51 protein-coding genes and 3 tRNA genes (2 of these 54 cut by a window edge) are annotated in these 57,059 nt (G+C 61.9%); 22 read left to right on the top strand and 32 right to left on the bottom strand.

Going from position 1 to position 57,059, the window contains the following annotated elements; genetic code table 11:
* The 11 genes from AC3IQ7_RS15170 to AC3IQ7_RS15120 form a co-directional block, all read right to left on the bottom strand.
* On the bottom strand, positions 1-1,524 hold the 5' portion of the coding sequence (locus tag AC3IQ7_RS15170) for a SurA N-terminal domain-containing protein (RefSeq protein WP_489206520.1). Its footprint begins 402 nt before the window's first position; 1,524 of the gene's 1,926 nt are visible here — the first part of the coding sequence; it begins with the start codon at positions 1,522-1,524; the stop codon falls past the left edge of the window.
* Positions 1,525-1,935: 411 nt separating this feature from the next.
* A tRNA-Asp gene (locus tag AC3IQ7_RS15165) sits at positions 1,936-2,012 on the bottom strand.
* Between the two features lie 17 nt (positions 2,013-2,029).
* Positions 2,030-2,106: transfer RNA gene (locus AC3IQ7_RS15160), tRNA-Asp, on the bottom strand.
* Between the two features lie 125 nt (positions 2,107-2,231).
* Positions 2,232-2,504, bottom strand: coding sequence for an HU family DNA-binding protein (locus AC3IQ7_RS15155; protein WP_010398442.1), 273 nt, complete (start codon positions 2,502-2,504; stop codon positions 2,232-2,234).
* Between the two features lie 204 nt (positions 2,505-2,708).
* Positions 2,709-5,120, bottom strand: coding sequence for an endopeptidase La (gene lon, locus AC3IQ7_RS15150; protein WP_034787304.1), 2,412 nt, complete (start codon positions 5,118-5,120; stop codon positions 2,709-2,711).
* A gap of 276 nt (positions 5,121-5,396) precedes the next feature.
* Positions 5,397-6,665 carry an ATP-dependent Clp protease ATP-binding subunit ClpX gene (clpX, locus tag AC3IQ7_RS15145; protein ID WP_010398446.1) on the bottom strand — a complete coding sequence of 423 codons (1,269 nt, stop codon included), beginning with the start codon at positions 6,663-6,665 and terminating at the stop codon, positions 5,397-5,399.
* A 200-nt stretch (positions 6,666-6,865) separates the two neighbouring features.
* The gene (gene clpP, locus AC3IQ7_RS15140; RefSeq protein WP_369811567.1) at positions 6,866-7,483 is read right to left on the bottom strand and encodes an ATP-dependent Clp endopeptidase proteolytic subunit ClpP; all 618 of its coding nucleotides are present in this window, start codon (positions 7,481-7,483) and stop codon (positions 6,866-6,868) included.
* Positions 7,484-7,568: 85 nt separating this feature from the next.
* Complete coding sequence (gene tig, locus AC3IQ7_RS15135) at positions 7,569-8,909, bottom strand: trigger factor (protein ID WP_070256539.1); 1,341 nt, start codon at positions 8,907-8,909, stop codon at positions 7,569-7,571.
* A 724-nt stretch (positions 8,910-9,633) separates the two neighbouring features.
* Positions 9,634-9,716 (bottom strand) — tRNA-Leu (locus AC3IQ7_RS15130).
* A gap of 173 nt (positions 9,717-9,889) precedes the next feature.
* Entirely contained in the window at positions 9,890-12,988 is a 3,099-nt protein-coding gene (locus AC3IQ7_RS15125; RefSeq protein WP_489206519.1) for an efflux RND transporter permease subunit, read from the bottom strand.
* A complete protein-coding gene (locus AC3IQ7_RS15120; RefSeq protein ID WP_489206518.1) occupies positions 12,985-14,148 on the bottom strand; it encodes an efflux RND transporter periplasmic adaptor subunit in 1,164 nt (387 codons plus the stop codon). The genes AC3IQ7_RS15125 and AC3IQ7_RS15120 overlap by 4 nt, the downstream gene beginning before the upstream one ends.
* Before the next feature lie 290 nt (positions 14,149-14,438).
* Between AC3IQ7_RS15120 and hpnC the strand changes: the two genes are divergently transcribed.
* The 6 genes from hpnC to AC3IQ7_RS15090 all read left to right on the top strand — a co-directional run bounded on the left by hpnC (position 14,439) and on the right by AC3IQ7_RS15090 (position 19,492).
* Complete coding sequence (gene hpnC, locus AC3IQ7_RS15115) at positions 14,439-15,320, top strand: squalene synthase HpnC (RefSeq protein WP_489206517.1); 882 nt, start codon at positions 14,439-14,441, stop codon at positions 15,318-15,320.
* 46 nt (positions 15,321-15,366) lie between these two features.
* A complete protein-coding gene (gene hpnD / locus AC3IQ7_RS15110; RefSeq protein WP_489210454.1) occupies positions 15,367-16,200 on the top strand; it encodes a presqualene diphosphate synthase HpnD in 834 nt (277 codons plus the stop codon).
* A 7-nt stretch (positions 16,201-16,207) separates the two neighbouring features.
* Complete coding sequence (hpnE, locus tag AC3IQ7_RS15105; protein WP_489206516.1) at positions 16,208-17,578, top strand: hydroxysqualene dehydroxylase HpnE; 1,371 nt, start codon at positions 16,208-16,210, stop codon at positions 17,576-17,578.
* Positions 17,579-17,702: 124 nt separating this feature from the next.
* Positions 17,703-17,858, top strand: coding sequence for a hypothetical protein (locus tag AC3IQ7_RS15100; RefSeq protein ID WP_158301114.1), 156 nt, complete (start codon positions 17,703-17,705; stop codon positions 17,856-17,858).
* A gap of 19 nt (positions 17,859-17,877) precedes the next feature.
* On the top strand, positions 17,878-18,675 hold the full coding sequence (locus tag AC3IQ7_RS15095) for a DUF1700 domain-containing protein (RefSeq protein ID WP_489206515.1): 798 nt from the start codon (positions 17,878-17,880) through the stop codon (positions 18,673-18,675).
* Between the two features lie 10 nt (positions 18,676-18,685).
* Positions 18,686-19,492 carry a head GIN domain-containing protein gene (locus tag AC3IQ7_RS15090; RefSeq protein ID WP_099376926.1) on the top strand — a complete coding sequence of 269 codons (807 nt, stop codon included), beginning with the start codon at positions 18,686-18,688 and terminating at the stop codon, positions 19,490-19,492.
* Here the strand turns inward: AC3IQ7_RS15090 and AC3IQ7_RS15085 are convergent.
* Positions 19,489-20,742 (bottom strand): TIGR03862 family flavoprotein, encoded by a 1,254-nt coding sequence (locus tag AC3IQ7_RS15085; protein WP_489206514.1) that lies wholly within the window; start codon positions 20,740-20,742, stop codon positions 19,489-19,491. The two genes, AC3IQ7_RS15090 and AC3IQ7_RS15085, sit on opposite strands and share 4 nt — an antisense overlap.
* Positions 20,743-20,897: 155 nt before the next feature.
* Here AC3IQ7_RS15085 and AC3IQ7_RS15080 point away from each other — a divergent pair, with 155 nt between their 5' ends.
* On the top strand, positions 20,898-21,131 hold the full coding sequence (locus tag AC3IQ7_RS15080; protein ID WP_219308928.1) for a hypothetical protein: 234 nt from the start codon (positions 20,898-20,900) through the stop codon (positions 21,129-21,131).
* 46 nt (positions 21,132-21,177) lie between these two features.
* On the opposite strand, the gene moaD is transcribed toward AC3IQ7_RS15080, so the two are convergent.
* The 3 genes from moaD to thrC are packed head-to-tail and all read right to left on the bottom strand — an operon-like array spanning position 21,178 to position 24,177.
* Positions 21,178-21,444, bottom strand: a complete 267-nt coding sequence (gene moaD / locus AC3IQ7_RS15075; protein ID WP_489206513.1) for a molybdopterin converting factor subunit 1 — start codon at positions 21,442-21,444, stop codon at positions 21,178-21,180.
* 10 nt (positions 21,445-21,454) lie between these two features.
* Positions 21,455-22,681 carry a molybdopterin molybdotransferase MoeA gene (locus AC3IQ7_RS15070; RefSeq protein WP_489206512.1) on the bottom strand — a complete coding sequence of 409 codons (1,227 nt, stop codon included), beginning with the start codon at positions 22,679-22,681 and terminating at the stop codon, positions 21,455-21,457.
* A gap of 14 nt (positions 22,682-22,695) precedes the next feature.
* The gene (thrC, locus tag AC3IQ7_RS15065) at positions 22,696-24,177 is read right to left on the bottom strand and encodes a threonine synthase (RefSeq protein ID WP_489206511.1); all 1,482 of its coding nucleotides are present in this window, start codon (positions 24,175-24,177) and stop codon (positions 22,696-22,698) included.
* A gap of 270 nt (positions 24,178-24,447) precedes the next feature.
* On the opposite strand from thrC, the gene AC3IQ7_RS15060 reads away from it, so the two are divergent.
* On the top strand, positions 24,448-25,188 hold the full coding sequence (locus AC3IQ7_RS15060; protein ID WP_099376930.1) for an AAA family ATPase: 741 nt from the start codon (positions 24,448-24,450) through the stop codon (positions 25,186-25,188).
* 42 nt (positions 25,189-25,230) lie between these two features.
* Here the strand turns inward: AC3IQ7_RS15060 and AC3IQ7_RS15055 are convergent, their stop codons facing one another.
* From AC3IQ7_RS15055 to kbl, 3 genes are read right to left on the bottom strand one after another with little or no spacing between them, the layout of a single operon-like run.
* Positions 25,231-26,631 (bottom strand): L-serine ammonia-lyase, encoded by a 1,401-nt coding sequence (locus AC3IQ7_RS15055; RefSeq protein ID WP_489206510.1) that lies wholly within the window; start codon positions 26,629-26,631, stop codon positions 25,231-25,233.
* A 48-nt stretch (positions 26,632-26,679) separates the two neighbouring features.
* A complete protein-coding gene (locus AC3IQ7_RS15050) occupies positions 26,680-27,645 on the bottom strand; it encodes an NAD-dependent epimerase/dehydratase family protein (protein WP_099376932.1) in 966 nt (321 codons plus the stop codon).
* A 20-nt stretch (positions 27,646-27,665) separates the two neighbouring features.
* On the bottom strand, positions 27,666-28,892 hold the full coding sequence (gene kbl, locus AC3IQ7_RS15045; protein WP_099376933.1) for a glycine C-acetyltransferase: 1,227 nt from the start codon (positions 28,890-28,892) through the stop codon (positions 27,666-27,668).
* Between the two features lie 221 nt (positions 28,893-29,113).
* Between kbl and AC3IQ7_RS15040 the strand changes: the two genes are divergently transcribed.
* Positions 29,114-29,689, top strand: a complete 576-nt coding sequence (locus tag AC3IQ7_RS15040; RefSeq protein ID WP_077403922.1) for a helix-turn-helix domain-containing protein — start codon at positions 29,114-29,116, stop codon at positions 29,687-29,689.
* 38 nt (positions 29,690-29,727) lie between these two features.
* Here AC3IQ7_RS15040 and AC3IQ7_RS15035 read toward each other — a convergent pair whose 3' ends face one another.
* Positions 29,728-30,825 (bottom strand): PEP-CTERM sorting domain-containing protein, encoded by a 1,098-nt coding sequence (locus AC3IQ7_RS15035; RefSeq protein ID WP_489206509.1) that lies wholly within the window; start codon positions 30,823-30,825, stop codon positions 29,728-29,730.
* A 271-nt stretch (positions 30,826-31,096) separates the two neighbouring features.
* On the opposite strand from AC3IQ7_RS15035, the gene AC3IQ7_RS15030 reads away from it, so the two are divergent.
* From AC3IQ7_RS15030 to AC3IQ7_RS15010, 5 genes are read left to right on the top strand one after another with little or no spacing between them, the layout of a single operon-like run.
* On the top strand, positions 31,097-32,023 hold the full coding sequence (locus AC3IQ7_RS15030) for an STM4015 family protein (RefSeq protein WP_099376935.1): 927 nt from the start codon (positions 31,097-31,099) through the stop codon (positions 32,021-32,023).
* Between the two features lie 13 nt (positions 32,024-32,036).
* On the top strand, positions 32,037-33,125 hold the full coding sequence (locus AC3IQ7_RS15025; RefSeq protein ID WP_489206508.1) for an STM4014 family protein: 1,089 nt from the start codon (positions 32,037-32,039) through the stop codon (positions 33,123-33,125).
* Entirely contained in the window at positions 33,118-33,966 is an 849-nt protein-coding gene (locus tag AC3IQ7_RS15020; protein ID WP_099376937.1) for an STM4013/SEN3800 family hydrolase, read from the top strand. Before AC3IQ7_RS15025 ends, AC3IQ7_RS15020 begins: the two co-directional genes overlap by 8 nt.
* Positions 33,963-35,342, top strand: coding sequence for an STM4012 family radical SAM protein (locus AC3IQ7_RS15015; protein ID WP_489206507.1), 1,380 nt, complete (start codon positions 33,963-33,965; stop codon positions 35,340-35,342). Before AC3IQ7_RS15020 ends, AC3IQ7_RS15015 begins: the two co-directional genes overlap by 4 nt.
* Positions 35,336-36,214, top strand: coding sequence for an STM4011 family radical SAM protein (locus AC3IQ7_RS15010; protein WP_489206506.1), 879 nt, complete (start codon positions 35,336-35,338; stop codon positions 36,212-36,214). Before AC3IQ7_RS15015 ends, AC3IQ7_RS15010 begins: the two co-directional genes overlap by 7 nt.
* Before the next feature lie 65 nt (positions 36,215-36,279).
* On the opposite strand, the gene AC3IQ7_RS15005 is transcribed toward AC3IQ7_RS15010, so the two are convergent.
* On the bottom strand, positions 36,280-38,478 hold the full coding sequence (locus tag AC3IQ7_RS15005) for a prolyl oligopeptidase family serine peptidase (RefSeq protein WP_099376939.1): 2,199 nt from the start codon (positions 38,476-38,478) through the stop codon (positions 36,280-36,282).
* 414 nt (positions 38,479-38,892) lie between these two features.
* Between AC3IQ7_RS15005 and AC3IQ7_RS15000 the strand changes: the two genes are divergently transcribed.
* Entirely contained in the window at positions 38,893-40,680 is a 1,788-nt protein-coding gene (locus AC3IQ7_RS15000; RefSeq protein ID WP_099377137.1) for a GGDEF domain-containing protein, read from the top strand.
* Between the two features lie 30 nt (positions 40,681-40,710).
* Here the strand turns inward: AC3IQ7_RS15000 and AC3IQ7_RS14995 are convergent, their stop codons facing one another.
* The 5 genes from AC3IQ7_RS14995 to AC3IQ7_RS14975 form a co-directional block, all read right to left on the bottom strand.
* Positions 40,711-41,139, bottom strand: coding sequence for a DUF6386 family protein (locus AC3IQ7_RS14995; protein WP_489206505.1), 429 nt, complete (start codon positions 41,137-41,139; stop codon positions 40,711-40,713).
* Positions 41,136-41,612 (bottom strand): DUF4262 domain-containing protein, encoded by a 477-nt coding sequence (locus AC3IQ7_RS14990; protein WP_489206504.1) that lies wholly within the window; start codon positions 41,610-41,612, stop codon positions 41,136-41,138. The genes AC3IQ7_RS14995 and AC3IQ7_RS14990 overlap by 4 nt, the downstream gene beginning before the upstream one ends.
* A 97-nt stretch (positions 41,613-41,709) precedes the next feature.
* Positions 41,710-43,098, bottom strand: coding sequence for a tetratricopeptide repeat protein (locus AC3IQ7_RS14985; RefSeq protein ID WP_489206503.1), 1,389 nt, complete (start codon positions 43,096-43,098; stop codon positions 41,710-41,712).
* 176 nt (positions 43,099-43,274) lie between these two features.
* Positions 43,275-43,904: a 3'-5' exonuclease gene (locus AC3IQ7_RS14980; RefSeq protein WP_175445035.1), complete on the bottom strand. Its 630-nt coding sequence runs from the start codon at positions 43,902-43,904 to the stop codon at positions 43,275-43,277.
* Between the two features lie 119 nt (positions 43,905-44,023).
* Positions 44,024-45,274, bottom strand: coding sequence for an Hsp70 family protein (locus AC3IQ7_RS14975; RefSeq protein ID WP_099403511.1), 1,251 nt, complete (start codon positions 45,272-45,274; stop codon positions 44,024-44,026).
* 624 nt (positions 45,275-45,898) lie between these two features.
* Here AC3IQ7_RS14975 and AC3IQ7_RS14970 point away from each other — a divergent pair.
* Positions 45,899-47,017, top strand: a complete 1,119-nt coding sequence (locus AC3IQ7_RS14970) for a LacI family DNA-binding transcriptional regulator (protein ID WP_489206502.1) — start codon at positions 45,899-45,901, stop codon at positions 47,015-47,017.
* Between the two features lie 53 nt (positions 47,018-47,070).
* Here the strand turns inward: AC3IQ7_RS14970 and AC3IQ7_RS14965 are convergent, their stop codons facing one another.
* A complete protein-coding gene (locus tag AC3IQ7_RS14965; protein ID WP_034751100.1) occupies positions 47,071-47,490 on the bottom strand; it encodes a YidB family protein in 420 nt (139 codons plus the stop codon).
* Between the two features lie 260 nt (positions 47,491-47,750).
* Here AC3IQ7_RS14965 and AC3IQ7_RS14960 point away from each other — a divergent pair, with 260 nt between their 5' ends.
* From AC3IQ7_RS14960 to AC3IQ7_RS14950, 3 genes are all read left to right on the top strand, one after another.
* Entirely contained in the window at positions 47,751-47,963 is a 213-nt protein-coding gene (locus AC3IQ7_RS14960) for a hypothetical protein (protein ID WP_034751103.1), read from the top strand.
* Between the two features lie 109 nt (positions 47,964-48,072).
* Positions 48,073-48,780: a hypothetical protein gene (locus tag AC3IQ7_RS14955; protein ID WP_489206501.1), complete on the top strand. Its 708-nt coding sequence runs from the start codon at positions 48,073-48,075 to the stop codon at positions 48,778-48,780.
* Between the two features lie 87 nt (positions 48,781-48,867).
* Positions 48,868-49,341: a DUF6328 family protein gene (locus AC3IQ7_RS14950; RefSeq protein ID WP_489206500.1), complete on the top strand. Its 474-nt coding sequence runs from the start codon at positions 48,868-48,870 to the stop codon at positions 49,339-49,341.
* Here the strand turns inward: AC3IQ7_RS14950 and AC3IQ7_RS14945 are convergent.
* Complete coding sequence (locus AC3IQ7_RS14945; protein ID WP_489206499.1) at positions 49,338-50,240, bottom strand: LysR family transcriptional regulator; 903 nt, start codon at positions 50,238-50,240, stop codon at positions 49,338-49,340. The two genes, AC3IQ7_RS14950 and AC3IQ7_RS14945, sit on opposite strands and share 4 nt — an antisense overlap.
* A 102-nt stretch (positions 50,241-50,342) precedes the next feature.
* Here AC3IQ7_RS14945 and AC3IQ7_RS14940 point away from each other — a divergent pair, with 102 nt between their 5' ends.
* The 3 genes from AC3IQ7_RS14940 (at position 50,343) to AC3IQ7_RS14930 (ending at position 53,332) form a co-directional block, all read left to right on the top strand.
* Entirely contained in the window at positions 50,343-51,359 is a 1,017-nt protein-coding gene (locus AC3IQ7_RS14940) for an aldo/keto reductase (protein ID WP_099376948.1), read from the top strand.
* A 19-nt stretch (positions 51,360-51,378) separates the two neighbouring features.
* On the top strand, positions 51,379-51,795 hold the full coding sequence (locus AC3IQ7_RS14935) for an SRPBCC family protein (protein WP_099376949.1): 417 nt from the start codon (positions 51,379-51,381) through the stop codon (positions 51,793-51,795).
* A 319-nt stretch (positions 51,796-52,114) separates the two neighbouring features.
* The gene (locus tag AC3IQ7_RS14930; RefSeq protein ID WP_176390681.1) at positions 52,115-53,332 is read left to right on the top strand and encodes an MFS transporter; all 1,218 of its coding nucleotides are present in this window, start codon (positions 52,115-52,117) and stop codon (positions 53,330-53,332) included.
* A 47-nt stretch (positions 53,333-53,379) separates the two neighbouring features.
* Here AC3IQ7_RS14930 and AC3IQ7_RS14925 read toward each other — a convergent pair whose 3' ends face one another.
* The 5 genes from AC3IQ7_RS14925 to AC3IQ7_RS14905 all read right to left on the bottom strand — a co-directional run.
* The gene (locus tag AC3IQ7_RS14925) at positions 53,380-54,078 is read right to left on the bottom strand and encodes an aspartate/glutamate racemase family protein (protein WP_489206498.1); all 699 of its coding nucleotides are present in this window, start codon (positions 54,076-54,078) and stop codon (positions 53,380-53,382) included.
* A gap of 67 nt (positions 54,079-54,145) precedes the next feature.
* A complete protein-coding gene (locus AC3IQ7_RS14920) occupies positions 54,146-54,550 on the bottom strand; it encodes a hypothetical protein (RefSeq protein ID WP_489206497.1) in 405 nt (134 codons plus the stop codon).
* A gap of 14 nt (positions 54,551-54,564) precedes the next feature.
* Entirely contained in the window at positions 54,565-55,080 is a 516-nt protein-coding gene (locus AC3IQ7_RS14915; protein ID WP_489206496.1) for a hypothetical protein, read from the bottom strand.
* A gap of 25 nt (positions 55,081-55,105) precedes the next feature.
* Positions 55,106-56,644 carry a hybrid sensor histidine kinase/response regulator gene (locus AC3IQ7_RS14910; protein WP_489206495.1) on the bottom strand — a complete coding sequence of 513 codons (1,539 nt, stop codon included), beginning with the start codon at positions 56,642-56,644 and terminating at the stop codon, positions 55,106-55,108.
* Positions 56,645-56,652: 8 nt separating this feature from the next.
* Positions 56,653-57,059, bottom strand: partial view of an alpha/beta fold hydrolase gene (locus AC3IQ7_RS14905; protein ID WP_489206494.1) — the final stretch only. It continues 424 nt past the right edge of the window; the window shows 407 of its 831 coding nt (coding positions 425-831); its start codon lies beyond the right edge, outside the window; it ends in the stop codon at positions 56,653-56,655.

Below are 57,059 nucleotides of genomic sequence, written 5' to 3'. Positions count from 1 at the left end.
TTCTTCCAGGGTCACGCGCTGACGGATCATCGCTTCGACTTCGGCCAGCGGACGCTTGCTGGCAGGCTTGAATTCCACCACCCGGCCAGCGATCAGCACGTTCGGCGCAACGGTCACGGCTTCCGTGTTGCGCTTGTCTTTCAGCGAATCGTTCGAGAAGATGGCGGCCAGGAACTTGGCGTTGTTGAACGGCGCCTTGCCCAGTGCTGGCGACGGCGTGCGCGACAGGTTGGCGACGCTTTCCACTTTCAGTTTCAGCTTGTCGGCCACCGGCTTCAGGCTGTCCGATTGCTCGTAGACCGTGTTGGTGAACGTTTCCGCCATTTCCGAGTATTTCTTGGCAGCAAATTGCTTGCGCAGGTCGGCCGTGATTTCGCCGCGCACTTCGTCCAGCGCACGCACGTGCTGTGGCTTGAGCGAGGTGACGGTCAGGATGTGGAAGCCGAAATCGGAAGCGACGACGTCGCTGATTTCGCCCTGCTTGAGTTTCGCGACAGCGCTCAGCAGCGGAGCTGGCAAGCCATCCTTGCCAATCACGCCCAGGTCGCCGCCCTGTTCCGCGGATGCCGGATCTTCCGACTTGGCTTTCGCCACGGTGGCAAAGCTGGCAGGCGCCTTGCGCACGTCAGCCAGGATGGCTTCGGCCTTGGCCTTGGCGGCGGCCTTGTCGGCAGCCGATGCGTCTTTCTTGACGGCGACGAGGATGTGGCTGGCCTGGCGCGCTTCTTCCGTCGTGTAGGCTTTCTGGTTCTTCGCGTAGTAGCCCGTCACGTCGGCGTCGGTGACATCAACTTGCTCGCCGGCAGCGCTGTCGTCCAGCACGACGTATTCGATCTTGGCTTGTTCCGGGATTTCGAAGAACTTGCTGTTCTTGTCATAGAAAGCCTTGATCATGGCGTCCGTCACTTTGACTTCCGGCACGTACTGGGCGATCGGCAGCAGCAGTTCCTGCACTTCGCGCTCTTCAGAGGTGATGTCGGACAAACGCTTGGAGACGGTGCTCGGCGCGAAGGCGGTGCCTTGCACGGCGCCGGCCAGTTGCTGCAGGGCCAGGTCGCTGCGGCGGCGCGCATCGTACATCTGCGGCGTCATGCCTTGGGCAGCCAGCATGGCCTTGTAGCGTTCCAGGTCGAATTTACCGTCCGGCAAGGTCAAGCCTGGGATTTCCAGCACTTCCTTTTGCAGCACGGCATCGCTGATGACCAGGTGGCTACGGCCCACTTCGGCGGCCACGGCGCGCTCGGCGATCAGGTTGTCGAGGATGCTCTGGCGCGCTTCCGGCGTGTCAAACATTTTTTGGTCGAACTGCTCGCCCATCATCTGGCGATAGCGGTCGATCTGCTGGCGTTGCGCTTCTTCATATTGCTGCTGCGTAACGACCTGGTCGCCGACCTTGGCGATGGTGTTCGCGCCGTCGCCGAAGCTTTGGTAGCCGCTGATACCGACCAGTGCAAAAGACGGGACGATGACCAGCATCAGGAGAAACTGCATCAAGCGTCGATGGGTACGAATAAATTCAAACATGGTCAGCCAATTCGGGATGAGTGGATCACTATAAAAAAAGGCGAACATGCGTTCGCCTTGATTTCTTCGGCGGAATGGACGGGACAGATGTCCACTTCCCCTTTAGATTCAACAACTTGGCGCTGGAACTAAAGCAGGATTCTGACGCCCAAGCCATTATCTCCTGATTCTACAATGCCCATAGCGCTATAGCAAGAGTAAATCAGGGCGCGCGCCCTGCCCTGGCGCCGCCTGGACGGCAAGGCGCCGGACTCGGGCATTTAACCCTGCGCAGCTTAAAGCGGATTTAAACGCAGGCGTTTTTATTCAAAACGGCAGGAGGGGATTTTAAAAAGCAGGCGCGCGGAGATAATCTGGCGCTGAAAAAGAAAAACCCGCGCTACTTATTCAGCAGCGCGGGCTTCTATATTCTGGCGGAGCGGACGGGACTCGAACCCGCGACCCCCGACGTGACAGGCCGGTATTCTAACCAACTGAACTACCACTCCTTAAGAGCGTATTTTTTTGGCGGAGCGGACGGGACTCGAACCCGCGACCTCCGACGTGACAGGCCGGCATTCTAACCAACTGAACTACCACTCCGAAAAATACACAGTACTACTTGCATTTGTATCCAGGGCTGTTATTCGAAGAACTTCAACCCTGAAATCGCGGCACCCGGAGGCGCCGCCAAATGTTTCCGGTGATTGTCACCTCACCGAAGTCCGTTAGTTTACAGCATCCTTCAAAGCTTTACCAGCTTTAAATTTTGGAACTTTTGCAGCTTCGATCGTGATCGCTTCTTTCGTACGCGGATTGCGGCCGGTACGCTCAGCGCGTTCGCTGACCGAGAAAGTGCCAAAACCAACCAGCGTCACGCTGTCGTTGTTTTTCAAAGTTTCCGTCACGCCGCCGATAACAGCGTCGAGTGCGCGCGCAGCGGCGGCTTTGGAAATGTCAGCTTTTTCAGCAATGTGGTCGATCAATTCAGTCTTGTTCACTAGCATCCCCAATTACAAAGGTATAAAACGTTTACCGTATCGTTGCGGCACTTTTGGCACCACAGCTGTCCGGCGAAAAAAATGTGCAGGCGTATTAAACAAGCCACACTGTATATGTGTCAAGCGCTTTGGGGGCGCAATTCACGTTTCAATATAAAACAAGCGCTCTAAAAGCGCTTGTTTGGGGAAAACAGGGGTAAAACGTTAGTGTTTTACTACCTCACCGGCCGCGTCAGGCTTGGCCGCGGCGGCCGTGACAGCCTCCACCGCAGCGACATCCGCCAACGCTTCAGGCATGCGTTCGAGGGCGATTTCCAGCACTTTGTCGATCCAGCGCACGGGAACGATCTCCAGTTTGTTCTTGACGTTGTCCGGAATATCGGCCAGGTCTTTCACATTCTGCTCTGGAATCAGGACCGTCTTGATGCCGCCGCGATGCGCTGCCAGCAGCTTTTCTTTCAGGCCGCCGATCGGCAATACTTCGCCGCGCAAGGTGATCTCGCCCGTCATCGCCACGTCGGCACGCACGGGAATGCCCGTGAAGACCGACACCATCGCCACCGTCATGGCCGCGCCGGCCGAAGGACCGTCCTTCGGTGTCGCGCCTTCCGGCACGTGGATGTGGATATCGCTCTTCTCGAACACGTCCGCCTTGATGCCCAGGCGCTGTGCCCGGCTGCGCACCACCGTGCGGGCTGCCTCGATCGACTCTTTCATGACGTCGCCCAGGGTACCCGTGCGGATGATGCCGCCCTTGCCCGGCATCGACACGGCTTCGATGGTCAGCAGATCGCCGCCCACTTCCGTCCATGCCAGACCGACCACCTGGCCGACCTGGTTTTCTTTCTCTGCGACACCGAAATCGTAACGGCGCACGCCAAGGAATTTATCCAGGTTCTTCGAGTTGACGATGACTTTCTTGTCGGATTTCTTCAGCAGCAGCATCTTGACCACCTTGCGGCAGATCTTCGACACTTCACGCTCGAGCGAACGCACACCGGCTTCCCGCGTGTAGTAGCGGATGATGTCGCGCAAGGCCGACTCGGCCACCGAGATTTCCTCTTCCTTCAAGCCGTTGTTCTTGATCTGCTTCGGCAGCAGATAACGCTGCGCGATGCTGGTCTTTTCATCTTCCGTGTAACCGGACAGACGGATCACTTCCATGCGGTCAAGCAAGGCTGGCGGAATGTTGTACGAGTTCGACGTGGCCACGAACATCACGTCGGAGAGGTCGAAATCGACTTCGATGTAATGGTCGGAGAACGTGTGATTCTGTTCCGGATCCAACACTTCCAGCAAGGCCGACGAAGGATCGCCACGGAAATCGGCGCCCATCTTGTCGACTTCATCGAGCAGGAACAAGGGATTGCGCACGCCGACTTTCGACAGCGATTGCAGGATCTTGCCCGGCATCGAGCCGATGTAGGTGCGGCGGTGGCCGCGGATCTCGGCTTCGTCGCGCACGCCGCCCAGGGCCATGCGCACGAATTTGCGGTTCGTCGCGCGGGCGATGGACTGGCCCAGCGAGGTCTTGCCAACGCCCGGAGGACCGACGAAGCACAGGATAGGCGCTTTGAGCTTGTCGACGCGCTGTTGCACCGCGAGGTATTCCAGGATGCGTTCCTTGACCTTGTCGAGGCCGTAGTGGTCGCCCTCGAGCACTTTTTCCGCATTCGCCAGGTCGTTGTTGACCTTGGATTTCTTTTTCCAAGGCAAGTTGACCAGGGTGTCGATGTAGTTACGCACGACGGTGGCTTCGGCCGACATCGGCGACATCAGCTTCAGCTTTTTCAGCTCGTTGGTGGCCTTGTCGAGCGCTTCCTTCGGCATTTTTGCCGAAGCGACTTTCTTCTCCAGCTCGTCGAGGTCGGCGCCATCTTCGCCCTCGCCCAGCTCTTTCTGAATCGCCTTGACTTGCTCGTTCAGGTAGTACTCGCGCTGCGATTTTTCCATCTGGCGCTTGACGCGGCCACGGATGCGCTTTTCCACCTGCAGGATGTCGAGTTCGCCTTCGAGCTGACCCAGCAGATGCTCGAGGCGCTTGGCCACGCTGAAAATTTCCAGGATGACTTGTTTTTGCTCAAGTTTCAGCGGCAGGTGCGCGGCCACCGTGTCGGCCAGGCGGCCGGCATCGTCGATGCCCGACAGGGAAGCGAGGATTTCCGGTGGAATTTTTTTGTTCAGTTTGACGTACTGGTCGAACTGCTGCACGATCGCGCGGCGCATGGCTTCGACTTCCGACTCGTCGCCCGGCTCGGACTCGAGCGGCGTCAGGTCGGCGATGAAGTGCGTCGGCGCATCGCTGATATGGTTGATACGGGCACGCTGCGCGCCTTCGACCAGCACCTTGACGGTGCCATCGGGCAGCTTCAGCATTTGCAGAATATTGGCAACGCAGCCAATTTCATAGATATCCGAAGGAGACGGCTCGTCCTTCGCGGCTGCTTTTTGAGCGGCAAGCATGATGCTCTTGCCCTGCTCCATCGCAGCTTCCAGCGCCTTGATCGACTTTGGACGGCCAACGAACAGCGGTATCACCATATGCGGGAAAACGACGACATCCCGCAACGGCAATAACGGCAGTTGAGTTTGCTCAGTTAATTTGGAAGTTGTCATGGCGTACCTTATAGAAAGCGTGTTTACGATGTTGGCGCTCGCTGCCAAAACACAAGACCGGCGAGAATAAATAATTCTGTGAAACAAACATTTTTCTGTTTATTTCGCAAAACACACCCGCATGACGGTAATAAATGCAGTTTTCACAGTAAAAAAGCCACGCGCAGCTAAGCGCCGCGAGTGGCTTTCCGATTGAAGCCTGCACTCATTGATTTAAATTGTACTGCCATGCATTAAGGAATCAAAACCCTTTTTATGCATTTGTCTCGGCAGTTTTCAATTTTCTCCGGAGGCCTTGGCAGTCTCTTGATAAATCAACAAAGGTTTGGCGCCGCTGGTGATGGTATTTTCGTCGATGACGACCTTCACCACATTTTGTTCGCTCGGCAGTTCGTACATGACGTCCAGCAAAGCATGTTCCAGGATGGAACGCAGGCCACGGGCACCGGTCTTGCGCGCCAGCGCTTTCTTGGCGATCGCATGCAGGGCGGCCGGACGAATCTCCAGTTCCGCGCCTTCCATCTCGAGCAGCTTCGAATACTGCTTGATCAGCGCATTCTTCGGCTCGACGAGAATCTGGATCAGCGCCTCTTCCGTCAATTCCGCCAGGGTGGCGATGACGGGCAGACGGCCGACCAGTTCCGGGATCAGGCCGAACTTGACCAGATCTTCCGGTTCCGCTTGCAGCATCAGTTCGCTGGCCGAGCTTTGCGACTTGCTGCGCACCGTGGCCGAGAAGCCGATGCCGCTCTTTTCGGAACGGTTGGCGATCACTTTCGACAGGCCGTCAAAGGCGCCGCCGCAGATGAACATGATGTTGGTCGTGTCGATCTGCACGAAATCCTGGTTCGGATGCTTGCGACCGCCTTGTGGCGGCACGGAAGCCATCGTGCCTTCGATGAGTTTCAGCAAGGCTTGCTGCACGCCCTCGCCCGACACGTCGCGCGTGATGGACGGATTGTCGGACTTGCGCGAAATCTTGTCGATTTCATCGATGTAGACGATGCCGCGCTGGGCTTTCTCGACGTCATAGTTGCAGCTTTGCAGCAGCTTCTGGATGATGTTTTCCACGTCTTCACCCACGTAACCGGCTTCGGTCAGGGTGGTGGCGTCGGCGATCACGAACGGCACGTTGAGCATGCGCGCCAGGGTCTGTGCCAGCAGGGTCTTGCCCGAGCCGGTAGGGCCGACCAGCAAGATGTTGCTCTTGGCCAGTTCGATGTCGTCTTTCTTGCCCAGGTGCTTGAGGCGCTTGTAATGGTTGTACACCGCCACCGACAGGATGCGCTTGGCAGTCTGCTGGCCGATCACGTACTGATCGAGCAAGGCGGCAATTTCTTGCGGCGTCGGCAGGTCGGATTTGGTACCGGTCACCGTCTCGATGCTCGACGTTTCATCACGGATGATGTCGTTGCACAGGTCGATGCACTCGTCGCAAATGAACACGGACGGGCCGGCGATGAGTTTCTTCACCTCGTGCTGGCTTTTGCCGCAGAACGAGCAATACAGTAATTTTTCGCCGCTAGAGGATTTTTTGTCTGACATAAGGCATTTTGGTTGGAACTGCATTAACAATATTGCAAAATCGCAAGCCGGATGATGGTTGCCGCCCGTAAAGGCCGCTAGCCATGGCGCAAGTCAACAACGCGCACAAGCTCCATGCTACCCGAAATAAAAGCGAAACGCCCGAACGTTTGATCGCCCGGGCGTTTACTTACATGCTTAGCAATACCGGTAGGGGCTCATCAAGCGCGGCTGGTCAACACTTTGTCGATCAAACCATACTCAACGGCCTCGTCGGCGGACATGAAACGGTCGCGGTCGGTGTCCTTGGCGATCTGTTCGATCGTCTGGCCCGTGCGCTCGGCCATGATGCCGTTCAAGCGGGTGCGCAGGTAAAGGATTTCCTTCGCCTGGATCTCGATATCGGACGCCATGCCTTGCGAACCACCGGACGGCTGGTGAATCATGATGCGCGAGTTCGGCAGCGAGAAACGCTTGCCCTTGGCGCCAGCGGCCAGCAGGAAAGCGCCCATCGAAGCAGCCATGCCCGTGCACAGGGTCGAGACGTCCGGCTTGATGAACTGCATGGTGTCGTAGATGGCCATGCCGGCCGAGACGGAACCACCTGGCGAGTTGATGTAAAGCGAAATTTCCTTTTCCGGATTTTCGCTTTCCAGGAACAGCAGCTGGGCGACAACCAGGTTGGCCATCTGGTCATTGACCGGGCCGACCATGAAAATCAAGCGTTCCTTCAGCAGGCGCGAGTAAATATCATACGAGCGCTCGCCGCGACCGCTTTGTTCCACCACCATCGGCACCAGGCCGAGCATCTCTGTGTCCAGCGCCGGATTACGGTTCATACCTGTCATTTCATTTCCTTGTGAAGCAGTTAGGGGATGCCGCCACTACCTTGCGGCAAGAGTCGACACCCGGATACCAACTGGTTTACGCTTGTGCGTTGCTTCCCATCAGTTCGTCGAAAGCAACTGCTTTCGTCGTGACTTTCGACAGGCCCAACACGTAAGTGACGACGTTTTCTTCCAATACAAGGGCTTCGATCTCACCCAGACGACGACGGTCGCTGTAGTAGTACTTCAGCACTTCGCGTGGATCTTCGTAGCTTTGAGCGAAATCTTCGATTTGCGCCTTGACTTGCTCAGGCGTCGCCTGCAGCTTGTTGTCGCCCACCAGTTGCGACAGGATCAGGCCCAGGCGTACGCGACGCTCGGCTTTTTCTGCGAACAGTTCTGCTGGGAAAGGCACGTCCTTGACGTTCATGCCGCGCTGCGCCATGTCCTGGCGGGTCATTTCAGCCAGGCGCTCGGAATCCTGAGCGATCAGCGTTTTTGGCACTTCCAGCTCAGCAACTTTGATCAGCGCGTCCATGACGGCTTCCTTGTTGCGTGCTTTCACGCGGCCAGCGACTTCGCGTTGCAGGTTGACTTTGATGTCTTCGCGCATTTTGGCCAGGTCGCCATCGGCAACGCCCAGCGACTTTGCGAATTCGGCATCGACTTCCGGCAGGTGCGCCCATTCCAGCTTTTGCAGCGTGATGGTGAACGAAGCGGTTTTGCCAGCGACGTCTTTACCGTGGTAGTCCTCTGGGAACGACAATGGGAAAGTCTTGGACTCGCCCACTTTCAGGCCCAGGGTTGCTGCTTCGAATTCTGGCAGCATGCGGCCTTCGCCCAGCACGAAAGCGTAGCCTTCAGCTTTGCCGCCTGGGAATTCAACGCCGTCGATCGAGCCGACGAAGTCGACGGTCACGCGGTCGCCATTGGCAGCGATCGGCTCACCGCCGTCGCCGTGTTCGCCAGCTTCGCCCTTGGTGTGGAAGTGCACGCGCTGCTTGCGCAGGATGTCGATGGTCTTGTCGATTTCGGCTTCCGACACGTCGGCTTGCACGGTTTCGATTTCAACGGCCGTCAGGTCGCCGATGGCAACTTCCGGATACACTTCGAACGTTGCGTCGAAAGCCAGCTGGCCTTCGGCTGCTTCTTCTTTCGGCACGATGTTCGGGAAACCGGCCACGCGCAGATTGTTTTCGTTGGCGGCGTCGTTGAACGCGCGGCCGACTTTGTCATTCAGCACTTCGGATTCAATTTGGTAGCCGTATTGTGCTGCGACCATTTTCAACGGCACTTTGCCCGGACGGAAGCCCGGTGCCTTAGCCGTACGGGCTTGCACTTTCAGGCGCTTCTCAACTTCCGTGCGGACGTCCGTCAGCGGGAAGGAGATCGTGATACGACGTTCGAGTTTGCCCAAGGTTTCGACTGCAGTTGCCATGTAAAAAATCGTCCAAAAAATAAACACTGTTGGTGCGAGAAAAGAAGACCCGACCCCTTGCGCCATCACTGGCGGCAAGACATGGGTCCAGCTTCACTCGCTCGCATATTCATCTGTAAAAGTACTGCAAACAGGACAATGGACCTGGTCTACCCGGCTGAGGAAAAACCCGCACCAGGCACCAAACAATCCGCCGCTTCCAGTACTGCGACAGGGCTCCGAGCGTCCAGCCTTGCTTCTAAGTAAATGCAGGGCCGGCCATCATTCGGTAAAGCGTGGCATTATAACAAAGGACTTCGGGAAAGTGGCTGGCTTTGCAGCCCGGCCACAGAGGATACCAGCGGCGGCGAACGAGTCGCCACAGCCTGGGGGTGCCCTGTCTTTACTCTTGCCCCGGCATTCTTTGTTTCGCCAGAGACAGGCTTTCCAGCCTGCTTCATTCATTAGTATATGCGAACTGGCGCCCCGTCCGAAACAAAGAAATGCGCTCACAGCGAAGATTTCGGGCAAAAAACCTTTGATTTACCTCAATTTGGCCATTTTTCAGGCAAATCTCCGTCCCGACCCCGCCTCCCCGCCCGATCTCCGACGAAAAATGGCGCAAACAAAGACATTCCAAATGACGGAAATACAGGCAAGGCAACAGGAAAACGGGAAAGACGCCTGCAAGGAGGCTGAAGAACAACTTGATGGTGCTGCACCTCCGGGCTGAAACAACCCGGATTGGTGCGGATGGGGAGACTCGAACTCCCAAGCCGAAGCACTGGCTTCTAAGACCAGCGTGTCTACCAATTCCACCACATCCGCATTTGTACTACTTGCAACAGATTACTCGCCTGTCGCCTCTGATTTTAACAACTCGGGAGCGATCTGGCTACCGTGGACTTATAGAGCAAGCCCTCGGTAAAGCAAAGGCGGCATTCTACTGGATTTCCCAGAGGAATGCCGCCTTTTTTATGCCTGCACCCTGATGCTGGCTGCTAGCCTTCTTTTGCGCTCACCGGCTCCGGCTTCTTGACCCGGAACCAGGCCGCATACAGGGCTGGCAGGAACAGCAAGGTCAACGCCGTCGCCAGGATCAATCCTCCCATGATGGCGACTGCCATCGGCCCCCAGAACACGGAGCGCGACAAGGGGATCATGGCCAGCGCCGCGGCGGCGGCCGTCAGCACGATGGGGCGGCAGCGGCGCACGGCCGAATCGATGATGGCATCCCACGGGGCCGAGCCATCCTTGATGTCTTGCTCGATCTGGTCGACGAGAATCACCGAGTTGCGGATGATCATGCCGAACAGCGCGATGACGCCCAGGTTGGCCACGAAGCCCAGCGGGCGGTGCAGCAGCAGCAAGGCAAACGCGGCGCCCGCCACGCCCAGCGGCCCCGTCAGGAACACCAGCAGCGAGCGCGAGAAACTATGCAGCTGCAACATCAGCAAGGTAAAGATGATGAAGATCGCCAGTGGCAGGTTGGCCGCAATCGACGCTTCCGCCTCGCCGCTGTCGGCCGCCACGCCCTTCACATTGATGCGGTAGCCGGCCGGCATCTTGGCCCGCAAGGCGTCGAGCTGCGGCGCCAGCTGCGTCGACACGGTGGCGCCCTGGATGCCATCGATCACGTCCGACTGCACGGTGATGGCCCATTCACGCTTGTCGCGCCAGACGACACCCGGCTCCCACACGAAATGCACGCGGGCCAGCTGCGAGATGGGCACAGACTTGCCCGTCGCAGTCGGAATATTCGTGTCGTTCAGCACGGAAATCGTCGCCCGCTCCTCCAGTGGCTGGCGCACCTGGATATCGATCAATTTATTGTCTTCGCGGAACTGGCCGATGACCGTGCCCGACAGGATCGTATTGGCCGCCTGCATCACCGTTTTCGAGGTGACGCCCAGCGCGCGCATCTTGTCCTGGTCCAGGTCCAGGCGCAGTACCTTCACCGATTCATTCCAGTTGTCGTTGACGCCCAGGGTGTTCGGATTGGCACGCATGATATCCTTGACCTGGTCGGCGATGGCGCGCACACCGGCCACTTCCGGCCCCGTGACGCGGAACTGCACCGGATACGGCACCGGCGGTCCGTTCGGCAACAGTTTGACGCGGCCCCGCACTTCCGGGAAATCTTTCTTGAAGACATCGACGATTTGCTGGCGCAAGCGTTCGCGGTCGGCCAGGCTCTTCGGCAAGACCACCACTTGCGACACGTTGGTCTGCGGGAATATCTGGTCCAGCGGCAAGTAGAAACGGGGGCTGCCCGTACCCACATAGCTGGTCACGCTTTCCACGCCGTCGAGCTTGCCCACAAAAGCTTCGAATTTCTTGACCTGCTTTTCATTCGCGGCGAACGTCGTGCCTTCGGGCGACCACAGTTCCACCATCAGTTCGGGACGGCTGGAATCGGGGAAGAATTGCTTTTCGATAAAATTGAAACCATAGATGCCCAGCACAAAGATGGCCAGGGTGGCGGCGATCGTCGTCTTGCGCCACTCCACGCACCAGGTGACGGCGCGGCGGAAGCGGCGGAAGTTCGGCGTGTCGAACAATTCATGGTCGTTATGCGCGTGCGGTTTCACTTTCAGCAAGACGTAGCCGATATATGGCGTGAAAACGACGGCCACCACCCACGAGATGATCAAGGCCAGTGCATTGACGGAGAACAAGGAGAACGTGTATTCGCCGGCAGCCGACTTGGCCAGGCCGATGGGCAAGAAGCCCGCCACCGTGATCAGCGTGCCCGTCAGCATGGGCATGGCCGTCGACGTGTAGGCAAACGTGGCCGCGTCGAAGCGCGACATGCCCTCTTCCATCTTGCGCACCATCATCTCGACGGCAATGATGGCGTCATCGACCAGCAAGCCCAGCGCGATGATCAGGGCACCGAGCGAAATCTTGTGCAAGTCGATGTCGAGCAGGCGCATGAACAGGAAGGTGACAGCCAGCACCAGCGGGATGGTCAGCGCCACCACCAGGCCCGGCCGCACGTCGATGCGCAGCGGTTTCGTGTGCAAGCCCAGCGCGACAAAGCTGACGGCCAGCACGATCAGGATGGCTTCGATCAGGGTATGCACGAATTCGCCCACGGAGGCCGACACGGCTTCCGGCTGGTTCGACACGCGCTGCAGTTCTATGCCCACGGGCAACTCGCTCTTCATGCGCGTCACCGTTGCCTGCAATGCCTTGCCCATGTCGATGATATTGCCGCCCTTTTCCATCGACACGCCCAGGCCGATCACTTCCTTGCCGTTGAAACGCATCTTGTCCTTGGGAGGATCGACGAGTTCGCGTTTCACAGTGGCAAAATCACCGAGGCGGAAGGTGGTGCCGTTGGCGCGCAGTTCCAGGTTTTCCAGGTCCTTGACGGTCAGCATGGCGCCCGTCACGCGCACTTGCAGATTGTCCGTCGGCGTCACCAGCACGCCCGTGGCGTTGATGCTGTTTTGCGCGGACAGCTGCTGCACGATGGCGTCGAAAGGAATGCCCAGCTGGGCAAATTTCTTGTGAGAAAAGACGATATTGATCTTTTCATCCTGCACGCCAAACAGTTCCACCTTCGATACCTGCCCCACGGCCAGCAGTTCCTGGCGCACCTTGTCCGCGTAATCCTTCATTTCCGCGTACGTAAAACCGTCGCCGGACAGGGCGAAGATGGAGCCATACGTGTCGCCGAACTCGTCATTGAAGAACGGCCCCACGACGCCGGCCGGCAAGGTGCCCTGGATATCGCCGATCTTTTTGCGCACCTGGTACCAGGCGGCCGCCGTTTCCTTCGGCGGCGCCGATTCGCGCAGCTCCAGCAGGATCAAGGTTTCGCCCGGCTTCGAATAGCTGGTGATCTCGTCGATGTACGGCGTTTCCTGCAGTTTCTTTTCCAGCTTGTCCGTCACCTGCTCGGCCATCTGCAAGGCCGTGGCACCGGGCCAGTACGCTTGCAGCACCATGGCACGGAAGGTAAACGGGGGATCTTCATCCTGGCCCAGGCTGGCATAACTGAGCATGCCGCCGATCAGCAGCACGGCCATCAGGTAGCGCGTCAGGGGGATGTGTTCGAGCGCCCAGCGCGACAGATTGAAGCCGCCCTTCATTTGACGGCACCCACGCTGGCGGCGGCAGCGGCGACATCAGGCTTGCTGGCCAGTTCGGCGCCGAGGATGGACACTTTCTGGCCAGGCTTGAGCAGGTTGACGCCGGCCGTGACCACGGTCTGGCCCGCTTTCACGCCCGAAGTCAGCAGCAGTTCATTGCCCGCCACGCCGCCCACCGTCACCGGCACCAGCTTCACGGCGCCGTTTTCCACCACCCACACGGAACTTTGCGATTTCTCATTGAACAGGGCCGTCAGCGGCACCTTGATCTGCGGCGTGGCCGTTTGCGAGGCGAACTGCACCACGGCCGTCATGCCCAGGCGTGCCTGCGGCGCGTCCGGGATGCTGACCTTGGCGATATAGGTGCGCGTGGCGGCATCGGCCACGGGCGACACTTCGCGTATCTTGCCCGGCAAGCCCTGCTTCGGATCGGCCCACAGGCGCACCACCACATCCTTGACGCCGCGCAAGGTTTCCACCTTGTCTTCAGGAATGCCGATCACGACTTCCTTCTCGCCGCTCTTGGCCACTTGCACGACGGGCGCGCCGGGCGCCACCACCTGCCCCACTTCGGCCTCGATGCGCGTGACGACGCCGTCGACGTCGGCCAGCAAGCTGGCATAGCCGGACTGGTTCGCCTGGCCACGGTACAGGGCCTGGGCCGCTTCCACGTTCGCCTGCGCCGCCTTGTAGGTGGCGTCCTTGCCGTCGAGCACGGCCTGGCTGACGAAATTTTTCTCGCGCAAGTCCTGGTAGCGCTTGAGTTCCGCGCGCGCCAGGTCGCGGCTCGTTTCCGCGCTGACCAGCGAAGCCTTGGCCTGCGCCTGCGACAGCTGCAAGTCGACAGGGTCGAGCTGCATCAGCACTTGCCCCGTCTTGACCGTGGCGCCCACGTCGACCTTGCGTGCGACGATCTTGCCGCCCACGCGGAAGCCCAGCTGCGATACGACACGGGGTACGACCTCGCCCGCCAGCTCGGCACTCACGTCAACATTACTGCTAGACAATACGATCGCGCGCACGGGGCGCACGTCTTCCACTTTGACGGCAGGCTTGGAACAGGCCGCCAGGGTCAGCGCCAGAGCGGCAGCGGCAATCAGCCGCAGGGCGGGAAGAGCTGGTACGCCGGTCTCGCGGCGCAGGGTTTTCAGGGCAAACAAGGTATTTTCCTTTACTATGCGGGCTGCAATATTTTTATGCGGAGAAACTTTTTGCTTGTCCTTTGGGCCAAGCCAAACTTTTTCGCACGCGATATCCTTAAATTTGTGACAATATCAGCTTGGTCATGACGGGGAGTGATTTTCCCCTAATGACTTTCTGGTTATTAATTATAATCGTGCGTAAAAGTTTTTAGTGACTTTTGCGTCATTAATCTTGAGACGTACAACGTCCGGCCACATTCCAGCGTTTCAGGGGTGCCGGGCAAACGCAAGACTAGAGAAGTGTGTTCATGCCTGTAGACCATTACGAAAATTTTCCAGTTGCATCATTTTTACTGCCGCGCCGCCTGGTGCCTGCCGTCGAAGCCATCTATGCCTTCGCCCGCAGCGCCGACGACCTGGCCGATGAAGGCGACGCCACGCCGGCCGAGCGCCTGGCCGCCCTGCACGCCTATGAAGCGGCGCTGGGCCGCATCGCCCGCCAGGAAGACCATGCTGGCGAGACCGCCGCCATGTTCGAACGCCTGGCTGCCGTCATCGCCAAACACCAGCTGCCGCTGAAGCCGTTTTACGATCTGTTGTCGGCCTTCAAGCAGGATGTGGAAACGACGCGCTACGCCAGTTATGACGACGTGCTCGATTACTGCGCCCGCTCGGCCAACCCCGTGGGGCTGCTGATGCTGCACCTGTATGGCGCGGCCGATGAACAGAATGTACGCGATTCCGATGCGATATGTTCAGCTTTGCAACTAATTAATTTCTTGCAAGACGTCGCCATCGACCAGCAAAAAGAGCGCATCTACCTGCCGATGGAAGACCTGACCCGCTTTGCCGTCTCCGCCGCCGCCTTCGAGCGGCCCGAGGCACACGGCAAGTGGAGCGCCCTGATGCGCTTCGAAGTGGCCCGCACGCGCGCCCTGATGCTGTCCGGCGCGCCGCTGGCCCTGCGCCTGCGCGGGCGCATCGGCTGGGAGCTGCGTCTGGTGGTACAAGGGGGTTTGCGCATCCTCGAATGCATCGAAGCCGTCAATTACGACGTGTTCCGGCGCCGCCCCAAGCTGGAGAAACGCGACTGGCTGATCATTTTCTGGCGCGCGCTGCGCATGTCGCGCAAAAGCTTGCATCAAGAGACACAAGTAAAAACGGCTTTTCCCCCGTCGCCCACTCTGTAAGACGATAGAATAGCGGCTTCGATCTGCAACCCTTGCTCTTTTGACTATGTCTCCCGACGAATACTGCCAACAAAAGGCCGCCCAGAGCGGCTCCAGCTTCTACTACAGCTTCCTGTTCCTGCCCGCCGAGCGCCGCAAGGCCATCACGGCCCTGTACGCCTTCTGCCGCGAAGTCGATGACACGGTCGATGATTGCACGGACGAAGCCGTGGCACGCACCAAGCTGGTCTGGTGGCGCAAGGAAGTCAAGGCCATGTACGAGGGCATCCCCACGCATCCCGTGATGCGCGCGCTGGAACCGCATCTGGCCGTGTACCAACTGGAAGAAAAACATTTGCAGGCCATCATCGACGGCATGGAAATGGACTTGAACCAGACCCGCTACCTCGACTACCAGGCCATGAGCCGCTACTGCTGGCATGTGGCCAGCGTGGTGGGCATCTTGTCGGCCAGCATCTTTGGCGCGACCCGCCCGGAAACGCTGCTGTACGCGGAAAAACTGGGCCATGCCTTCCAGCTGACCAACATCATCCGCGACGTGGGCGAGGATGCGCGCAAGGGGCGCATCTATTTGCCGATCAGCGAATTGCAGCAATTCAATGTGACGGCAGCCGACCTGCTGAACGCGCGCCACAGCGAAAATTTTGAAAACCTCATGCGCTTCCAGGTGGCGCGCGCGCAAAAGGCCTACGACGAAGCGTTTTCCCTGCTGCCGGCGGAAGACCGCCGCGCCCAGCGCCCTGGCCTGATCATGGCCGCCATCTACCGCACCGTGCTCAATGAAGTCGAGCGCGACGGCTACCACGTGCTGAAACAGCGCATCTCGCTCACGCCGATCCGCAAACTGTGGCTGGCCTGGAAGACCTGGGTTCGTGGCTAAGAGCAGCGTGAAGCAACGCTACGCCGTCGTCGGCGCCGGCTGGGCTGGCTGCGCGGCGGCCATGGAACTGGCGCGCGCCGGTCATTCGGTGACCCTGTTCGAGGCGGCGCGCACCCTGGGCGGCCGCGCGCGCCGCGTCGAACGGGAAAAAACCGTGCTCGACAACGGCCAGCATATCCTGCTGGGCGCGTACACGGAAACCTTGCGCCTGATCAAGCTGGCGGGGCAAGACCCTGCCGAGCTGATCCTCACGCTACCCCTGCAGATGCGCTATCCGGCAAACTCCGGCGGCATGGATTTTCTCGCGCCCCGCCTGCCCGCGCCGCTGCACCTGGCCTGGGCCTTGCTGCGCGCCAAGGGATTATTGCGCGCCGACAAACTGGCCCTGATGCGATTTTCCACCGCCATGCGGACGATGGGCTGGCAGCTGTACCACGATTGCACGGTCAGCGAATTGCTGCAGCGCTTCGACCAGACGGACCGCCTGAACCGGCTGATGTGGCACCCGCTGTGTCTGGCCGCGCTGAATACGCCGCCCGAGCGCGCCTCGGCCCGCGTCTTCCTCAACGTGCTGCGCGATAGCCTGGGCGCAAGCCGCCGCCGCGCCTCCGACATGCTGATCCCGAAAGCGGACCTGAGCAGCGTGTTGCCCGACGCGGCCGCCCGCTATGTAGAACAGCATGGTGGCGCAGTACGTACGGGCGCCAAGGTTGCCGCCCTGCACGCCTTGGCCGATGGCCGCTGGCGACTCGATGACGGCGGCGAGGATGGCGCGCAGTATGACGGCGTCATCGTGGCCACGTCGTCCGTGCAAGCAGCCAGCCTGCTGCAAGGTTTGCAGGACGCACGCCTCGATGACGCAATTAACCGCATGCAAGCCTTCACGCCGGAAGCGATCAGCACCTGCTACCTGCAATACGATGCCTCGGTGCGCCTGGACTTGCCGTTTTACGCTCTCGTCGATACGCCGCAGCTGCAGCACTGGGGTCAGTTCGTCTTCGACCGGGGCCAGCTCGACGCCAGCCAGGCCGGCTTGCTGGCCGTCGTCATCAGCGCCTCCGGCTATGCCGCAGAGCAAGGCCACGGACCATTGGCGCAAGCCATCGCGGCGCAGCTGGCGCAGGTGTTGCAACGTCCTGAGCTGGCCCAGCCCGTGTGGACCCAGCTGATCACGGAAAAGCGCGCCACCTTTGCCTGCACGCCGGATTTATTACGCCCCGGCAACGCCAGCGGCATGCCGGGCTTGCTGCTGGCCGGCGACTACACGGCCAATGAGGACCGGACGCAGGATTATCCGGCCACCATCGAGGCGGCCGTGCGCAGCGGCGTGGCGGCGGCCAGGGTCGTCACCACGGGCAAGACGGCAAAACAGACCTGACGGTGCATCCTCCCCTGGTGTCGCTCGCCCCCGCGAAATTGCATTCTGTCGCACCGCGCTGGTGCGCTCGCGTACGCTTGGGTACAGTCTGACCATCGACAACGGTCATGCCACGGGGAATACCATGCACACCACCTTGCACTTGAAAAATAGCTTGAAAGCCCTGGCGCTGCTGGCTGGTGTGATACTGGCCACCTTGATCGTCATTCAAGTACAGCAGGCGCCACAAGCACCATTGATGCTGAGCCAGGCAAGCATGCTGCTGCCGGCCATGGGCTGAAGCGGCGGACAGGAAGAATATGATGAACAAACAAGATTATCTCGACGCACTGCGGCGCGCGCTGGCAGGCTTGCCACCGGACCTGGTGGCCAAGACCCTCGACTATTACGAGCAGACCTTCATCGAAGGCGCTGCGGCCGGCCGCAGCGAGCACGAAATCGCCGAGGACCTGGGCGACCCGAAAAAAATCGCCCTCACCTTGCGCAGCAGCACGCACCGCCAGGCTTTCGAGCAAAAGAAAACCCCCGTCAACCTGCTGCGCCTGCTCGTCTCGCTCGTGGGCCTGGCCATCTTCAACCTGTTCATGGTCGTGCCTGCCGCCGTCTACGCGGCCCTGCTGGCCACCCTGTACGCCGTCGGCCTGAGCTTTTACCTGGCCGGCATCGCCATCACGGCCAGCGGTTTGTCCGGCGCCAACGAACTGGTGCTCGACGGTCCGCTGCGCCATGTCTTCATCCATGACGATGACGGCAGCGAAAACGGCGAACGGCGCGAAACGCGCATCACCATCGGCGACACGGGTATCGAAGTCGATCACCTGCCCGGCCCCTTGCAGCATGACCCGGCCGAGTCCGAACCCAGGACGCCCGGCGCTTCCTCGCGCATGATGGAGCGGGCCGAGGCGCTGGCTGGCGGCGGCATCCGCATCTCCACCGACATGGACCGCGATGCGCGCACCACGCAAACCGTCTTTGGCGTGGGTATGCTGCTCGGCGGCATCGCCATCTTCCTGCTCAGTCTGGTCGTAACGCGCTATACCTTGATCGGCATCAAGCGCTACGTTGCCATGAATGTTTCCCTGCTCAAAGGTCACTAGAAAGGCTGCCATGAAACGCTTGCTCAAAGTTGGCCTGTCCATGCTCTTGCTGGCACTGGTCCTGATCGCCATGTCGTATGCGGCGCTGCGCGCCAAGGGAATCAGCAATCCCAGCAGTGCCGCCGGCCGTGCCGTGCGCAGCGAAACGCGCCCGGTTGCCGCCAATATCAACAGCATCGACCTGGCCGGCCCCATCGACCTGGTGCTGCGCCGCGGCGCCACGCCCTCGCTGAAGGTCAGCGGCGAACAGCGTCTGCTGTCGAATGTCGACACCACGCAGGATGGCACCACCCTGCATATCGGCCCGAAAGGCATGCTGTTCCACCACCGCCAGCCGCTGCAGGTGGAACTGGTGCTGCCAGCCCTCGTGCGCGTCGAAGTGCACGGTAATGGCGACAGCAAGATCACGGGGTTTTCGGGAGACAGTTTTATCCTGGAATTGACGGGTTCGGGCGACGTCAGTTTCACGGGACGCTACAAGCAGGTACAAGCCACCGTCAACGGCAGCGGCGACCTCGACATCAATGCCGGCAACAGCGACAGCGTGGTGCTGGAAATGGTGGGCTCCGGGCGCATCGCCGCCAGCGGCAACACGAAATTCCTGCGCGCCGACCTCAGCGGTTCAGGCGACATCGATGCCGAGCACCTGGCCGCCGACAAGGCCAGCGTCAGCCTGCAAGGCTCCGGCACGAGCACCGTCTTCGTGCGCGACGCCAGCAACCTGACCCTGCGCGGCAGCGGCGACATCCACGTCCACGGCAACCCGCGCCAGCGCGAGACCCAGAAAAGCGGCTCAGGCGAGATTACCTGGCATTAACTTTCGGCATTCACTTTCTCTTCCAGCCAACTGACCGCCTGCTCGCCAGCCGCCTTGCCTTGCGCCAGGCAGGCCGTCAGCAGGTAGCCGCCCGTTGGCGCTTCCCAGTCCAGCATTTCCCCCGCCAGGAACACGCCCGGCATGGCGCGCAGCATGCTGCCTTCGACTCCGTCGAATTCCACGCCGCCAGCGCTGCTGATGGCTTCGTCGATGGGGCGCGGGCGTACGAGTGTCACGGGCAGCAGCTTGATGGCGTCCGCCAACCTGGCTTCGTCGGCGAAATCGGCCGCACTCAGGCATTCGCGCAGCAAGCCCGATTTCACGCCCTTGATGCCCAGGCGGCTATTCAGGTGGCTGGACATGGAGCGGGAACCGCGCGGGCGCGTCACTTCTTCGAACACGCGTTCATGCGTGTGGTCAGGCGCCAGGTCCAGCCAGATGGTGGTGCTGCCCTCGGCGGCGATCTGCTCGCGCAGGGCGGCCGATAAGGCATAAATCAGGCTGCCTTCCACGCCGCCCGCCGTGATGACGAACTGGCCCTGGCGCTTGATCATGCAGTCATGGATGTTGCGCGCCGAGATGGCCACCGTCGTCAGCGGTTCGCCCGCATGGCGGCTGCTGAAATGCTCACTCCAGTCCACGTCGAAGCCGCAATTGGCCGGCACCAAAGGCGTCACGGCCACGCCCTGCTCTTGCAGCAGCGGTACCCAGGCGCCATCGGAACCGAGCCGCGCCCAGCTGCCGCCACCGAGCGCCAGGATCACGGCGTCGAAGGCGCGCAAACGCTCACCCTCCGGCGTGGCGAATACCAGCTGGCCGTCGCGCCAGCCCGTCCAGCGGTGGCGCATGTGAAATTGCACGCCCGCTTCGCGCAAGCGGTGCAGCCAGGCGCGCAGCAGCGGCGCCGCTTTCATATCCGTCGGGAAGACGCGGTTCGAGGAGCCGACGAAGGTATCCACGCCCAGGCCGTGTACCCAGTCGCGCACTTTTTGCGGACCGAACTGGTCCAGCGCCGGCTTGATCCAGCGTGCCGGCCTGCCGTAGCGCGAGATGAAGGAACAGTAGTCTTCCGCATGGGTGATATTCATGCCGCCGCGCCCCGCCAGCAGGAATTTGCGGCCGACGGACGGCATGGCGTCGAACAGTTCCACCCTGGCGCCCCGGCTGGACGCTTCCTGGGCGGCCATCAGGCCGGCGGGGCCGCCGCCGATGACGGCGATGTGAAAGGGAGGAAGGCTGGAATGGGTCATGGCAAGCTGGAAAGACGGTGAAAACCCCGGCATTTTAGTCGAGATAAGGCGCGGGGATGGCAAGAATGCCGAAAAATGATGCATACTGCGCGGAGATGCCGCAGTGATCAGCGGCTGGACTTCACGAGACAACGAGACGATAAGAGGAGAAACACATGGGCGCAGGATTCTGGATTTCCCGCTATTTGCTGGCCAGTTCGATCTTATTCATCATCCTGACGGTGGTCGAGTACAGCAAGGGCACCACCAGTCAGGCCGATATCCTCAGCGCGCTGGCCTGGTCGCTGGTGGCGTCGGCCATCTTCATCGGCTCGAAATACTGGCGCTACAAGAAAGCCATCGCCTGCGCCACGTGCAGCGGGGATAAACCAAAAGCCAAGTCGTCATGAAAAAACGGCCACTTCGATGAAGTGGCCGTCTCACTGGCAAGCGGGATCAACCGCCCGTCACGGGCGGGAAGAACGCCACCTCGTCGCCTTCGCCGATCACGGTATCAGCATCGCACATTACCTGATTGTGGGCCATGCGCAGGGCGCGGCCCTGCGCCAGCGCATATTCCCAGTTGCCGCCGCGGGCGATCAGCAGGGTTCTCACCTCGCCCACCGTCAGCCGTGACACGACCCCCGCGTCCACTTCCAGCACTTCCTGGCCCGTGCCCACCAGCTCGCGCACGCTGGCAAAAAATCGCAGATTGATCTTCATCGATACTTCCTCAGTACAGCAATTCGTTAAACGGGATAAAACGCAGCATGTCGCCGCGCGCAATCGACAGCCCCGGTGGACAATCGATCAAGCCATCGCCCCACACGGTGGACGTCAGCACGCCCGAACTCTGGTTGGCGAACAGTTCCAGTTCGCCGTCGTCATTGACCTTGGCGCGCAAGAACTCGTTGCGCTTGTCCGCCTTCAGGCGCTCGAACGCGGCCGGCAGCTTGTAGCTGCGCGGCGCCAGGCTCCCCGCCACGCCTTGCAGGCGCAGGATGAACGGGCGCACGAACAGCAAAAACGTGACAAAGCTGGAGACGGGATTGCCGGGCAAGCCGACAAAGAAAGCGTCCTGCACTTCGCCAAACGCCAGGGGTTTGCCCGGCTTGACGGCGATCTGCCACATGTTCAAGCGCCCTTCCGCTTCCACGGCCGGCTTGATGTGGTCTTCCTCACCGACGGACACGCCGCCCGAGGTAATGATCAGATCATTGCCCTGGGCCGCCTGGCGCAGCACGGCTTTTGTCGCTTCCAGGCTGTCGGGCACGATGCCCAGGTCCGTGATCTCGCAGCCGAGATTTTCCAGCAGGCCGCGCAAGGTAAAACGGTTCGAGTTGTAGACGGCGCCCGGTGCCAGAGGCTCGCCGGGCATGGCCAGTTCGTCGCCGGTGAAAAATACGGCCACGCGCAGCTTGCGCAGCACGGGCACCTGCGCCAAGCCCACGGAGGCGGCCAGGCCCATTTCCTGGCTGCGCAGGCGGCGTCCCGCGCCGAGGATCTCGCCGCCGGCGCGGATGTCCTCGCCCTGGCGGCGCACCCATTCGCCCGCGTGCGGCACGTGATTCACCGTCACCACGCCATCAAGCACAGTGCACTGCTCCTGCATCACGACGCAATCGGCGCCGTCCGGGATCAGCGCGCCCGTAAAGATGCGCGCCGCCGTCCCCGGCTGCAAGGGCTGGCCCACGTGGCCGGCCGCGATGCGCTGCGACACGGGCAAGCTGACTGCGCCGCTGGCGCAGTCGCTGGCGCGCACGGCGTAGCCATCCATCTGCGTGTTGTCGCGCTCGGGCACATTCAGGGTCGACGCCTGCGCCGTGGCCAGCACGCGGCCGTTGGCGCGCATGGTGTCGACCAGCTCCACCTCGGTCACCGGGCGCGCCGCGCCCAGCATGAAGGCTTGCGCCTCGGCCACCGACAGCATCGGTTTGCGTTGTGCGGTCGAATCGCTCATCACAGGCCCGCTCATCACAAGCCCGTATTTGCGGCGATGTACGCCTTCATTTTTTCCACGTCCGCATCCATCACGATGAATTTTTGCGGCAAGTCTTCGATGTTCTCGAAGCCCTTTGGCCGTTCCGCGTCCACGCCCAGCGCCTCGAGGATGGTTTCGTTGAACTTGGCCGCCAGCGCCGTTTCCAGCACGATCATCGGCACGTTCGGCTCCAGGTGCTCACGCGCCACCTTGATGCCGTCGGCCGTGTGTGTGTCAATGGTGATGCCGTAGTCGTCGGCCACGTCGCGGATAGTGTCGAGGCGGTCCTGGTGCGTGGACTTGCCCGACTTGAAGCCGTATTTGGCCACCAGCTTGAACTCGTCGCCATCGCTGCCAGGTTTACCGGACAAGTCGAAGCCGCCATGCGTTTCCACTTTCGTGAACAGGGCGCGCACGCGCACGCTGTCGCGGCCCACCAGGTCGTAGACGAAGCGCTCGAAGTTCGACGCTTTCGAGATATCCATCGACGGGCTGCTCGTGTGATACGTTTCGGCCGACTTGCGCACGCGGTAGACGCCCGTGCGGAAAAATTCGTCGAGCACGTCGTTTTCATTCGTCGCGGCCACCAGTTTCGAGATGGGCAGGCCCATCATGCGGGCGATATGGCCGGCGCAGATATTGCCGAAGTTGCCCGATGGCACCGTGAACGACACTTTTTGCTCGTTGCTGGTGGTGGCCGCTAGGTAGCCGCGGAAATAGTACACGACCTGCGCCACGACGCGGGCCCAGTTGATGGAATTGACGGTGCCGATCTTCTGTTGTGCCTTGAACGGCAAGTCGTTCGACACGGCCTTCACCATATCCTGGCAGTCGTCGAACACGCCTTCGACGGCGATGTTGTAGATATTCGGGACTTGCAGGCTGAACATCTGCGCCGTCTGGAAGGCGCTCATTTTCTTGTGCGGCGACAGCATGAAGACGCGGATGCCCTTCTTGCCGCGCATCGCGTATTCGGCCGCGCTGCCCGTGTCGCCCGAGGTGGCGCCAAAGATATTGAGTTCGGCGTCGTGCTTGGCCAAGGTGTATTCGAACAGGTTGCCCAGCAGCTGCATGGCCATGTCCTTGAAGGCCAGGGTCGGGCCGTTCGACAGCGCCTGCAGCATCAGGGTGGTCGATCCGCCCTTGACGACGTTTTCTTCGAGCACGCGCAGCGGCGTGATGTCGGCCGCGTTTTCGCCGGCGCGGGCGTTCTTGTAGACTGCCTTGGTATAGGTTTTCGCTGTCAGTGCCTTCAGGTCCGCGGCCGGGATATCGGTGGCGAACTTCTTCAGGATTTCGAATGCCAGGTCGGCATACGACAATGTGCGCCAGGCGTTAAGCTCGGCACCAGTGACTTGCGGGTAGTGTTCTGGGAGATACAGTCCGCCATCGGGGGCCAGGCCGCCCAGGAGGATGTCGGAGAATTGCTGCAGATTCGATGGCGCTTTATCAGCGCGGGTAGACACGTAGTGCATAAATTTGAAGAGTCCAGTTGAGCTGAGTGCGGTTGATCATGAATGGCAGCGGATATTATAGTGCCAGCCGCCGCCCAAGGCGAATCGCGTGGCATTTGCCAGATCAGGATGTGACAATTGGAGAGCCTGAATGTTGTCAAGCCAGCCATAATGGCATGAAATCAAGCCAGATGAACATGGCCGGCGTGCGCACTGGCGCGCGCCGCCGATTTGCGCCACACTGTGCTGAGTATCCCTTGCTATGACCATTATTGGAGTCGAGAACCGGCCATGTCGCTGAGTAAAAAACCGTATCTGCAAAGCGCCGCGCTGCGCCCCGACGCTGTCGTCGACATGGACCACTATCCGTTCACCATCCCCGCCATCCGCGACTTCGTGCACATGGACTTCCACCGCGACGTGACGTTTTTCGTGGGCGAAAATGGCAGCGGCAAGTCGACCATGCTCGAAGCGCTGGCCGTGGCGCTGGGCTTCGGCAAGGATGGCGGCACGCGCAACGTGCGCATCGCCCTGCCCTCGGACGAGGAATCGGGTTTGCACGCGCACTTGCGCCTGAGCAAGAGCTACAAGAAGCCCGAGGACAGCTATTTCCTGCGCGCCGAGAGCTTTTTCAACGTCGCCACCTACATGGACGACATGCCCGAATACCTGGCCAGCTATGGCGGCAAGTCGCTGCACGCGCAATCGCACGGCGAAGCGTTCATGGCGACATTGATCAACAAGCTGCGCGGAAAAGGTCTGTACCTGCTGGACGAACCCGAGGCAGCCCTGTCACCGAGCCGCCAGATGGCGGCGCTATCCGTGATCCACCAGCTGGTGCAGGACGACTCGCAGCTGATCATCGCCACCCACTCGCCGATTTTGCTCGCCTATCCGAACGCGAAAATCCTGATGTTTACGGGTGGCGGCATCCACGAAGTGGCCTATGAAGACACGGAGCACTTTGCCGTGACGCGCGATTTTTTGAATAACTATCCACGCAGGCTGGAGCAGTTGTTTGAGGAAGAGTGATTTTATCGGCTTGCGCGCTGCGTCAAGCCGATAATACCGCCATCAGCAAGCGGCATGGTTCACTGTAATGACGTGAACGGCCAAGCCACCCAACGACGTTTCCTTGTACTTGTCCTGCATGTCCGCGCCCGTCTGGCGCATGGTTTCGATGACTTCGTCGAGGCTGACGAAATGCGTGCCGTCGCCCTTCAGCGCCAGCGAAGCGGCCGTAATCGCTTTCACGGCGCCCATGCCATTGCGCTCGATGCACGGGATCTGCACCAGGCCGCCGATCGGGTCACAGGTCATGCCCAGGTGGTGCTCGATGCCGATTTCAGCCGCGTTTTCGATCTGCTCGTTCGTGCCGCCCAGCGCCGCCACCAGGCCGGCCGCCGCCATGGCGCACGCCACGCCCACTTCGCCCTGGCAACCCACTTCGGCGCCCGAGATCGACGCATTGCGCTTGCATAGCATGCCGATGGCGGCCGCCGTCAGCATGAAGCGGCGCACGCCGCCCACCGGGTCGCTGGGGCGGCAATCCTGCGCGTAGTAACGCAGCACGGCCGGGATGATGCCGGCGGCGCCATTGGTCGGCGCCGTGACGACGCGACCGCCGGCCGCGTTTTCCTCGTTGACGGCCATCGCGTACAGGCTGACCAGGTGCACGGCGTCGTGCGGCAAGTCGTTGGCGCGGTTGTCGGATGCCTTCGCCTCCTGCGCCAATCGCCACAATTTCGCGGCGCGGCGCTTCACGTTCAAACCGCCCGGCAGGTTGCCCGTCGTTTCCAGGCCGTGCGCGATGCAGTCGCGCATGACGTGCCAGATACGGTCCAGGCCTTCATTGAGTTCCGTCTCGCTGCGCTTGACGCACTCGTTCGCGCGCAGCATTTCAGGGATCGACAGGCCGCTTTCCACGCCATGCGCCAGTAACTGCTCCATCGTGTCGAAGGGGAAGACGACCCGCGCGCTGGCGGCCGACTCCACGGCCGCTTCGGCCTGTGCCTCGCCTGCCTCGCGGATAAAACCGCCGCCGATCGAGTAATACACCTTGTCGGCACGGCTGCCGTCCGCCAGTTTCAGTGTAAAGCGCATGCCGTTCGGATGTTCTGGCAAGGATTCGCTCTTGTGCCAGATCAAGCCCGTGGCAGCCGTGAATGGCACCACGTGCGTGCCCAGCAAGGCGATCTCGCCGGCCGCCTCGATGGCGGCCAGCTTGCTGTCGACGGCATCGGGCGCCACGTCCTGCGGCGTTTCGCCCATCAGACCGAGAATGACGGCCTTGTCCGTGGCATGGCCCACGCCCGTCAGCGCCAGCGAGCCGTACAGGGCCGCCTCGACGCCCACTACCTGGTCCAGCGGACCGTATTCGACCAGGAAACGCCGCGCCGCCACCATCGGCCCCACCGTGTGGGAACTCGACGGCCCGATGCCGATCTTGAACAGGTCAAATACGCTCATATCCATGTAGTGTCTCTTTATATTAGTATGTTTTTATGAATGCCGGTGCCGGACTCAGGCTGCCTTGGCGGCCTGCCCAGCATCGACATTGGCCAGCATGTCGGTAACCATCCGTTCGACGCCGATCTGCGCCTTCCAGCCCCAGTCGGCGCCGGCCTTGCTGTCGTCCAGGCTTTGCGGCCAGCTGTCGGCGATGGCCTGACGGCTGTCCGGCTTGTAGCTGATCTTGAAGTCAGGCACCATGCGCACGATGGCTTTCGCCAGCTGCTCGGGGTTGAACGACACGCCGGCCACATTGTACGAAGAACGGATCTTGATGGAAGCTACCGGCGCGTCCATCAGTTCGATGGTGGCGCGGATGGCATCGGGCATGTAAATCATCGGCAAGGTGGTGTTCGCGTCGAGGAAGCAGTCATAGCGCTCGCCGCGCAAGGCCGCATGGAAGATGGCGATGGCGTAATCGGTGGTGCCGCCGCCCGGAGGCGATTTGTAGCTGATGATGCCCGGATACCGGATGCTGCGCACGTCCACGCCATACTTGTTGAAGTAGTACTCGCACAGGCGCTCGCCGGCCAGCTTGCTGATGCCGTACATCGAGGTCGGGTCCATCACCGTCATTTGCGGCGTGTTCACTTGCGGCGTGTTCGGGCCGAAGGCGGCGATCGACGATGGCCAGAAGATGCGCAGCGGCTTACCTGCCTCGCCCCGTTCGCGCGCCAGTTCCAGGATATTCAGCAAGCCATCCATGTTCAGGCTCCACGCCTTCAATGGCGCCGCTTCGCCCGTGGCCGACAGCATGGCCGCCAGCTGGTACACCTGGGTGATGCCTTCATCGGCGATGATGCTCGCCAGGCCGTCCTTGTCCAGCACATTCAGTTGCGCATAGCGCTTGGCCTGGTACAGGTTATTCGTGCCGATGTCGCTGGCGATGACGTTGTCCGCGCCGTGCTGCTGCGCCAGCGCGCCCACCAGTTCACTACCGATTTGGCCGTTTGCGCCAATGACTAAGATGCGTTCCATGCTATTTTCCTGAATTCTTGTTAGTTGGTAGTGGTAGTGGTGGTCAGCAAACCGAGTTCCTTGCCTGCCTGCTCGAAGGCGGCCAGCACTTGCACCAGTTGTTCACGGGTGTGGGCGGCGGACAGCTGCACGCGGACCCTGGCCTGGCCCATCGGCACGACCGGGTAGAAGAAGCCCGTCACCAGCACGCCCAGTTCATACAGGCGGGCGGCGAATTTCTGCGCCACGGGGGCGTCGAACAGCATCACCGGCACGACCGGATGGGTGCCCGGCTTGATGGTGAAACCGATGCGCTCGATCTCGCTGCGGAAGAAAGCCGTGTTTTCATGCAGGCGGTCGCGCAGTTCCGTCGACTTGGCCAGGCGGGCCAAAACCGACAGCGAAGCGCCGGCGATTGATGGCGCCAGGGTGTTCGAGAACAGATAAGGGCGCGATTTCTGGCGCAGGGTGTCGATGACTTCCTTGCGCGCGGAGGTAAAGCCGCCCATGGCGCCGCCCAGGGCCTTGCCCAGGGTGCCCGTGATGATGTCGATGCGGCCCATCACATTGTGGTGTTCGTGCGTGCCGCGGCCCGTCGCGCCCATGAAGCCGGAAGCGTGGCATTCGTCGATCATCACCAGCGCGCCGTACTGGTCGGCCAGGTCGCAGATCTTGTCCAGTTGCGCAATCGTGCCATCCATCGAGAACACGCCGTCCGTGACGATGACCTTATGGCGCTTGCCGGCGGCAATCGCCGCTTTCAGCTGCACTTCCAGGTCGGCCATGTCGTTATGGGCGTAGCGGTAGCGGCCAGCCTTGCACAGGCGGATGCCGTCGATGATGGAAGCGTGGTTCAGCGCATCCGAGATGATGGCGTCGTTTTCATCGAACAGGGGCTCGAACACGCCGCCGTTGGCGTCGAAGGCCGCCGCGTACAAAATCGTGTCTTCGGTACCCAGGAACGCGGAAATCGCCTGTTCCAGTTCTTTATGTACGGTTTGCGTGCCGCAGATAAAGCGCACGGACGACAGGCCGTAGCCGTATTTTTGCGTGGCAGCAATAGACGCTTCCTGCGTCTGCAGGTCGCCGGACAGGCCCAGGTAGTTATTCGCACACATATTGATCAGGGTACGGCCATCGTCGCACACCACTTCAGCGCCCTGGCGCGAGGCGATCACGCGCTCGGGCTTGTACAAGCCCTGCTGGCGCAATTGATCGAGATTCTGTTGCAGACCGCTGAAAAAGGTGTTCTTCGCTTGCTCGCTCATGATGATCCTTGTGTGTCCCTGTTGTATGTGTGGCGTCCGGGTGACCTCAGCCGCCATAGGGGGAAACAGCCGCTTGACCGGTGCGCGCACAATGCTGTACCGTGAAGCGCTGTTTGAAGTCTACACGTTTCCGTGATTTCCTTCAAAATCCACTATTTCGAACTGAAATTCAATATAGTGGATATTACCCAAGCCTTTTGAACTTTGCAAGCCACCTGCCGATGAAAACCAGCGTTTCGACCAATTCTCCGCCCGAAGTAGGCGCCACTCTGCAACGGCTGCGCCTGGCGCGCGGCCTGACACTGGAGGATTTGTCGCGCATCGCCGGCGTGTCGAAGTCCATGCTGTCGCAAATCGAACGCGAAAAAGCCAATCCCACCATCGCCATCACGTGGCGCCTGGCCAACGCCCTGGGCGTGCAGATCGGTGAATTGCTGTCCAGCGCGGAAAAAGCCGTGGAAACCATCCGCATCACGGATGCCCACGAAACCCCCACCCTGCCCGGCGACCACGCAGGCTACGTGCTGCGCATCCTGGGGCCGATGGAACTGGCGGGCAAATACGAATGGTATGAGGTGACCTTGGCGCCAGGCGGGGAACTGGCCTCGCAGCCCCATGATCCGGGCACCACCGAGCATTTGACGGTGATCCACGGCAACCTGGAGCTGGAAGTGGGGACGGCGAAGAAAAAGGTCAAGAATGGCGGCACGGCCAGGTATCCGGCGGACTTGCCGCATACCATCAGGAATCTGGGAAAAACGGAGGGCAAGGCGCTGCTGGTGGTAATCCACCGCTAGCGCGCTGGCCCATCCTCTATGCTGTCTGGCAGAAAGTATTACGTTACGGCATCACACGGACGCTGCCGGCGCCCCGCAAAGCCCAGCAAGGCCATGCCAGCCAGCAACATGGCATAGGTTTGCGGCTCGGGCACGGCGCTGACGGGATCGAGGCGGACAATCTCGCAAATGAGCGACTGGCAACGGCGCGCGGAAATCTGTCCCGCCTCGTTGATGCCGCCGACGGCCATGTAGCTCCAGCCCGCCTCTCCCTGCACCAGACTTTCCAGGCTGTAAGTCACCCCATTGCTGTAGAACATGGCGTTTGCCCCCAGCACTTGGCCCAAGCCATCCACGCCGATCGGTGTGGAGATGGATTTCAAGAACGTGTTGTTGCCGTCGGTCTTGAGAAAACCGCGCGTCCGGTCCTGGTTCCAGTCGGGGGTGACATGGCCCACCATCTGGCCCGCATTGTTGATGCCCGAAATCGTGCTCTGGTAACCGCCCCAGCCCGTCGCGCTGGTCATCACGCCATCCTTGTACATGAAGCCTTGCGAACCGCCGGGCGTCGGCGCCATCGCGGAAGCGCCGACGACGACGCCATCGTCGTTGATGCCCGTGACATAGCTATCCTTGCCGCCCAGGGTGCCCAGCGCCCGTATGCCCGTTTGCGGGTCGTACAGATAGGCTTTCGTCGTGTAGTCGAAAGTGGCATAACTGCCAAACCCCGCATTGAAGGCAACTTGCCCTGCAGCATTCATCGTGCCGGACCACGTCGTTTGCCCGGCGATATTGAGCGAGGTGGCCATGCCGCCCGACAGGATGTGCACCAGCGCATTGCCATTGCTGCCCGCAGAACGCACGAGGCTATCCCCGGCCGCATTGCTGGCAAACACCAGGTTACTCACTGCGGCCTTCGGCGCCACCGTCAACTGACTGCCCGCCGTGGCATACACCATGTCGACGCCGTCGAGCCGGCCAACGCCGTAAATCTGCCCCATGGCGCTGATGCTGCCCACGCTCAGATTGGCCAGCGATGCATTCTCGAACACGGTGACCGAAAACTGGGGCGGCGATGCCGGCGCCCCCTGTGCGAGCGCCGGCGTGCTGACGCAAGCGCAAAACAAGGGCAGCGCGATTCTCCGGATTATTTTCATTATTCCCTCCAAGAAAAATGCACGATACGATTAAATATCAAAAATGTAAACTTATTTGACAACATTGTTGTTTGCAAGGCATTTCCATTCGCTGCGTTGCCGCGCAGCCGTGCGCAATAAGTCCTTTTGTCCATGCTAAGATTTCGCAATAGACAAGATTTCCAGGCCTGGATGTCTTTGCAAAGCGCCGCAGCACATCCCGGCTCGCCCCATCCTTGCTACGCCCCTGCGCGGCATCCAGGCCCCAACTGTTTTTAACGGAGCCCACGCGATGACCATTTCCGACAGCACCACCACCTTCCACAACAAGAAAGTAGTCCAGTACGACCCGGACCTGCCCTTCGACGCGTCGCCTGACATCGTCTACCGCCTGTCGCTGGAATACGACGACAAGCGCAAGATGGACGAGCTGATCGCCGGTTTTCTCGCCAAGGCGGACCAGAACACGCTCGCAGCGCTGATCATCGGCATGTGGGGCGACCCGTACGAAGCGGGTGCCGACGAAGTGATCGCCGCGCTGGCCAGCCACGCGCCGCAGTTGCCGAACCTGCGCGCCCTGTTCATCGGCGACATGACGTACGAGGAATGCGAAATTTCGTGGATCGTGCAAGGCAGCTACAAGCCGCTGCTGGATGCTTTCCCGCAGCTGGAAGAACTGCGCATCCGCGGCGGCAATGAGCTCGTCATCGAACCGTTCGCGCACCAGAACCTGCGTCGGTTCACCATCGAAGCGGGTGGACTCGATCAAAAGATCGCCGAGGCGCTGGCGCAATCGAGCATGCCACAGCTGGAACACCTGGAACTGTGGCTGGGCACGGACGACTATGGCTTTTCGGGCGACGTCGACCTGTACCGCAAGGTGCTGGCGCAGCTGACCGTGCCGACCCTGCGCTACCTGGGCTTGCGCGACGCGGAAATCGCCGACGACCTGGCCGTCTGGCTGGCGGAAGAACCGCTGGTGGCGCAGCTCGACACCCTCGACCTGTCGCTGGGCACCATCGGCGACCTGGGCGCCGTGGCCGTGCTCAATCACACGCAGCTGGGCAAGTTGAAGCGCCTGGACCTGTCGCACCACTACATCTCGGAAGAAAACCAGGCCAAGCTGAAAGCGCTGCCCTTCGATGTGGTGCTGGACGACCCGCAGGAAGCCGATGAAGACGACGGCGAAAGCTACCGCTACGTGGCAGTCGGGGAATAAGCGGATTCACCCTTTGCACACGCATCTCACCCTGCTGGCGACACAGGGCAGCAAGCGCGTGCGCCTGATGCAGGCGGCGCGCGCGCAACTGCGCCTGCCGCCCGCGCAGGTGCTCGAATGGCGCGACTGGCTGGCGCAGCCGGCGCTGCTGGAAGCCGCCCTGCGCCAGTCCGGCCGCCTGAAAATCGAACCGCCCGGCGACGATCCTGCCGCCCATGTGCTCTTGCTGCAGGCGGGCTGCCGGCTGCTGGACCGTCCTGCCGTCGACGCGCCCGCACATGGCCAGCTGCTGGCCATGGATGCGTGGTTTGCGGGCTTTGCCAATGCGATGCAGGGCCTGGCAAGGCAGCTGGCGGCCTTGCCGGCAATACGCGCGTTCAATGCGCCGGCCGAAATTCTCCGCATGACGGACAAGCTGGCTTGCCAGCGCCACCTGGCCGCGCACGGCGTGCCCATACCCGTCTTGCTCGGCCCCGTGCACGGCTACCAGCATCTGCAGTCGCTGCTGCACGAGCATGACCTCGACCGCGTGTATCTGAAACCGCGATATGGTTCATCGGCCTCCGGCGTCGTCGCCTACCGCAGGAACAAGGCCGGACGCCAGCAAGCCACCACCTCGGCCACCTTGTCGCGGACGGATGGCCAGACGCGTTTGTTCAACGTCAAGCGCATGGCGCGCTACGAGACCCGGCACGATATCGCGGCCCTCGTCGACGCGCTGGCCGCCCAGGAACTGTATGCGGAAGCATGGCTGAACAAGCCGCGCTGCGGCGACAGCCATTACGACCTGCGCGTCGTGACCCTGGCGGGCCAGCCCGCGCACCGGGTGGCGCGCATCGGACAACACATGATGACGAATCTGCACCTCGACAACCGGCGCGGCGAGGCATCTGGCCTCTTGAGCGCAGCCGACCTGGCGGCGCTGGAAGCAACTGCCATCCAGGCCGCGCGCGCCTTCCCCGCCAGCCACGTGACGGGTTACGACCTCGTGGTGCGCCAGGGCCAGGCCCATGTGCTGGAAGCGAACGCCTTCGGTGACCTGCTGCCTGGACTGCTATGGCAAGGGGCGGACACTTATGCGGCACAACTGACACATGCTTAAAGACACACCAGCCATCCCGGACATGCACGCCCTCATCGGCAGCCACGACCTCGTCTTCATCACGCTCGACACGCTGCGCTATGACGTGGCGCAAGCCCTGTTTGAGGCGGGCGAATTGCCCGTGCTGGGACGTTTTCTGCCGCCCGGAGGCTGGGAACGTCGCCACTCGCCTGCCACCTTTACGTATGCGGCGCACCAGGCCTTCTTCGCGGGCTTTTTGCCCACGCCAGCCGCGCCGGGCCGCCATGCGCGCCTGTTCGCCAGCGCTTTTGCAGGCAGCGAAACCACCTCGCCGCACACGTTTGCGTTCGAGGAAGCGGACCTTCCCGCCGCCCTGGCCGTGCGCGGCTACCGCACCATCTGCATCGGCGGCGTGGGCTTCTTCAACAAACAGACGGCCCTGGGCACGGTGCTGCCGTCGCTGTTCCAGGAAAGCCACTGGAGCGCCGGCATGGGCGTGGCCAGCCGCCACTCGACGCAAAAGCAGGTGGCGCTGGCCGTCGAGCGCCTGGCGGACGGCGACCAGCGCACCTTCTTGTTCATCAACGTGGCCGCCCTGCACACGCCGAACCGCGCCTACCTGCCCGGCTGCCGCGCCGACTGCCTGGAAAGCCATGCGGCAGCCCTGCGCTATGTGGATGGCGCATTGGCGCCCCTGTTTGCCGCCTGCGCCGCGCGCGCGCCCACGTTTGCCATCGTCTGCTCGGACCACGGCAGCGCGTATGGCGAAGACGGCTACCGCGGCCATAGAGTGGCCCACGACAGCGTGTGGAACGTGCCGTATGCGCATTTCTTCATCGCCCCCGATACCGATACCATTTCCCAGGAGTCCCCATCGTGAACCCTTCCGAACAACCTGGCACCCTGGCGCAGCGCATGCGCCACACGCCCTACCAGGCGTATTCGTATTCGTATCCGCACAAGGCGGCCTACCGCGCCTTGCCGCAGGCGGCGCCACTGGCGCCCCTGTGGGCGCGGCAAGACCGCGCCGCCCTGTTCGCGTATATCCATATTCCGTTTTGCGAAATGCGCTGCGGCTTTTGCAACCTGTTCGCCATGGCACGCCCGAGTGCAGACATGGTCGAGCGCTACGTGCAGCAAGTGCTGGTGCAGATGCGCGCGCTCAACGGCGCGCTGGGCGAACGGCGCTTTGCCCGCTTCGCGCTGGGCGGCGGCACGCCCACTTATTTGTCGCCGGCGCAGCTCGATACCCTGCTATGCGGCGCGCGCGACATCCTCGGCATCGACCTACAAGCCACGCCGGCCGGCATCGAAGCCTCGCCCGAAACCATCACGGCGGAACGGCTTGCCGTCTGCCGCGCGCACGGCATCGACCGGGTCAGCCTGGGCATCCAGAGCTTTGCCGCCGGCGAAATGCGCGCGCTGGCCCGCCCCCAGCAAAACGCCACCGTGCATCACGCCATCGGCCTGATACGCGCGGCCGGCTTTCCCACCCTGAACCTGGACCTGATCTACGGCATCGCCGGGCAAACCGTGGCCAGCCTGCTCGCCTCCATCGACAGCGCGCTGGCCTTCCGGCCCGAAGAAATCTACCTGTATCCGCTGTACGTGCGCGAGCAGACGGGTCTCGGCAAGGTGGCGCGCCGCCAGGGAGCCGAAACGCTCAACCCCATCATGCTGGCGCGTGACGGCGACAGCCGCCTGGTCCTGTACGCGGCCGCGCGCGACCATCTGCGCGCGCAAGGCTATGAGCAGGTATCGATGCGCATGTTCCGCGCGCCCCATGCGCCGGAACAAAACGGTCCTTCGTACTGCTGCCAGAATGACGGAATGGTGGGCCTGGGCGCGGGCGCCCGCTCCTACACGGCCAACCTGCATTATTCGAGCGAATACGCGGTGGCGAGAACTGAAACCATCGGCATCATCGACAACTACCTGGCGCTGGACGAGGCGCGCTTCGCGCAGGCCGAACACGGCTACCAGCTCGATGACGAAGAACAGCGCCGGCGCTACGTGATCCAGTCGCTGCTGACGGAACCGGGCCTGGACCGCGACGCCTACAGGGCGCGCTTCGGCAGCCGCTGCGAACAGGACTTGCCGCAGCTGGCAGAATTGCACTCCTTGGCCCTGGTGGAAGAAAACGGCCCGCTGCTGCGCCTGAATGACAGGGGCTACAGCTACGCCGACACCATCGGCCCGTGGCTGGCCTCGGAGACGGTGCGCGCGCTGATGGCCGATGGCGGCCAGGCGTGCTGACAGCACCGGCAGAAACGCTGTCCCTGCTGTACCGGGGCACCTTGGCAAGCTGCAATTACGCCTGCGGCTACTGCCCGTTCGCCAAGAAGCGCGACAGCCGCGCCGCGCTGGCCCGCGATGCGCGCGAAGTGGCGCGTTTTACCAGCTGGGTGGCGGCACAAAAGCGGGACATCAGCATCCTGTTCACGCCGTGGGGCGAAGCGCTGGTGCGGCGCCACTACCGTACGACCATGCAAACCCTGGCAGCCTTGCCGCACGTGCGCCAGGTGGCGCTGCAGACAAATCTGTCCGGCCCCTTGAACTGGCTGCAAGGGATGGACGGCCTGGAAAAAATCGGCCTGTGGTGCACCTATCACCCGGACCAGACGACCCTTGCCCGCTTTCACGAACGCTGCGCGCGCCTGGACGCCATGGGCGTGCGCTATTCCGTCGGCGTCGTGGCGATGAACGAACACCTGGATGCCATCCGCGCCCTGCGCGCGGCCCTGCCGGCCCACGTCTACCTGTGGCTGAACGCGTATGACCGGCGTGGTCCCGGCTATTACAGTGTGGAAGACCTGGCCTGGCTTGACGGCGTCGACCCGTGGTTCGCGCAAAACCGCCGCCCGTCGCCCTCGCGCAATAAACCGTGCCTGGCGGGCGAAGCGTCGCTGTCCGTCGATGGCGATGGCGAACTGGCGCGCTGCCACTTCGTGCCCGAACGGCTGGGGAATCTGTACGAGGACGATCTGGCGGACATGCTGCAGGAACGCCGCTGCCCCCGCTTCAAGTGCGACTGCTATATCGGCTATGCGCAGCGCAAGGATTTGCCGTTTCAGTCCACGTTTGAAAACGGCGTGCTGGCGCGCATCGCGCCTGTGCAGCGGACGTAAAAAAGCGCGGGCCAACTGCGCCCGCGCCTTTTACTTTATAACAACTACCGAATTACTGCGCTGATTTACTGCGCCGCCACCTTGGCCGGTTCAGGCACAGTAACCGGCGTCATCTTCAGCGAACGGCTGAGGAAGCCCCAGCGGTCCGCCACTTCTTCGATCTGCTTGGTCGTCGGCTTGCCGGCGCCATGGCCAGCCTTGCTGTCGATACGGATCAGCACGGGCGCCGCGCCGCCTTGCGCTGCCTGGGCAGCTGCAGCGAACTTGAAGCTGTGGGCAGGCACGACGCGGTCATCGTGGTCGGCCGTCGTGATCATGGTGGCCGGATAGCAGCCGCCCGCCTTCAGGTTGTGCAGCGGCGAGTATTTCACCAGCGCCTTGAACTGCTCGGCATCGTCCGACGAACCGTAGTCAGGCACCCAGCCCCAGCCCACGGTGAACTTGTGGAAGCGCAACATGTCGAGCACACCCACTTGCGGAATCGCTGCGGCGAACAGGTCGGGACGCTGCGTCATGGCCGCGCCGACCAGCAGGCCGCCATTGCTGCCGCCGCCGATCGCCAGCTTGGATGGCGAGGTGACCTTGTTGTCCACCAGCCATTGCGCCGCGCCAATGAAATCGTCGAAGACGTTTTGCTTGTTCAGCTTGGTGCCAGCCTGGTGCCAGGCTTCGCCGTATTCCCCGCCGCCGCGCAGGTTGGCCATCACGTAGACACCGCCCATTTCCACCCAGGCAAGATTCGCCACGGAGAAGCTAGGCGTCAGCGAAATATTGAAACCGCCATAACCGTACAGATAGGTCGGGTTCGTGCCGTCCAGCTTCATGCCTTTTTTCGAGACGATGAACATCGGTACCTTGGTGCCGTCGCGGCTGGTAAAGAATTGCTGGCGCGTTTCAAAGGCGTTCGGGTCGAAATCGACCTTCGGCTGGCGGTACACGCTGCTCTTGCCCGATTTCATGTCGTAGCGGTAGATGGTCGCTGGCGTCGTGAAGCTGGTAAACGAGTAGAACGTTTCCGTGTCGCCACGCTTGCCGGCAAAGCCGCCTGCCGAACCGATGCCTGGCAAGGCCACTTCGCGCACCAGCTTGCCCTTCAGGTCGACGATCTTGATTTGCGTTTGCGCATCTTTCAAATAGTCGAGCACCAGCTGGTTGTTGATCAGGTTGACGGCAACGAGGGTTTCCGCGCTTTGCGGCACGATTTCCTTCCAGTCGGAGGGCAGCGGTTTACGCGTATCGATGGCGATCACGCGCGATTTTGGCGCCTTGTTATCCGTCTTGAAGAAGAACACGGGGCCGTCATTGTCGATGAACGAGTACGACGCATCGAACGCTTCCAGCAAGCCCACGACCTTGGCGTTCTTCTGGCGCAAGTCCTTGTAGAAGATGCGGTTCTTGCGTTCCGTGCCCTGCGTGGCCGTGATGATCAGGTAATTGCCGTCGTCGCTGACGGTGCTGCCGCCAAACGCCCATTCCTTCTGGTCGGGACGGTCAAAGACCAGTACGTCATCGCTTTGCGGCGTGCCGATCTTGTGGAAATACAATTTCTGGAAGTAATTGATATCGGCCAGCTTGGTGGCTTCGTTCGGCGCGTCATAGCGGCTGTAGAAGAAACCGGTATTATCCTTGGTCCACGAAGCGCCGGAGAACTTGGCCCACTGGATGTGGTCCGTCAAATCCTTGCCCGATTCGATGTCGCGCACTTTCCACTCATTCCAGTCGGAACCGGAAGCGGACGTGGCATACGCCAGGTACTTGCCATTCGGGCTGATCGAAGTGCCGGCCAGCGCCACCGTGCCATCCGTGGACAGGGTGTTCGGGTCCAGCAGCAGGCGTGGCTCGTCCGTCAGTTTTTTCACCGTGTACAGCACGGCCTGGTTCTGCAAGCCGTCATTGCGGCTGTAGAAGTAACGGCCGCCCTGCTTCGTTGGCGTAGAGAAACGCTCATAGTTCCACAGCTTGGTCAGGCGCTGCTTGATCGCGGCGCGCTCGGGGATGGTGCCCAGATACGACTGCGTCAGCTTGTTTTGCGCCGTGACCCACTCGCCCGTTTCCGCGCTGTTGGCATCTTCCAGCCAGCGGTACGGGTCGGCAATGGTGGTGCCGAAATAGCTGTCTTGCTGGTCGACTTTTTTGCTGACAGGATACGTCACGGCAGCGCCGTCGCCTGCCGGGCACGATGGCATCGCGGCGCTTTGCGCCAGGGCATTGCCGCCGAAAGCGGTCATCAAGCTGAATATGAGGGTTGCACTACGTAATTGCATGGGTTGTCGTCTCATTGTTGGATGTCGGGAAAAGCATACCGCTCAAGCAAACTCTGCGGCAGCCTATGTTGACTTTCGCCAAGAGAAATCATAGCGCGGATTGCCACTTTTAAAGCACAGTTATCCGGTGGATTTGCCGTCTTTTGTTTGGGTAATTCACGTAAATTGGCGTGATAAATCTCGCTTTCGCCGGAATCGGCAAACTGACGTTCATGTAAGAAACATTATCAAAAGCAAAGTCGTTTCATCAAGCCGTCATAATTCTTCTTTACCATCGGCAACATGTTCATGGCCCGTCCAGAGGCCGTGCCGTCACGTCCGCCTATGCACACTCTCGCCCTCCCCACCGCCACCGCCGCGCCGCCCGGCGCGGTGCCATCGAACGTGGCTTACCTGAAGCCGCCATCGGTATCCATGGGCATCGAAGGGACGGATGCCTTGCACGAGATCCTGGCTGGCCGCAAGCTCAGCGCGCTGTTCCAGCCCATCATCCACATGCACAGCGGCGACATCATCGGCTACGAAGGCTTGATACGGGGGCCGTCCGACAGCCCCCTGCACGCGCCGATGAATCTGTTCAAGGTGGCGCGCGCGCATGACCTGACCCTGGAAGTGGAACACCTGTGCCGGCAAGTGGTGCTCGAACGCTTTGCAGAGCTGCAGCTGCCCGGCAAATTATTCCTCAACGTCAGCCCCGAATGCCTGTTGCTGCGCAATGCGCGCCATGGCGAAACCCTGGAATACATCGAACATATCGGCATCAATCCGGACCGCGTCATCATCGAGCTGACGGAAAACCAGCCCACGTATGACTACGAGCTGATGCGCGAAGCGGTGCTGCACTACCGCAACATGGGTTTCCAGATCGCCATCGACGATCTGGGCGAAGGCTTTTCCAGCCTGCGCCTGTGGTCGGAACTGCGTCCGGAATACGTGAAAATCGACATGCATTTCATCCAGGGCATCAATAACGACCCCGTGAAACTGCAGTTCGTGCGCTCGATCCAGGAAATCGCGGAAAAATCGGGCACCCTGGTGATCGCCGAGGGCATCGAGGCGCAGACGGAATTGCTGGTCTTGCGCGACCTGGGCGTAGCGTTTGGACAAGGCTATCACCTGGGCCGGCCCAACGCGGTGCCGGCGCGCGCCCTGCCGGCCGAAGTGGTGCAGGCGCTGGGACGCAACGGCGTGGCCGTGTATCCGCAGCGCAGCAGCCTGGAAAAGAACGGCGCCAGCATCCGCAAGCTGCTGCACCGGGTGGCGGCCGTGTCGCCCGAGAAAAACAATAACGAGGTGTACGATATTTTTCTGAAAGACCCGAAGCTGATGATCATCCCCGTCGTCGACGACGGCATGCCGCTGGGACTGATCAGCCGCTTCGAAATGATCGACCACTTCGCCCGCCCCTACCAGCGCGAACTGTATGGCAAGAAATCCTGCAGCCTGTTCATGGATGCCACACCCCTGATCGCCGACCACGAGACGAGCTTGCAGGAACTCAGCTACACCATGGTGCAGTCGGACGCCCACCACCTGTTCAACGGTTTCATCATCACCGAGCACGGCCGCTACCTGGGCATGGGCACGGGACACGACCTGATGCGCGAAATCACGCAGATGCAGATCAATGCAGCCCGCTACGCCAACCCGCTGACGCAACTGCCCGGCAACGTGCCCATCAACGAACATATCGACCGCTTATTGCACAGCGGCAGCCGCTTCTGGGTCTGCTATTGCGACCTCGACCACTTCAAGCCTTTCAACGATGTGTACGGCTACCGCAAGGGCGACGACGTGATCCAGCTGACGGGAGAAATCCTCAGCAGCCACTGCGACCCGAACCGCGACTTCATCGGCCACATCGGCGGCGACGATTTCATGATCCTGTTCCAGAGCGAAGACTGGGAAACGCGCTGCCAGGCCATGCTGGACGACTTCGCTGCCGCCATCCTCGCCTATTACAGCACGGGCGACTGCGAACGGGGCGGCTACATCAGCGAAGACCGGCAAGGCAAGAAAGTGTTTTATTCGTTGATCAGCCTATCGCTGGGCGTCATCAAGGTCGAGGCGCACCAGTACTACACGCACCATCAAATTGCCACGCAGGCGGCCGAAGCGAAGAAACAGGCAAAGAAAATCCATGGCAACAGCCTGTTCCTGGACCGGCGGCAAGGCGCGGGCGCGGCGCGCATGGACGCGTAGCCAGGGGCAATAGCAAAAAGCTCAACGGAATCAGAGGCGTACGAGGTCGCCAAACGCATTGCTGCCGCGCGCATCGGGCACGAATGCCAGGCTGACGTGCGCACCATCGCGGCGCGCCTGCACGCGGTAGCTGCCTGCGGGCACGTCCACGAACAGGCCGCCGTAGGCCGTGTCCGGTTCCAGGCCGCCGCCCGTGACGTCTTCCCCGGCGCCGATGAAGACGCGGCCCGAGGCGATCGTCAGATGCACGACTACCTGCGGCTCGGCAAGTTCGGCATGCAAGGCAATGTCATACGCGCCGTCGCCGCCCACGTTGAAAAACGCCACCTGCCCCGCATTCACGGCCGCCAGTTCCGCGCTGGGGAGGCTCCACCAGTCGCAGTCCTCTTCCAGCTTGTGGCGCAGGAGCGCCGGGTCGAACACGCACACGGTGGCCGTGCCGGTCACAATACTCGTCATGCCGCCAGCGGCGCCGATCCCAGCAGGGGCTGGCTCCCCACGTACTGCGCACTGGCTTGCGCCTGCCACGGAAAATGGCCATCGCGCGACGGCCAGACGATCTGGTACAAGATAAAATCATCGCCCCGGTAATACCAGCGCGCATAGCCGACATAGTTGCGATACTGCTCCACGGGCACGCGCACGAAGGCGCACTGATGGCCTTCCAGCAAGACGTCCGTGGTGGCAGTGAAATCCGTGATGGCGCCGCTGCGCGCGGCGTCCAGCGCCACATCGAGTATCTGGTGGGCCATGGCACGCGGCAAGCCCATGATGAGAAATTCCGGCTGGCCGAAGCTGTGGCAAGCGCCTATGGTAAAAGCATAGCCGGGACCTTCTTCATCGGCACTGATGTGGACGCCATGCCAGCCATGCGTGGCGATGTCGTCGATGACTTTTTGCTCGGATGCATCCTCGCCTGCCTGCCTTACCATGTTCCACCTTTCACTGTGCCGAAAACCATGCCGCCTTCGCGACATGCCTGCCGGCAATTATCGCATGCAGCGCGCGTCCACGTGCACAGCCCACGCTTCAGTCGCGCGGCGGCCGCGGTGGAAAGCGCACCTGGTGCCATTGCCGCATGCGCTGCTGCGCCTCCTGCAGCTGCGCCGGCTCCAGCCTGGCGGCAGCCGCTTCCCGCGCCCTGGCCGCCCCGCTATCGCCGCCCTCAGCCGCCAGCGCCAGCCACATGTAGCCGCAAACGGGATCCTTCTCCACGCCGCGCCCGCTGTTGTACATGCCGCCCAGGTTGTATTGCGCCAGCGCATGACCCTGGCCGGCCGCGCGCGCATACCATTGCACGGCCAGGCCATCGTCTTGATGCACGCCATGACCGTTCGCATACATGACGCCCAAGTTGTTTTGCGCACTGGCATCGCCCTGCTCGGCCGCCGTGCGGTACCAGCGCACGGCGCACACCTCGTCGCGTTCGACGCCCTGGCCATTGGCATACATCACGCCCAGGTTGAACTGCGCATTCGAGGCGCCCTGGGCCGCCGCCCTGGCATACCAATCCAGCGCCTGGCGCAGGTCGCGGACGACGCCGCGCCCGCCCGCAAACATGCCGCCCAGATTGTATTGCGCCATGCAATGGCCTTGCAGGGCGGCACGCCGGTACCAGACGACGGCGCGTGCCTCGTCCTTGTCCACGCCCTGGCCCCGTGCCAGCATCAGGCCCAGGTTGAACTGGGCGTCGGCATCATCCTGCTCGGCCGCCCGCTGCAGCCAGGCGTAGGCGCGCAGCTGGTCAGGCGCCACGCCCAGGCCTTCCGCATACGCCACGCCAAGTTGCCGCTGCGCCACGGCCAGGCCTTGGGCGGCGGCCTGACGGAACCAGGCCAGCGCCTGCGCATCGCTTTGCGCCACGCCCTGGCCCCGCTTGTAGACGAGCCCCAGGTTCAGCTGCGCCTGCGCATCGCCCTGCAAGGCGGCCTTGCGGAACCAGGCCAGGGCCAACGCATCGTTCTTTTTCGCGCCCAGCCCTTGCGCATAGGCTTCGCCCAGCAACGATTGCGCACTGGCCACGCCCTGCTCGGAAGCGCGGTAAAACCACGCCAGGGCCAGCTCGTCGCTCTGCAGCACGCCGCGTCCCTTGCGGTACATCTGTCCCAGGTTTTGCTGGGCCGAGGCATCGCCCTGAGCGGCCGCGCGGCGAAACCACAGCACGGCGTCCTCGTCGCTCTGTGCCACGCCGCGGCCGTGGTAATACAGGGCACCCAGGTGATTCTGCGCGAAGGCCAGTCCTTGCAGCGCGGCCAGGCGCAGCCAGACAAAGGCGCGCGCATCGTCCTGCGCCACGCCTTCACCCTTCTTGTACATCAGGCCCAGGTTGAACTGGGCATAGGCATTGCCCTGCTCGGCAGCCGTGCGGAACCAGATATACGCTTCGTGGCTATCTCTGGCAGTATGGTGCTTGTCCATGTGCGCCCCCATCCACATTGCGCTTGCCGGCAGCACGCGCAAAACGGCGGCCCAGGGCGGCGAAATCGTGTGTTGCTTAAATTTTAAATTCGATGCGGGGGAAGCACTTGAGCAGGCTCAAACGAAATAACAAAATTATATCGTTTTGATGAGCCCGCTTAGAGGGGAAACGGCGGTCAGCGGCGTGATGGGTGTTTTTGCAGGAATTGCGGCACCTTGGCGGCGGCCAGCTTGTTCAGCGACACGAGCAAATCCGCATCGACATCGGCGATGCCATAGCTGCTGCGCAAATGGCGGCCGATATGGATCAGCACTTGCGCCGCCACTTCCGCATCGGACTCGGCCCTGTGGGCGGCGCTCTTGAAGGCGATGCCCAGCTGGCTCGACAGCAAGCCCAGCTTGTAGCTGGCCATGCCGGGAAACACGCGGCGCGACAGTTTCAAGGAACACACGAGCGACTGGTGCGCCGGTGCCAGGTTCAGCCTGGCGCTTTCCGCGCGCAGGAATTTTTCATCGAAGCTGGCATTGTGCGCCGACAAGGCATCGCTGCCAATAAAATCCAGCAACTGCGGCACCACCTCGGCCACGGGCGGCGCCTTGTCCACCATGGCCTGCGTGATGCCCGTCAAGCCCGTGATGAACGAGGGGATGCGCGCATTGCAGTTGATCAGGGTCACATAGCGGTCCGTGATCCGCCCGCCCTCGATGCGCAGCGCCGCCACTTCCGTGATGCGGTCGCCCATGTCGGGCGACAATCCGGTCGTCTCGAAGTCGATCATGACGATCGGTTTGTCAAACACATTCATGGGGCGCTCTTTCATGGGTGCAACAGTGGGTGTATCGATAAAATGCGCAGGGCAAGGCGCCACGTCGCAGACAGTACACTAGTACGGCAAGACGCGGCAACGCCGCCATGCACATTTTATCAGCCGAACTTGCGCACGGCGTCCAGCGCCAAGCCGGCGCCAATACTGCCGAACAGGTCACCCTCGACCTTGCGCGCAGCCGGCACCAAGGCTGCGATCTTTTCGCGCAGCAGGCGCACGCCACTTGAGCCGCCCGTGAAGAACACGGTGTCGACAGCATCCGGCGCCACGCCCGCGTCGCGCAGCAGGCGCAGCACGGTTTCTTCCACGGAACCGCACAGGTGGCCGATGGCTTCATCAAATTGCGTACGTTTGAGCAACAGGCTTTGCGCGGGCGACAGGCGGTCCAGCTCCAGCTGCACTTCGGCCGCGTCGGACAGGGCGATCTTGCCCTCTTCCACTTTCATGGCCAGCCAGTGGCCGGCGCGCTCGTCGATCAGCTTTTGCAAGCGCCCCATCTTGTCTTGCTCACGCGCGTCGCGGCACACGTCGGCCAGCTGCACCCATATCTTCTTCGTGTACGCCAGGTTGATCGTGTGCCAGGTAGCCAGGTTGAAATAATAGCTGGACGGCACTTCGCTATTGTTGTGCAGGCGGCTGCCATAGCCGAGCAAAGGCATGACGGAAGACAGGCTCAGGTATTTATCGAAATCCGTGCCCCCGATGTGCACGCCGCCGGTGGCGAGGATGTCGTCACGCCGCTCGGTCTTTTTCGCGCGCTCGGGCGACAAACGGACCAGCGAAAAGTCGGAGGTACCGCCGCCGATGTCGGCGATCAGCACCAGTTCTTCCTTGTCGATTTGCGACTCGTAGTCGAAGGCGGCGGCAATCGGTTCGAACTGGAAGGCGACATCCTTGAAGCCGACGGAGCGGGCCACTTCGGCCAAGGTGTCCTGCGCCAGCTGGTCCGCTTGCGCATTGTCATCGATAAAGAAGACGGGACGGCCGAACACGGCGGACGAGAATTCGCGGCCGGCGGACTGCTCGGCGCGGCGTTTCACTTCACCAATGAATTGGGCCAGCAACATGCGAAATGGCAAGGCACGCCCACCGACTTCCGTCTGGCCATCGATGAGACTCGTGCCCAGCAAGCTTTTCAGCGAGCGCATCAGGCGGCCCTCGTAACCGGCCAGATAGCCGGCCAGCGCCGCGCGGCCAAAACTGACTTCCTCGTCTTCCGCATTGAAGAAGACGACGGACGGTAAGGTCGTCTTGCCATCTTCCAGGCCGAGCATGGTGCTCTGCCCGGGACGTGCCCAGCCTACCGTGGAATTTGACGTGCCGAAATCGACGCCGCAAGCATTGGCCATGTCGACCCTTCCCTGAATAAAGGGGCGTTATGTTATCAGAAAGCAGGCCATTGCACCAGTAAAACCATTCAGCCCGGCCGATATCACAAGATTGCTTTGCATCAAGTACTGGCCGCGCGTAAAAGCTACTCTTGGGAGTAACGCCAAGCAACTCGGCCAGCTCCCGGAGACCGATCGTGCCCCCCCCAACCCTCTGCGCCGGCTGCGCGCTGTCAACGATGGCGGCAAGCTGGCCTTGCCAAATGCAAAGATTTCGTTTGCCGCCGATTCCGGCATCCTCGGCAGCGTCGATGCCGTGACGGACAAGACAAGACAAGGATGCCGTGTCCGTCAGTGCGCTGGGGGCCGCCGCCACGCAGGCGTCTGCCCTGGCCGGCAGCGACCTGCGCCTGAGTTCAGCCGTAGGCCAGGATGCCAGCGGCGCGGACGTGCTGCCGGAGATCGCCACCCTGGCGTGCCAGCCCATCGACCACTTGCCATTCAGTCATATTTTTTGCAACATGAACAAGAAAACAGTCTTGCCATGCGGCAATCTTTTACGCTATGCTCATTCTGCCCGCCCAGGCCGCCACAAGCGGCCGGGCCTGCAGGAATACTTTGAGACAGGTTGCTTGCCAGACCAATATGCGAAAAAAGAATACTGTAGCCCGGACACCCAGCACCGCCAGCACCGCCAGCCGCGCCATACCCGGCGCCGGACGGCGCGTGACCTCGTATGACGTGGCCCTGCTGGCCGGCGTGTCGCAATCGGCCGTGTCGCGCTGCTTCAAGCCGGGCGCCAGCATCTCACAAGCCACCCACGCCAAGGTCATGCAGGCGGCCATCAGCCTCGACTACATCCCCAACGCGGCCGCGCGCAGCCTGATCACGCGGCGCTCGAACCTGGTGGCCGTCATCATTTCCAACCTGGCCAATCTGTACTATCCGCAAGTCTTGTCCGACCTGAGCCAGCAAATCGCCCGCCAGGGCAAGCGTTTATTATTGTTTACGCTGGAACGCGAAGCCGATATCGGCAAAGTCTTGTGCGATGTGTGGCAATACCAGGTCGACGGCGCCGTCGTGGCCGCCTGCCTGTCGGACGAGCAGATTGCCGAATTCGGCCGGCGCGACGTGCCGCTGGTGCTGTTCAACCGCAGCCCGCGCGAGCACGCCGTACACGCCGTGCTGTGCGACCAGGGTGAAGCGGCGCGCCTGCTCGTCTCGCGCCTGGCCGAGGCGGGCCACCGCCAGTTCGCCATCATCGACGGTCCCGGCGACTCGGCCGTCGCGCAGGAACGCAAGGCCGGCATGCTCGACCGTTTGCTGACCCTGGGCTTGCCTGCCCCCATCGTCGTCAGCGGCAACTACGATTACGCCAGCGGCGGACGGGGCTTGCGCAAGGTCATCGACCGCCTGGGCCGCGTGCCGGACGCCGTCATTTGCGGCAACGACATCATGGCCATCGGCTGCCTGGACACGGCGCGCCACCAGATGGGCATCCAGGTGCCGCTGCAAATGTCGGTGGCCGGTTTCGACGCGCTGGAAGCGTCGGGCTGGCTCAGCTACGACATCACCACCCTGCGCCAGCCCGTGCAAAAGATGGCCACCGACGCCGTCGCCATGCTGGGCGAACTGATGGAACGGCGCGGCGGCAGCGCCGAGCGGCGCCGCTATTGCTCGTATCTGGTCGAGGGGAGTACGGCGCGGCTGACCAGCGAACCGGCGTATATGGCGCAGCGCCTGGGAATAATGGCCGCCGCCTGAAAACAAAAAAACCTCGCATCGCTGCGAGGTTTTTCATTTTCAGAACCAAGGAATCAACCGAAAATCTTGCCCTTGAGCATATTCAAACCCTGGCTGACGAGGTCATTGCCTTCCGGTACCTGACCGTCCGGCGTCAGCTTGTCGATCAGCTGGGGCAGCAAGGCTGCCAGGCCGCCCGAGGCCGCGTCCGGGGCGACGCCGGCTTTTTCAGCGATCTGGGTGATCGTATCGCTACCCAGCGCATCCTTGATCTGTTCGCCGGAAACGGGCGCATTGGCGCCGGTGCCGATCCAGCTGGCTACCTGGTCGCCCAGGCCGCTTTCCTGGAATTTCTGCAGCAGGCCGGGCAAGCCGCCGTGCTGGTTAACCAGGTCCATCACACTGGCCATCAATCCCGATGGGGCTTCCCCGTCCGCACTTTTATTGCCCAAAGCGCTCATCGCCTGTCCTGCAAGTTGATCTAGCAAACTCATCGTATTCTCCTGAACGCTATCGATTCGTGCCGCGTGACTGCGGCGTCCGGCATGGCGCAGACCATTCTCCACCATGGAAATCATTATACTATGAATAATAAAAATGCCATAATTGCAATCTCAAGGCGAACGCACGGACGGCCTCACTGTCGAGGCGCCCACCTCCATCATATTTAGTTCGGCACAACTTGCAAGCGTAAATTGACACTTCGCAAAAACGTGTAGAATTAATTTTCCTACTTACTGAGGAGTATCAACACATGAACATCAATAAAGCGGTAGACAAGGCTTACGAAAAAAAGACGTTCAAGGAAATCGCTGATGCCCCCGTCGATGCGCTGCAAGGCGTGAGCGAAAAAGATGCGGAGCTGCTCAAGCAGGCATTCAATATCAAGACCGTGCGCGACCTGGCAAACCTGAAATACTCGAAGTGGGCGCGCGCCATCGTTACCCTGGCCGATACGGAAGAATAGACCGGGCCATGCCTTTGGCATCCCCGTCAGCACAGCCCGCCCCAACCGGCGGGTTTTTTCATGCCGGCCCACTATCGGCTGGCAAGCCGATAGTCGCGCGGAGGCGCCATTGGCAACGCCGCTGACCCTGCCCGGCATCTGCTGGCCACTGCAAGCGAGCACGGGCCATCTTGCCGTCACCACCGCCCACATCACGGGCCACTTTCGCGCCGGCGCGGGACTGGACGCCACCATCGTCTGCGATCTGCTGCCCGCTGGAAAATTTCGCAATGGCGCGGCGCGGCACTGGTGCCGCACGCACCAGTGCTACTGGGGCACGCAGGCCGATCTGGCCGGCTGGCAAGCAACACAGCCCATGCGTTGCCGCCAGCACGCCAGCCCCATGGGCTATGTGCTGTATCCGGAACTGTTCGACCCCATGCAATTCCACGCCACCACCTTGCGCCTGGGTCCGGAGGGCTTGCTGCAACTGCGCGCCCGGTCCGATGACGGCGGCACCCTGCTGGCGCGCGAGCTGGTCGCGCTGGCCATCGACTGCCGCGCCCTGCCCGGCCTGTTTCCTCACGACATAGTGCAACTGAATATCACGCCGCCCGCCGCGCTGGCCCTCGCCGCCGCCTTGCAGGCCGGCGCGCCGCTCGCTTGCAGCGATTGCGCCCGCTGCGGCCACCCGCACCTGGACCTGGGCAGCTTCGCGCTGGCGCCGCACCGGCGCCACAGTTGCGGCCACTGCGGCCACGACGCCTCGCACAGCGCCACGGCCATCGTCTCGACACCCTTGTGGCGGCTGCGCCAACGCTACCCGCAATGGTTCTGACGCAATGCGTCGGAAGGTGCGCCCGCCCACAGTCAGACACGGCACCGCCGCGTAGACTTGCCCCATCACCACTGCGAGGACAAGCCCATGCCACACGCGCAACACCAGGATGAAGATGGCCAGTCAGGCGATGAAGGCGACTTGTCCGACCTGCTCAGCGAATTGCGCATCCTCTTGCCGGGCGCGCAGATGCTGACGGCCTTCCTCATCATCCTGCCCTTCAACGGCGGCTTCGCGAAGATCGTGCAGGCGGAAAAAATCGTCTTCCTGCTGACGTTTTTTCTGTCCATGACCAGCCTGGTGCTGCTCAGCGCTCCAGCCATCCAGCACCGCGTCATGCGTCCCCTGCAAGACCGCGAACGCTTCAAGCGCGTGGCCGACCGCATCATGATGTGCGGCGCCTTTTCCCTGGCCCTGGCGTTTATCCTCGGCACCAACCTGGTGATGTCGGAAGTGTTCGGCCACGTCGCCGGCATCGTCGCCTGCCTGCTGATGGGCACGCTCATCGTCTGCATGTGGTGGTGGCTGCCCCTGCACCTGAAGCGCGCCAGGAAAATCTAGGCGACGACGCCCGCCTGCTCCAGCAAGGTTGCCCGAAAAATCCCCACCAGCGGACGCAGGTTGACCTTGTGCCAGGCCAGCCACAAGGGCGTGCGGTAGCTGAACCACGGCAATTCGCGCACGACGACGCCAGCCGGCGCGTGCTGGCGCAGGCTGTGCTGGATCATGGCCATGCCCAGCCCGGCCGCCACCAGGCCCAGCGCCGTCAGCGGTTCCGTTGCCTCCAGCCGGATATCGGGCGTAAAACCGGCGCGCGCGCAGGCGGCGATGAAGTTATCGTGTTTCAGCACGCTTTCCTTGTGCAGCACGGCAATCCACTCCTCGCCTGCCAGATCCTCCGGGGTCAGCTCGGCCTGGGCCGCCAGCGGGTGCGTTTCCGGCAAGGCCAGCAGCATGGGGTCGCTCAGCACTTGCGCGCAATCGAGGTCCGGGTCGTTCGGCAGCGGCGGTTCGCACAGCAGCGCGATATCGAGGCTGCGCTGGCGCAAGCCTTCGATCTGCTCGGCCGAATGCAGGTTGTACAGGGCAACGTGCACTTGCGGCCGCGTGGCGCGCAGGCTGCGCAAGCCGTCCGGCAAGACGCCCGCATGCATGGCGTTTTCGATATAGCCGATGCACAGGCCGCCTTCATCGCCGCGACCCAGGCGTTTCGCCAATGCTTCCAGGCGATTTCCGTGTGTGATAAAAGCGCGCGCTTCGGCGAGAAAAGTATGGCCGTCGCGCGTCAGGCGGATGCGCTGCGCGCTGCGCTCGAACAGGGTCAGGCCCAGCTTGTCTTCGAGCTGGGCGATTTGCCGGCTCAGCGGGGATTGGGAAATATGCAGGCGCTCGGCGGCGCGCCCCACGTGTTCTTCCTCGGCGACGGCGATGAAGTATTGCAATTGGCGGATGTCCAGCATATCAGACCCTCAAGGACTCAAGTTGCGCTAATTATGTCTTGGACAGGCTTAACTTGTCCAGCTATTCTGTCTTCACTGATCCACACATTGAAGGAAAACATCATGAGTATCAAACACTTACTGACAGGCAAACTGGGTTTCGGCACGGCGCCGCTGGGCAATATGTTCCGCAACATTCCCGAGCAAGAAGCGCTGGCGACCGTCGACGCGGCCTGGGATAGCGGCATCCGCTATTTCGATACGGCCCCGTTCTATGGCGCCGGCCTGGCCGAGCTGCGCCTGGGCGCCGCCCTGAAGCAGCGCCGCCGCGACGAATACGTGCTGAGCACCAAGGTCGGCCGCCTGATCCTCGACGAACTGGAAGACCCGGCCAGCCGCGAACTGGGCGAAAAAGGCGGATTGTTCGAATTTGGCCGCAAGAACAAGATCGTCGATGACTATACGGCCGACGCCACCCTGCGCTCGATCGAAGACAGTTTGAAACGCCTGGATACGGACCACCTCGACATCGTCTGGGTACACGACATCGCCCAGGATTTCCACGGCGACAACTGGCTGGCGCAATTCGAGATAGCCCGCACGGGCGCCTTCCGCGTGTTGACCCGCTTGCGCGAAGAAGGCGTCATCAAGGCCTGGGGCGTGGGCGTGAACAAGGTGGAACCGCTGGAACTGACCCTGGATTTAAGCGAAGCGCAGCCGGACGCCTTCCTGCTGGCCGGCCGCTACACCCTGCTCGACCATGAACGGGCGTTGCAGCGCCTGATGCCCGCCGCGGCAAGGCAGAACGTCGACATCGTCGTGGGCGGCCCCTACAGCTCGGGCATCCTGGCCGGTGGCGCGCACTTTGAATACCAGAAGGCCTCGCCCGAAATCATTGCTAAAGTGGAACGCATCAAGGCCATCGCCGCGCGCCATGGCGTCAGCGTGAAGGCGGCCGCCCTGCAATTTTCTCTGGCCAATCCGGCCGTGGCTGCCGTGATCCCCGGCGCCAGCCGTCCGGAACGCCTGGCCGAAGACCAGCAAGCATTGAACAGCGTCATCCCGGCCGCCTTCTGGCAAGACATGCGCGCCGAACAGCTGGTGTCCGCCTTCGCTCCGCTGCCTGGCAGCGCTACCTAATAGATACAAGGAACTCATCATGGCACATACCACTACCTCGATCGACATCGCCGCCACGCCGGCGCAAGTGTGGCAACTGATCGGCGGCTTCAACTCGCTACCCGACTGGCTGCCCTACATTCCCAGCAGCACCCTCAGCGACGGGGGGCGCATCCGCCACCTGGCCAACCCGGCCGGCGACGTCATCGTCGAGCAGCTGGAAGCGTACGACAACACAGCGCGCAGCTACAGCTATTCGATTCTGCAGGCGCCGTTTCCCGCCAGCGATTACCTGTCGACCCTGCAAGTGAGCCCGATTGCCGGCAGCGCTGGCGCGCGGGTCACCTGGTCCGGCCGCTTCACCGCTGTCGGCGTGAGCGAGCAGGAAGTGACGGAGCTGTTCCACGGCATTTATGTGGCGGGGCTGGAAGCGTTGCAACAAACCTTGTCTGAATAAACGGCAAGCAGGAACCAATTCCGCCACAGCCGTGCAATCTTCGCCCGCCTGTGGCGGAATCCGGCGGATTCCATGTTATCGTTAACAACAAGCGCAAGCGCTGTTATGTGCAGTGCAGCATATTTTGGCCGCCTCCCGGCAGAACTTGCCCGAATCTTTTACAATGTTGACTGTGGGCAGCTCTTCTGGCCCGAAACGCCGGGGCTGCTACTTCTCCTTGCCTTTCTTCACTTCGCATCCGGTAGCGCATTGCTGCCACTGCGGCTGAGCCACAGCACGCTTCTTCACCCTGTCACACCCTTACCAAACTAACAAGAACATGCACGCATCCGTAGATCCCCTGATTCCGCGCGTCACCGCGCCTTTTGGCGCCGGCTATGCCGACCTGGCCCTGGCCATCGGCGGCCTCGCCATCGGCACGGGCGAATTCGCCTCCATGAGCATCCTGCCCGTGGTAGCCGACGACCTGGGCACGACCTTGCCGCAGATGAGCCACATGATCAGCGCCTACGCGCTGGGCGTGGTTGTCGGCGCGCCCCTGATCACCATCTTCCTGGCGCGCATGCCGCGCCGGCTGATGCTGATCTGTCTGATGCTGATGTTCGCTGGCGGCAACTTGCTCAGCGCCATCGCCCCCAATTATGGCTTGCTGGTCGTCGCCCGTTTTGTCGCCGGCATCCCCCACGGCGCCTATTTCGGCGTGGCGGCGCTGGTAGCGGCCGCCCTGGCCGAACCGGACAAGCGGGGCCAGGCTGTCGCGCGCGTCCTGATGGGCTTGACCGTGGCGAATATCTTTGGCGTGCCGCTGGCCACGTATATCGGCCAGACCCTGGGCTGGCGCTCGGCCTTCTTGCTCGTCGCCGCGCTGGGCTTGCTGACCATGCTGATGGTGCGCATCTTCGTGCCGATGGTGGCCGCCGGCGATTCCAGCCCGCGCCGCGAACTGGGCGTGTTCCGCCGCCTGCAAGTGTGGCTGACCTTGCTAATGGTGGCGATCGGCTTCGGCGGCATGTTCGCCGTCTACACGTTTATTACGCCAACCTTGCTGGAAATCACGAAAGTGTCGCCCCTGGTCATTTCCATCTTGCTGGCCATCATCGGCGTCGGCATGACGGTGGGTAACCTGATCGGCGGCTGGCTGGCCGACCGCTCGCGCCTGTGGACCATCTTTGGCGTGCTGCTGTGGAACGTGGCCGCCCTGGCCGCGTTTACTTATACGAGCAGCAACGTCTGGTTGACGGCGATCAACCTGTTCGCCATCGGCGCCGGCATCGCCGTTGCCCCGGCCGTGCAGACGCGTTTGATGGACGTGGCCGGCGACGCGCAAACCGTGGCTGCCGCCCTCAACCATTCCGCCTTCAACATCGCCAACGCCCTGGGCGCCTGGGCCGGCGGCATCGCCATCGCCATGGGCATGGGCTTGCGCTCGACGGGCTGGGTCGGCGCCATGCTGGCCTGCGGCGGCATCGTCGTGCTCGGCATTTCCGTGCTGGTGGAAAACCGCAGCCGCAATGTGAGCGGCGCGCAGCCGGCTTGATGATGAATGAGCGGCCCCCCCTTGCGGGGGCCGTTCCTGCGCAAGCATTAGTCTTCGATGGCAAACGCCACCGCCGCCTCGCAATGAATCTCCGTGGTGTTAAATAGCGGCAAGTCGACATCGCCGGGCTTGATCAGCAGCGGTATTTCCGTGCAGCCCAGGATCATGTCCTGCGCGCCTTGCAGCCGCAGTTTTTCGATGATCTCCAGGAAAATGTTCCGGCTAACGTCGGTAACAATATTCTGCACCAGTTGCGTGTAGATAATGTCGTGCAAGATTTCCTGGTCGGCCTCATCGGGCGTCACCGTCACGATGCCGCACCGTTCCAGCGCCTGGTGATAAAAACTGCCCGCCATCGTTTGCTTGACGCCCAGCAGGCCGACTTTCTTCAATCCTGATTCCCGCACCCGCTTTGCCGTTTCCTCGACGATACTGATAAAAGGCAAGCCGATGCGCGGCACGACGGCCGGTGCGAAACGGTGCGCGCCATTCGCGCACAGCAGGAAGAAATCCGCGCCCATGCCTTGCAGGCGCTGCCCTTGCGTGACCAGGAATTGCTCGATGGCGCGGGAATCGGCTTGCGCCGCATGCGCGACGAAATCGGCCTGATCCATGCTGACCAGCATGATGCGCGCACTGTGCGCGGGCCCGATGCGCGCCACCAGCATTTCATTGAGCAAGCGGTAGTAGTCCAGGGTGGAAGCCCAGCCGATGCCGCCGATGAGTCCTATCGTCTTGTTTTGCACATTATTCCCAGCGAAAAGAATTGCGCAAATTATACGATAGCGATCACCCGCCATAAGTATGCCGACATTACGCGTCGATCCACGCAAACAACGCCTTGTCCGGTGTCACGGATTGATGCCAGGCGGACTGCAACTCCATCAGAAATCCAGCCAGGTCAAAGGGATTGATATCCATACCCGCCCAAGGTGGCGTCGTCGACCACGCCACCGCGATGGCGCTCAACTCGTCGGCCGCCATCCGCCCGAGCGCGTGCGCCATATCATCCCTGAACACGTACAGGTCGCGTCCCGCGATTCCTGCCGGCCGGAGCGCAGGTTCTGTCGACTGCGTCAACAATTGCCCAAGTGACACAAAGTCCAGCTCCCCGGGCAAGGTAATACCGGTGACGGGAAAAGAGTCAAACGCATCTGTCCAGCTGGCACACGCGCGCATGGCGGAGGGGGAACAGGCAAAGATATCGATTTTCTTCATGGCGCATCCAGGCATCAGCTCACATCGTGCCCGTTCGACGTCTCGCGGGAATATGTTTTTTCAAAATCGGCGACGCTGCCTGCCTCAGCCCACAAACGGGCGATGTAGGCGAACTCGCGCTCGAACGGCTGCTCAAAATCGGGCACGTCCGTCACATACTCGCAATTGCGGCTCAGCATGACCAGCCAGTCGGGATAGCCCAGCGCCGGATACAGGCGCGTCAGACTGGCGTCGAGCGATTGCACGCTTTCCCGGCCTGCCAGATAGGCGGCACGCAATTCGACGATGTATTTGCCAGCCAGGAATTGTTCCTCCAGGCGCGCGTCGCCACGGTAGCGTCCGATGATGGCCTCGGCCAGCGGCAGCACCTCGTCAACGCCCCGGGCGCTGGCCAGCAGCACGATATCGAGATCGTCGCCTTCCTGATCGAGGCGCAGGCGTTCGACGGCCCAGTCCACGCAGCGGTCGGCATGGCCAAATCCCATGCGCAGCTGGAAAACGGCGATCTCCAACTCTGTCAATTGTTCCATGATTTTCATTTTTCTGATGCCATCCTTACTCCGCCCCCAGCATCTTTTGCAGCACCGCATCGAGCTCGTAAAAATCCACCGGCTTGGTCAGGTGCAAATCAAAGCCCGCGTCGGACGCCATCTGGCGGTCCCTGTCCTGGCCCCAGCCCGTGACGGCCACGAGAATGGCGTCCTTGCCGCAGGGTTCACTACGCAACAGTCGCGCCACGTCGTAGCCATTCATGTGCGGCAACCCGATGTCGAGCAGTATCACTTGCGGCATGAAAACTTGTGCCGCCGCCATGCCGGCAGTGCCGTCGTAGGCCGTGCGCACGTCATAGCCGAGGATGTCGAGCGCCAGCGCCAGGCTTTCGGCTGCGTCGGCGCTGTCATCAATGACCAGCACCTTGCCTTCGCGCGTGCCGGCCAGCAGGCGGCGGTCGGGTTCGGGCGGCGCTTGCAGGGGCACGGCCGGCAGCGGCAGGCGCAGGGCGAAGGTGCTGCCCTGCCCGACGCCGTCGCTGTGCGCGCTGATGCTGCCGCCATGCAATTCGGCCAGACCGCGCACCAGCGACAGACCGATGCCCAGGCCTCCCTGGGCGCGCGACAGGGCCGGTTCCAGCTGCGAAAACAGCTCGAACACCTTGTCCAGATGCTCGGGCGCGATGCCGATGCCCGAATCGCGCACGCGAATGTACACGTCGTTGTCCGTGCATGCCACTTCCAGCCCGATGACGCCGTTGGCAGGCGTGTACTTGATGGCGTTGGTCAGCAGGTTGGCGATCATCTGGCCCAGGCGCGTCGCGTCAGCGTCGAGCCAGATGGCTTGCGGCCATTGCTCCACGAGCACCTTGTGGCCGGATTGCACCGCCAGCTCCGCCACGCTGTGCAGGGCCGCTTCCACCACGGGCGCCAGTTCCACGCTGGCGCGGCGCAGTTCCAGACGGCCCTGCGTGATGCGCGACACTTCCATCAAATCGTCGACCAGGTGCGTCATGTGCCCCACTTGCCGGCCCAGCACGTCGCGCGCCCAGCGCAGCTGCGGGTCGTCCAGTTGCGCCAGGCGCAACACTTCCAGCACATTGCGCATGGGCGCCAGCGGATTGCGCAGCTCATGCGCCAGGGTCGCCAGGAACTCGTCCTTGCGCCGGTCGGCGGCCGCCAGTTGCTCGTTGAGCTCGCCTGCCTCCTTGCGCGCCAGCTGCAACTGCTGCTCGTACTTGCGCCGGTCGCTGGCGACAAAGACGGCGATCTCGTCATACCGCACGCCTTCGTGCACGCGGCGCACGGCATTGAACAGCATGGGGATGGCTTGGCCCTGGCGCTGGCGCATGTCGAGCAATATTTCCGATACGCTGCCCTGCACCTGCATCAAAGGCAGCCAGTGCGTCTGGTGGTAGACGCGCCCGCCGATGGTCAGCAAGTCCTGCAGTTTCTTTTTCCCGAGCAACTCCCCTGCGCCATAGCCGAGCCAGCCGCAAAAAGTGGCATTCGCCTGCACGATGGTGCCGTCGGCCGTGCACAGCAGCAAACCGCAGGCCGCGTGCTGGAACAAAGTATCGGCGTCAGGCAAGGAAGGCATCATGTCGCGCATTACAGGTGCAGGCCGTCGAGAAAGTGACGGATGGCGCGATAGCTGGCATCGGGCACGCTCATGTGCGGGCAATGGCCCACATTTTCGAGCACCTGCAGGCTGCTGTGCGGCAGCGTTTCGCGCAGGTAGTCGCCCACGGAAGGTGGCGCGATGAAGTCGTCGCTGCACTGCACGATCAGGGCCGGCGTGCTGTTGTGCGGCAAGACGGCGCGGTGGTCGGACAAGAACGTCGCTTGCGCGAAATGCCGGGCGATGACGGGATCGGTGCGGCAAAAGCTGTTCACCAGGTCTTGCCCCAGCGTCGGCTGGCCGGGCGCGCCCATGATGGCAGGCGCCATGCCGGCCGACCAGCCCAGGTAATTGCTGTCCATGGCACCGAGCAAGTCGTCGATATCGGCACGGCTGA

It is taken from the genome of Janthinobacterium sp. GL_088 (genome assembly GCF_057837845.1).
Note: the sequence above shows the minus strand (reverse complement) of the source record. Positions and strands in the feature narration are given on the sequence as shown.

Excerpts from the sequence above, each read along its gene's own strand:
- lon (WP_034787304.1), bottom strand. The coding sequence starts at position 5,120 with ATGACAACTTCCAAATTAACTGAGCAAACTCAACTGCCGTTATTGCCG.
- AC3IQ7_RS15020 (WP_099376937.1), top strand. The coding sequence starts at position 33,118 with ATGCTTAAAGACACACCAGCCATCCCGGACATGCACGCCCTCATCGGC.
- kbl (WP_099376933.1), bottom strand. The coding sequence starts at position 28,892 with ATGAGCGAGCAAGCGAAGAACACCTTTTTCAGCGGTCTGCAACAGAAT.
- hpnD (WP_489210454.1), top strand. The coding sequence starts at position 15,367 with ATGTCTCCCGACGAATACTGCCAACAAAAGGCCGCCCAGAGCGGCTCC.
- AC3IQ7_RS14965 (WP_034751100.1), bottom strand. The coding sequence starts at position 47,490 with ATGAGTTTGCTAGATCAACTTGCAGGACAGGCGATGAGCGCTTTGGGC.
- AC3IQ7_RS15050 (WP_099376932.1), bottom strand. The coding sequence starts at position 27,645 with ATGGAACGCATCTTAGTCATTGGCGCAAACGGCCAAATCGGTAGTGAA.
- clpP (WP_369811567.1), bottom strand. The coding sequence starts at position 7,483 with ATGAACCGTAATCCGGCGCTGGACACAGAGATGCTCGGCCTGGTGCCG.
- AC3IQ7_RS14915 (WP_489206496.1), bottom strand. The coding sequence starts at position 55,080 with ATGGAACAATTGACAGAGTTGGAGATCGCCGTTTTCCAGCTGCGCATG.
- AC3IQ7_RS14995 (WP_489206505.1), bottom strand. The coding sequence starts at position 41,139 with ATGACGAGTATTGTGACCGGCACGGCCACCGTGTGCGTGTTCGACCCG.
- AC3IQ7_RS15080 (WP_219308928.1), top strand. The coding sequence starts at position 20,898 with ATGGGCGCAGGATTCTGGATTTCCCGCTATTTGCTGGCCAGTTCGATC.
- AC3IQ7_RS15070 (WP_489206512.1), bottom strand. The coding sequence starts at position 22,681 with ATGAGCGATTCGACCGCACAACGCAAACCGATGCTGTCGGTGGCCGAG.
- AC3IQ7_RS15000 (WP_099377137.1), top strand. The coding sequence starts at position 38,893 with ATGGGCATCGAAGGGACGGATGCCTTGCACGAGATCCTGGCTGGCCGC.
- AC3IQ7_RS15100 (WP_158301114.1), top strand. The coding sequence starts at position 17,703 with ATGCACACCACCTTGCACTTGAAAAATAGCTTGAAAGCCCTGGCGCTG.
- AC3IQ7_RS14910 (WP_489206495.1), bottom strand. The coding sequence starts at position 56,644 with ATGATGCCTTCCTTGCCTGACGCCGATACTTTGTTCCAGCACGCGGCC.
- AC3IQ7_RS14960 (WP_034751103.1), top strand. The coding sequence starts at position 47,751 with ATGAACATCAATAAAGCGGTAGACAAGGCTTACGAAAAAAAGACGTTC.
- AC3IQ7_RS14950 (WP_489206500.1), top strand. The coding sequence starts at position 48,868 with ATGCCACACGCGCAACACCAGGATGAAGATGGCCAGTCAGGCGATGAA.
- AC3IQ7_RS14970 (WP_489206502.1), top strand. The coding sequence starts at position 45,899 with ATGCGAAAAAAGAATACTGTAGCCCGGACACCCAGCACCGCCAGCACC.
- AC3IQ7_RS15095 (WP_489206515.1), top strand. The coding sequence starts at position 17,878 with ATGATGAACAAACAAGATTATCTCGACGCACTGCGGCGCGCGCTGGCA.
- AC3IQ7_RS15030 (WP_099376935.1), top strand. The coding sequence starts at position 31,097 with ATGACCATTTCCGACAGCACCACCACCTTCCACAACAAGAAAGTAGTC.
- AC3IQ7_RS15125 (WP_489206519.1), bottom strand. The coding sequence starts at position 12,988 with ATGAAGGGCGGCTTCAATCTGTCGCGCTGGGCGCTCGAACACATCCCC.
- AC3IQ7_RS15060 (WP_099376930.1), top strand. The coding sequence starts at position 24,448 with ATGTCGCTGAGTAAAAAACCGTATCTGCAAAGCGCCGCGCTGCGCCCC.
- AC3IQ7_RS14920 (WP_489206497.1), bottom strand. The coding sequence starts at position 54,550 with ATGAAGAAAATCGATATCTTTGCCTGTTCCCCCTCCGCCATGCGCGCG.
- clpX (WP_010398446.1), bottom strand. The coding sequence starts at position 6,665 with ATGTCAGACAAAAAATCCTCTAGCGGCGAAAAATTACTGTATTGCTCG.
- hpnC (WP_489206517.1), top strand. The coding sequence starts at position 14,439 with ATGCCTGTAGACCATTACGAAAATTTTCCAGTTGCATCATTTTTACTG.
- AC3IQ7_RS14935 (WP_099376949.1), top strand. The coding sequence starts at position 51,379 with ATGGCACATACCACTACCTCGATCGACATCGCCGCCACGCCGGCGCAA.
- AC3IQ7_RS14945 (WP_489206499.1), bottom strand. The coding sequence starts at position 50,240 with ATGCTGGACATCCGCCAATTGCAATACTTCATCGCCGTCGCCGAGGAA.
- AC3IQ7_RS15055 (WP_489206510.1), bottom strand. The coding sequence starts at position 26,631 with ATGGATATGAGCGTATTTGACCTGTTCAAGATCGGCATCGGGCCGTCG.
- AC3IQ7_RS14990 (WP_489206504.1), bottom strand. The coding sequence starts at position 41,612 with ATGGTAAGGCAGGCAGGCGAGGATGCATCCGAGCAAAAAGTCATCGAC.
- AC3IQ7_RS14980 (WP_175445035.1), bottom strand. The coding sequence starts at position 43,904 with ATGAATGTGTTTGACAAACCGATCGTCATGATCGACTTCGAGACGACC.
- AC3IQ7_RS14940 (WP_099376948.1), top strand. The coding sequence starts at position 50,343 with ATGAGTATCAAACACTTACTGACAGGCAAACTGGGTTTCGGCACGGCG.
- tig (WP_070256539.1), bottom strand. The coding sequence starts at position 8,909 with ATGGCAACTGCAGTCGAAACCTTGGGCAAACTCGAACGTCGTATCACG.
- AC3IQ7_RS14975 (WP_099403511.1), bottom strand. The coding sequence starts at position 45,274 with ATGGCCAATGCTTGCGGCGTCGATTTCGGCACGTCAAATTCCACGGTA.
- AC3IQ7_RS15040 (WP_077403922.1), top strand. The coding sequence starts at position 29,114 with ATGAAAACCAGCGTTTCGACCAATTCTCCGCCCGAAGTAGGCGCCACT.
- AC3IQ7_RS14985 (WP_489206503.1), bottom strand. The coding sequence starts at position 43,098 with ATGGACAAGCACCATACTGCCAGAGATAGCCACGAAGCGTATATCTGG.
- AC3IQ7_RS15005 (WP_099376939.1), bottom strand. The coding sequence starts at position 38,478 with ATGCAATTACGTAGTGCAACCCTCATATTCAGCTTGATGACCGCTTTC.
- AC3IQ7_RS15085 (WP_489206514.1), bottom strand. The coding sequence starts at position 20,742 with ATGACCCATTCCAGCCTTCCTCCCTTTCACATCGCCGTCATCGGCGGC.
- AC3IQ7_RS14930 (WP_176390681.1), top strand. The coding sequence starts at position 52,115 with ATGCACGCATCCGTAGATCCCCTGATTCCGCGCGTCACCGCGCCTTTT.
- AC3IQ7_RS15090 (WP_099376926.1), top strand. The coding sequence starts at position 18,686 with ATGAAACGCTTGCTCAAAGTTGGCCTGTCCATGCTCTTGCTGGCACTG.
- thrC (WP_489206511.1), bottom strand. The coding sequence starts at position 24,177 with ATGCACTACGTGTCTACCCGCGCTGATAAAGCGCCATCGAATCTGCAG.
- AC3IQ7_RS15035 (WP_489206509.1), bottom strand. The coding sequence starts at position 30,825 with ATGAAAATAATCCGGAGAATCGCGCTGCCCTTGTTTTGCGCTTGCGTC.
- moaD (WP_489206513.1), bottom strand. The coding sequence starts at position 21,444 with ATGAAGATCAATCTGCGATTTTTTGCCAGCGTGCGCGAGCTGGTGGGC.